The sequence below is a fragment of the Streptomyces sp. NPDC005808 genome, assembly GCF_042871385.1.
In the GTDB taxonomy this organism is placed as follows: Bacteria; Actinomycetota; Actinomycetes; order Streptomycetales; family Streptomycetaceae; genus Streptomyces.
The window spans coordinates 400,452-457,703 of the sequence record NZ_JBIAIK010000006.1 but is presented as its reverse complement, the minus strand read 5'-3'; the positions used below and the strand labels follow the sequence as shown (position 1 = coordinate 457,703).

The window sequence follows — 57,252 nt, the reverse complement described above, 5'->3', positions numbered from 1 at the left end:
GTTCACGCCGGCGGGGGTGGGGGTGGGTGCGGGAGTGGGTGCGGCAGTGTCGGAGGAGCCCGCCGGGGCCGGGGGGCCGCCGGGACCGACCGGGGCCGGGTCGTCACGAGGGCCGATCGGGGACGGCGTGACGAAGGGACCGCTCGGTTTCGGCGCGGTCCTGCCGCGTCGCCGGCACCGCGTCTGCTGCGGTCTCACCTACGTCTCCACCGGCCAGCTCGACCGCGCCCGTACGGTGATGCGCCGCACGCTGGACCTGATGGAGCCGTATCTGGAGATGGGCACCCCGGTCGTCGTCCTGGAACCGAGCTGCGCCGCCGCCCTCCGCACCGACCTGCCGGAACTGCTGCACGACGACCCGCGTGCGGCACGTCTGGCGGCGGCGGTGACGACGTTCGCCGAGGCCCTGGAACGGCACGCACCGCACTGGACCCCACCGCGCCTGGACCGTCCGGCCGTCGGCCAGACCCACTGCCACCAGCACGCGGTCCTCGGCGACGCCGCCGACCGCCGCCTGCGCGAGGCCGCGGGCCTCACCGGCCCCCTCTCCGGCGGCTGTTGCGGCCTCGCCGGCAACTTCGGCTTCGAGAAGGGCCACTACGAGGTGTCGGCGGCCTGCGCCGAGGAGCAACTCCTCCCGGCCGTACGGGCGGCCACGGACGACACGGTGATCCTGGCGGACGGCTTCTCCTGCCGTACGCAGCTGGAGCAGCTCGCCGGCCGGAGGGGGCGGCACTTGGCGGAGGTACTGGCGGACGCCCTGGTGGCGTTCGGGCCGAAAGACGGGCGTTGACGCGTGACGCCTGGGCAGGCCGGGCGTACGCGCCCGAGCCGCGATTCACCCGTTGAGATACTCGGATCATGGACGTAAGTACGAGCACCCGCGGAGCCATGTGCGGAACGCGGCGCGAGCCGGTGTTGTCCGGCGCCCGTCCGGGCTCCGTGGCGGGGTGGGCGCTGCGGCCCGCGGACCCTGCGGATGTCGAAATGATCGCGGAGCTGCGGGCGACGGTGATGCGACCGGACCTGGAACGGCTGGGCCGGTTCGATGAGGGGCGGGTGCGGCAACGGCTGCGGGACTCGTTCTCCGCGCGGTACACGTCGGTCGTCGTGGCCGACGGGCTCTTCGCGGGCTGCGTGACACTTCGACCGGGCGAGGACAAGGACGAGGACGAGGGCGAAGACGAGGGCGAGGCCGAGGGTGGCCAGTGGCTGGAGCACTTCTATCTGGCACCCCGGCTCCAGGGCCGCGGCCTCGGTTCGGCCATCCTGTCCACCCTGCTGGACCGCACGGACGCCGAGGGCGCGACCGTCCGCCTGAACGTCCTGCGGGGCAGCGCCGCCCAGCGCCTCTATGAGCGCCATGGTTTCACCGTGGAGACCCAGAACCCGGTCGATGTCTTCATGGTCCGTCCGCCCACCGACCCCGAGGAGCCCCCCGTATGAGCCCGAGCGTCCCAAGCCTCAGCCTCCGCCCGATCACCCGCGAAGAGCACCTGGCCTTCGTCGGGACCCGCCCGTCCGCCAGTCATATGCAGGTGCCGTCCTGGGGCGATGTGAAGCCGGACTGGCGGGCGGAGAGCCTGGGCTGGTTCGAAGGGGACGGAGGGGAGGCACGTCTGGTCGGGGTGGGGCTGGTGCTGATGCGCCCGTTGCCGAAGGTCAAGCGGTATCTCGCGTACCTCCCCGAGGGGCCGGTCATCGACTGGCGCGCGGCGGATCTCGAACGCTGGCTCGATCCGATGCTCGCGTACCTCAAGTCGCGGGGGGCGTTCTCGGTGAAGATGGGCCCGCCCGTGGTCCTGCGGCGGTGGAGCGCGGACGCGGTCAAGGCGGCGATCGCCGACCCGGCGGCGCGGCGGCTGGGAGACGCGGCGGCGACGACGTACGAGCCGGCGGCCTTCGAGCTCGCGGAACGGCTCCGGCGGATGGGCTGGCAGCAGACCGAGCCCGACAGCGAGGACGGGTTCGCGGCCGGGCAGCCGCGGTACGTGTTCCAGGTGCCGTTCGCCGGGCGGTCGCTGCAGGAGATCCACCAGGGCCTGAACCAGCAGTGGCGGCGCAACATCAAGAAGGCCGAGAAGGCCGGCGTGAAGGTGGTGCGGGGCGGTTACGACGACCTGCCCGCCTTCTACGAGCTGTACGCCGAGACGGCCGGGCGCGACCGATTCATCCCGCGTCCGCTGCCCTACTTCCAGCGCATGTGGACCGCGCTGACGGCCGAGGACCCGGACCGCATGCGCCTCTACCTCGCCCACCACGACGGCGATGTCCTGGCCGCCGCCACGATGCTGACCGTCGGCGGACACGTCTGGTACTCCTACGGCGCCTCGACCAGCCGCAAGCGAGAGGTCCAGCCGAACAACGCCATCCAGTGGCGCATGATGTCCGACGCCCACGAACTCGGCGCCTCCGTCTACGACTTCCGCGGCATCACGGACACCCTGGACGAGACCAACCACCTGCTCGGCCTCCTCCGCTTCAAGGTCGGCGCGGGCGGCGAGGCCGCCGAGTACCTCGGCGAATGGGACTTCCCCCTGAACCGAGTCCTCCACAAGGCGCTGGACTTCTACATGGCGCGGCGTGGGTGAGTGCATGGCCCGAGGAGGGTGACCCATCGCACCCTGCAGTCAGTGGCAAAAGAGTTCACAGTCCTGACGCAGTCCATTACCCTGGACTGGCAAGTGCAGCAGGGTGGACGAACACCACTGAACCTCGACCCGAACTTCCTGGACGGCTCCCGTGAACCTCCCCGGCGCTGAAGCGGCCACGACGACCTCAGAGCCCGCTGTCGCCGCAGCCGCAGCGACAGTGGCAGCCGCTTCCGCGGAAGGTTCCGGGCAGAACTCTGGGCAGAACTCTGGGCAGGGTTCCGGGCGACGGGCTGCCCTCGGCCCGCTGGGTCTGGTCCTCGCCGGGGGCATCTCGGTGCAGTTCGGCGGCGCGCTGGCCGTCACGCTGATGCCGCGTGCCGGGGCGCTCGGGGTGGTCACCCTGCGGCTCGCGGTGGCCGCGATCGTGCTGCTCGTGGTCTGCCGGCCCAAGGTGCGCGGGTACTCGCGCGCCGACTGGAGCACGATCGTCGTCTTCGGCGTCACGATGGCCGCGATGAACGGGCTGTTCTACCAGTCGGTCGACCGCATCCCGCTGGGCGCCGCCGTCACCCTCGAAGTGCTCGGCCCGCTCGCCCTCTCCGTCCTCGCCTCCCGCCGCGCCCTGAACCTCGTCTGGGCGGGCCTCGCCCTCGCCGGCGTCTTCCTCCTCGGCGGCGGAGGCTTCAGCAGCCTCGACCCCCTCGGCGTCGCCTTCGCCCTGTCGGCAGGCGCCATGTGGGCGACGTACATCATCTTCAGTGCCCGTACGGGGCGACGCTTCCCCCAGGCCGACGGGCTCGCGCTCGCCATGGTGGTGGCGGCGGTGGTGTTCCTGCCACTGGGGATCGTGGAGTCGGGCTCGAAGCTGTTGGAGCCCACGACGCTCGCTCTGGGCGCGTCGGTGGCCGTCCTCTCCTCCGTCCTGCCCTACACCTTCGAACTCCTCGCCCTGCGCCGCCTCCCCTCCTCCACCTTCGCCATCCTCATGAGCCTCGAACCGGCCCTCGCCGCCACCGCCGGCTTCCTCGTCCTCGATCAGGCCCTGTCCGCCATGCAGGCCCTCGCGATCGCCCTCGTCATCGCGGCGAGCATGGGCGCGGTGCGGACTCAGGTGGGACGGGGAAAGGCGAAGGGGCTGGAGGCCGGCTAGTCCGTCAGTCCGTGGCGGCGGGTTCCGCCCGTCATCCCTGCGCGGCACCCTGACATCCATCAGGACCGTGGCCCACGCCTTCGCGCTTTGCTGTTGCTGCTCGCACCACACATACGGGCGTAGCAACGCAGGAGCAGAAGGAGTACGACGATGAGCAGAAGTGCATGGGCCAGGGCGTTTCGCATGACAGCCGCCGCGGCACTCGTGGCCGGAGCCGCGACCGTCGCCACGCCCGGCACGGCGAGTGCGGCCAGGCAGGACTGCGAGAGCGGCAGAAACGGCTTCGTCGACATCGCCGAGTACCAGAGCGGTGCGACGAAGATGTCGGTCAAGCTGCGGCCCGGCGACCCGAGCAGTCCCGGGAACGTCACTTTGAACGTGGCGCTCATCGAGGACCAGCAGCGGGGCTTCGCCGCGCTCATCGCCAGCCGGGCCGGGGACGAGTTCTGGATGGACTGGACGACCACCTATTCCACTTCCACTGGAAACGCCTCTTCGTGGGTGCAGTGCGGTCCCTTCGTCGTGGGTGACGGTGGCCCCCACACCACCGCCGCCAAGGAGACGAACAGCGCTTCGACTTGGCGGTTCCGTGCCTGTGGCAGCGCCGCGGGCAGCAACAGCGTCGTGTGCACGGGCTGGTGGTAGAAGGCTGGTTGAACGAGCCGTGGGGGGCACCGCGTTCCAGCGGTGCCCCCCACGGCGTTCTCGACTTCCTCCGCCGGGGTGCTCACGGACGGCAGGGCCTTGTGGTGCCTTCCGGGCCGCAGACGGGCGAGTGGCTTCCGTGAGGCCTACGCCGTGGTGCAGAGCGGTACGTCGGGCAGTCTGTTGTCCGGTGAGGTGACGTAGATGTTGGACATGTAGCCGCCGTACTGGGGCAGATAAGCCCACCAGTCGTTGGTGTACGGGGGTACGGAGACCGTCTCGCCCTGCTTCTGGCAGCTGATCAGGACCTCCACACCGGCGGGCAGGCGGGTCCGGGAGCCCGATGCGGTGGTCGCCGCCTCGCGGACGTGGACCTGCGATCCCCAGGTGCCGTACCACTTCCCCGTCGGCCTCGTCGCGCCGGGCACGTCGAGGCTGCGGGTCAGCCTGCCGAGGTCGGTGTAGGCCTTGCCGTAGGAGGTGCCGACGGGGTGCAGGGTGAGCACGGCGACGATGGAGCGGTCGCCGGCGCCGACCGTGCCGGTGGTGTGCAGGGCCGGCCGGGACAGGTCCACCTGCGCGGCGGCCCGGGAGGCGGGCGGCGTCAGCGTTGCCGAGGACTCCGACGCGTCCTTCGAGGTCACCGTGGCGGACGGACCGCAGGCGCCGTCCTCGTACTCGCCCGACCAGCCCTGCTTGACGGCCCAGGGGCGGTCGAAGGCGGCGGCGATGCCGAAGTGCTGGTCGAAGGCGTCCGAGGCGCAGCGCGTCGACTGCCGCAGGTTGGTCATGATGAACTCCCGTACGGGCGCCGGTGCCTGCTCCAGGATGTAGCGGTAGATCTTCACGGTGTCGCGGGCCGAGATGGCCGTGTAGCCCCAGTAGCCCTCCATTCCGGCGGGTGGACCGGCCGTGTCGCTCAGACCGATCTTGGTCACCATGCGGTCGATGATCGCCGAGCCGCCGCCGGCGCTCCAGTAGTGGTTCGCCGCGTCGTCGTCGCTGCTGCGGAGCATCGGTTCCAGCAGGGTGCGGTCGGTCGCCGGGATGGTGTAGTTCGGACCGCGGTCCCAGAGGAAGTCGAGCGTCAGCAGCAGTTTGACAACGGACGCCGAGCGGAACTGCGTACTCGCGTTGACCTGCTCGGTGAAGGTCCCCGTCTGCCGGTCGTACACCGCGACCCCGGCGGTGACACCGGTGGGCACCTGGGCCTGCGCGGCCGCGGTGGACACCGAGCCGTCGGAACCGGCTCGGGCGCCGGCAGGTGGTGCCGGAGCGGCTGTCGAGGTGGCCGCTGTCGTCAGACAGAGCAGCAGGGCGGCCACCGGGAGCAGTGCCCGCCCCGCCGCCGTCCGCGGTCCGCGGATGGATGAGAAGTGCCGCATGATCGTTTCCCCCTGGTGCCTACGGTGGCAGAACGATCCGCGACGCTATTCGGGGCGGCTCCGGACCGCTCCTGACATACGTCAGGGAGAGGCCCGGAGTCCGGTGCGTCAGCGTGTGTACTCCTTGAGGTTGGCGAGGACCTCGTCCACGTGGGGCCGCACCGACTCCGGCACGCCACCCGCTTCGATGACGGCTCTGTCGCTGGTGCGGTATCCGGCGGCTATCAGCGCGGGCAGGTTCGCGCGCAGCCCGCTCTGTTTGAAGCGCTGGTCGAGCCAGCAGGTGAACACGGCCATGCTCGCGATGGCGTCGGGAGGGGACATGTAGTCCTCGTCGCAGTCGCGGTCGCCGTCCACGGCCCATGCCTGGAACACCGACGGCGTCCACATGGCGATGCCGTGCTCGCCGGTGGCGGTCCGGGACGCCGCCGGGTCGAAGCCGCTCTCGGCCTTGAGCATCGCGGCCAGCAACGCCGGGGTGACCTCCTTGTCCGTGCACCGCTTCGCGGCGTCGGTGATGATCTGCCGCAGGGCGACGGGCACATCGGAGTCGGCGGGGATGGCCCCGGCCAGGGTGGTGTCGGCGAGCGCGGTGCCGGGCGCCGAGGAGGCCGGCTTCTCGGGGGCGCCCTTGTCGTCTGAGGGTACGAAGGCCACCACGAGCCCGGCGACCGCCGCGCAGGCGGTGAGACCGGCGGTGAGCAGGATCGCCCGACGCCGGTGCAGGGGCCGGGGGAGGCGCTCGGCGTGCAACTCCCGGACACGCCTGGACAGTTCATCCGCGGCCAGGGCGGCCCGGGTGGCGTGGTCCGGAGCCAGGCATTCGATGATCAGCTTCCGCCACCCGGGCTCCAGGGAGTCGTCCAGACGCAGCGGCGCCGATCCGTTGGCATAGGCCTGGGCGGCCAGCGAGCGGGCCCGCGCCGTGCTCCCGGGGAACGGATGGAGCCCGCCGGTCAGTGCCTGGTGCGCCAGAACGCCGAAAGCCCAGATGTCGGCCGTCTTCCGTACGGTCGTGCCACGGACGCCGGTGCGCTCCGACCACCACTCCGGGGGTACGTGGTCGAGCGACCCCAGGGGCGGAACGTACGCGTGAGTCCCCTCCAGTTCCACGGTCAGGCCGAAGTCCGCCAGCCACACGGCTCCTTCGGGGCCGAGGAGGATGTTCGCGGGCTTGAGGTCCGCATGGATCCAGCCATGCGTGTGCATGTGCGCCAGCCCGGCGGCCACGCCGCTGAGGATGCGTTCGGCGTCCGGCAGGGCGTCCGGCAGAGGGCGCCCGGTTCCGCCCGCCGCGAGGAGATCCTGCAGACTGCGTTCCGCACGGTCCATCACCAGTGCGGTCATGCCGTCAAGGTCGGGCCGCTCGGGATCCCGCAGGGTCACGACCGCGTGGGTGCGTACGAGATGGGGGTGGTCGGCCTCCGTGCTGAACCGCGCCTCCTTGCGGGCCAGTTCCTCCATCGACGCACGCTGCCCCGGGGTCAGCAGGTCGGTGCGCAGCAGCTTGATGGCGACGTCCGCGCCGCCCGCGGCACTCTCGACGACCTTCTCCGCCGCATACACGCTGCCCCAGCTTCCGGAGCCGATCAGGCCGGTGATTCTCCACTCCGCGACCCGGTACCCCGGTGCCGGGTCGAGTGGCGGAGTGGTGTGGGGGCGATTCATCCTGCGTAAGCCTCTCGGTTCAGCGTCTGACGGCGGGGGGCAGCAGAGCCAGGTGCTCTTCCCGGACCAGATTGAAGCGCAGTGCGAGACTGACCAGCCGTTCGCGCTTGCCACCCGCCTCGCTGTACGAGCCGTCCGGCCTCTCCCTCAGCCGCAGCTTGGTGTCGGCGAGATAATCGATGTGGTAGTTGAGCGCGGATCGCGTGAGGTCGTGGCAACTCGGCAGCGGTCGCAGTCGTTCGAGGATCTCTCCCACGCCGGGAACGGCCGCGCTCGACGGGGAGCGCAGCCGCGGTTCGCACAATGCCAGCAGCACCAGGAAATACTTGGACGACGGGTTCAGTGAGAAGGGACTCGTCGTAGGTTCCCCGGAGGGGGCCTCGCACCCGGGTTCCACATACGCGTGCTGGGGCGCGAACACCTTGAATTCCACGGGCGTTTCAGCGGGCAGAATTACCCGGGACAGCTCGAATGGTACGGGCGCACCGATACGGCCGGGTGCGACGCGGATGTGTTCTCCGGCGCCTTCCAGGTTTTCCACCACGTACGTCGCCGAGGCACTGTAATTGCAAAGGCGCCAGTAGTCCTCCACCGCGGTGACCTGTCCGGCGCAGCGCGACACCGCCGGATCACACAGGGGGATGGGCAGGGGCGCTCCGGGCTTCCCGCGTCCGAACTCGGCACTCTGGCCGGGGCTCAAGCGGACCAGACGTGGCTCGGGCTGAGGGGCGTCCGAGTGACGGACGACGGCGTCGGGAAGCTGCACGATCACGGTGGTCACTCTGCGTCGTCCCCAAATCTCAGCGGCTCATCGGGCATCGCCTCTTGGTGAAAGGGGCGAACGCGCGGTGTGTTCAGGTCTGGTCAGAACCTGGACGGGTGGTTCATCAGAATGTCACCCGGTGAAGGATGGAGGGTAGAGGACGTCAGTGAGGGAACCTCAGGTACGGCGTCTGCCACCCAACTCGCCCAGGATTGCCGGTAAATGTCAATCGGCGTGAACTCAAGTGAGCTGGGCGCGGATTCAAGATGTTCAGGAAGCTTCTTCCGGTGCGGTGCGGTGCGGTGCGGTGCGGTGCGGGCCGGTTCGGGAACGGGCAGGGTGGCACACGTCGATGTGGGGCAGCGCCGCGTGGGCCCCGCCGTAGGCCCGGCCCCCCACCCGGCCCCCACTCAGCCTCCACCCGCGTCCGGGAATGGCCGCGATCCTCCCGCGCGTTGCCAGGGGCGTGACGACGAATACGCCGCGGCCCGAGATCCTGCGATACACCGCCTTCTCCAGCGATCCCGACGGCGGGAACCCCGCCGCCGTCGTTCTGGACGCCGGCGCCCTGGACGACAGCGCCATGCTGGCCATCGCCGCCGAGCTCGGATACTCGGAGTCCGCGTTCCTGACCGCGCCCCCGGAGGGCCTCGGCGGCCGGCCGGGGCGGGCCTTCACCATCCGTTACTTCAGCCCCAAGGCCGAGGTGCCGTTCTGCGGACACGCCACCATCGCGACCGCCGTCGCGCTCGCCGAGCGGATCGGCCCTGGGGAACTGGTGTTCGCGACGCGCGCAGGCACGGTGCCGGTGGAGGTGGCCGAGGAGGGCGGGACGCTGCGGGCCACGCTCACCAGTGTCGAGCCGTACATCGAGGAGATCGCCGACGCCGACCTTGCGGAGGCGCTCGCCGCGCTCGACTGGCCGGCCGCAGATCTCTCCCCGGCTTTTCCGCCCCGTATCGCCTTCGCCGGCGCCCGCCATCTCGTGCTCGCGGCGACTACGCGCGCGCGTCTCGCCGATCTCGCGTACGACTTCGCGCGCCTGGAAGCCCTGATGCACCGCTTGGACCTGACCACGGTCCAACTGGTGTGGCGGAAGTCGGCCACCGTCTTCCATGTACGGGACCCCTTCCCCGTGGGCGGCGTCGTCGAGGACCCGGCGACAGGCGCCGCGGCCGCCGCGTTCGGTGCGTACGCCCGTGAACTCGGCCTGGTCCCCGGGGACACCGTCCTCACCCTGCACCAGGGCGAGGACCTGGGCCGTCCTGGCGAGCTCACGGTGACGCTGCGCGCGGGTGACCCGCGCGTCCGTGTCGGCGGCACGGGAGCTCGCATCTCGTGAAGCGCCGGCCGTGCTGAGCGGTCAACCCCCGGCTGCGTTCGGGAACACCTGAATCAACAATGCAAGCACGCTTGCTTGTTTCTTCGGGCGCTGCCATGCTCCGGAATGACGCATCGTCGTGCCCCGAGGGGAGCGCCATCGTGTTCGACCCGTCGTCCGTGATCGACGATCTGCACCGGGAGAGCGAGGAACTCGACCAGCTGGTGGGGAAGTTGGACGAGGGCGACTGGGCCCTTCCGACACCCGCCGAGGGGTGGAGCGTCGCCCATCAGATCGCGCATCTCGCCTGGACCGACCGGGCGGCACTACTGGCGGTGACGGACGCGGAGGCGTTCGGGCGGGAGACCGAAAAGGCGTTCGCGGCGGCCGGTTCCTTCGTGGACGAAGGCGCGGAGGAGGGGGCGCGCACGGCGCCCGCGCAGGTGCTCATCACCTGGCGCGAGGGGCGCGGGGAGCTGGAACGCGCGCTGCGCGCCGCGCCCCCGGGCGCGCGCTTCCCCTGGTACGGGCCGCCCATGTCGGCCGCCTCCATGGCCACCGCCCGTCTGATGGAGACCTGGGCCCATGGACAGGATGTGGCCGACGCGCTGGGTGTGGTGCGCGCGCCTACGGACCGGCTCCGGCATGTGGTGCGCATCGGTGTGCGGACACGGAACTTCGCCTTCGGGGTACGAGGGCTCTTCGCGCCGAGTGAGGAGTTCCGGGTGGAACTCATCGCCCCGACGGGGGAGTTGTGGACGCACGGGCCCGAGGACGCCGCCCAGCGTGTCACCGGCCCCGCGCTGGACTTCTGCCTGTTGGTCACCCAGCGGGCGAACCGTGCCGACCTCGCCGTACGTGCGGAAGGGGCCGACGCCGACAAGTGGCTGGACATCGCGCAGGCGTTCGCGGGGCCTTCCGGCGCCGGGCGCGCACCGAAGTCCGGCCCCGGCCGCGCACCGAAGGGGGCGGCGCGATGACCATCACCCCCCTCCGCATCGGCAACGCCTCCGGCTTCTACGGCGACCGCTTCGACGCCATGCGGGAGATGCTCACCGGCGGCCCGCTGGACGTCCTCACCGGCGACTACCTCGCCGAGCTGACCATGCTCATCTTGGGCCGGGACCGGCTGAAGGACCCCCGGCGCGGATACGCCAAGACCTTCCTGGGCCAGCTGGAGGAGTGCCTCGGCCTCGCGCACGAGCGCGGCGTACGTATCGTCGCGAATGCCGGTGGCCTCAACCCCGCCGGACTCGCCGACGCCGTACGGGAGTTGGCGGACCGGCTCGGCATCCCGGTCCGGGTCGCCCACGTCGAGGGCGACGGACTCGGCTCCAGGTACCCGGAGAGCCTCGCCGCGCACGCCTACCTCGGCGGCGCCGGAATCGCCGCCTGTCTGCGCGAGGGCGCGGACATCGTCGTCACCGGGCGGGTGACGGACGCGGCGCTGGTCACCGGGCCCGCCGTCGCCCACTTCGGCTGGGGGCCCAGGGAGTACGACCGGCTCGCGGGCGCCGTGGTCGCCGGGCATGTCCTGGAGTGCGGTGCCCAGGCCACCGGCGGCAACTACGCCTTCTTCGCCGAGCACGACCCCGCCGTTCTCCGTCACCCAGGCTTCCCGCTCGCCGAACTCCACGAGGACGGCACGAGCGTCATCACCAAACACGACGGCACGGGCGGCCTCGTCGACATCGGCACGGTCACCGCGCAGCTGCTGTACGAGACGTCGGGCGCCCGGTACGCGGGGCCCGACGTCACCGCCCGGCTCGATACCGTCCAGTTGACCCAGGAGGGTCCCGACCGGGTCCGCATCGACGGCGTACGCGGCGAGGCACCGCCGCCCACCCTCAAGGTCGGCCTCAACCGGCTCGGCGGCTTCCGCAACGAGGTCGTGTTCGTACTGACGGGGCTCGACATCGAGGCGAAGGCGGCCTTCGTCCGGGACCAGATGGACACCGCGCTGGCCGCGGCCAAGTCCCGGCCCGCCGACGTCCGTTGGGAACTCGCCCGCACCGACCACCCCGACGCCCCCACCGAGGAGACCGCGAGCGCGCTGCTCCGGCTCGTCGTGCGGGACCCGGACCAGCACGCGGTGGGACGGGCGTTCAGCGGCGCCGCCATCGAACTCGCCCTCGCCGGCTACCCCGGATTCCATGTGATGGCGCCACCGGGAACGGGAGCGCCCTACGGGGTCTTCGAGGATGTGTACGTCCCCCATGGCGCCGTGGACCACGTGGCCGTCCTCCACGACGGACGCCGCATCCCTGTGGCCCCGGCCCAGGACACCCACGTGATCGAGGGATCCGAAGCACTCGAAGGACCCGAGGGAGGCGAAGACTTCGAAAGGCTCGAACCTCTCGAACCTCTCGAACCGCTCGAAGACGTGCCGGAACCGCCCCTGCCCGAGCCCCTGCGGTCCGGTACGCTCACCCGCCGCGCCCCTCTCGGCCTCGTCGCCGGGGCCCGCAGCGGGGACAAGGGCGGCAACGCGAACGTCGGCGTGTGGGTCCGTTCGGATGCGGCCTGGCGATGGCTCGCCCACACCCTCACGGTCGACCGGTTCCGTGAACTCCTCCCGGAGACGGCCGACTTGACCGTCGTACGCCATGTGCTGCCGAACCTGCGCGCCCTCAACTTCGTCGTCGTGGGAATCCTCGGCGAGGGTGTGGCCTCGCAGGCCCGTTTCGACCCCCAGGCCAAGGCGCTGGGCGAATGGCTCCGCTCCCGCCACCTCGACATCCCGGAGTCCCTCCTGTGACCGTCATCTCCTCGGCGCTCGACACACGGAGCCCCGACTACGCAGCCAACCGCGAAGCCATGCTCAGCAAGCTCACGGACCTGGACGCCGAGCACGCCAAGGCACTCGCGGGCGGCGGCGAGAAATACGTCGCCCGGCACCGCAAACGCGGCAGGCTGCTCGCGCGGGAACGGATCGAACTGCTCCTGGACCCCGACACACCCTTCCTGGAGCTGTCGCCGCTCGCGGCCTGGGGGAGCGACTATGCGGTCGGTGCCTCGCTGGTCACCGGGATCGGTGTCGTCGAGGGCGTGGAGTGCCTGATCACGGCGAACGACCCGACCGTGCGCGGCGGTGCCAGCAACCCGTGGAGCCTGAAGAAGGCTCTGCGGGCCAACGACATCGCCCTCGCCAACCGGCTGCCCTGCATCAGCCTCGTCGAGTCGGGCGGCGCCGATCTGCCGTCCCAGAAGGAGATCTTCATCCCCGGGGGCGCGATCTTCCGGGACCTCACGCGGCTGTCGGCGGCCGGGATCCCGACCGTGGCCGTCGTGTTCGGGAACTCCACCGCCGGGGGCGCGTACATCCCCGGCATGTCCGACCACGTGATCATGGTCAAGGAGCGGGCCAAGGTCTTCCTCGGCGGGCCGCCGCTGGTGAAGATGGCCACCGGTGAGGAGAGCGACGACGAGTCGCTGGGCGGCGCCGAGATGCACGCACGCGTGTCGGGCCTCGCGGACTACTTCGCCGTCGACGAGCAGGACGCGATCCGGCAGACCCGGCGGGTGGTGGCCCGTCTCAACCACCGCAAGGCGTACGTCGACCCGGGCCCGGCAGCGCCGCCGAAGTACGACGAGGACGAGCTCCTGGGGATCGTCCCGGGGGACCTCAGGCACCCCTTCGACCCGCGCGAGGTCGTCGCCCGCCTCGTCGACGGCTCCGACTTCGACGAGTTCAAGCCCCTCTACGGGACGAGCCTCACCACCGGCTGGGCGACGCTGCACGGCTATCCCGTCGGCGTCCTCGCCAACGCCCGGGGAGTGCTGTTCAGCGCCGAGTCGCAGAAGGCGGCCCAGTTCATCCAGCTGGCCAATCAGCGTGACATCCCGCTCCTCTTCCTGCACAACACCACCGGCTACATGGTCGGCAGGGAGTACGAGCAGGGCGGCATCATCAAGCACGGCGCGATGATGATCAACGCCGTCTCCAATTCGAAGGTCCCCCACCTCTCCGTCCTCATGGGGGCTTCGTACGGAGCCGGTCACTACGGCATGTGCGGGCGCGCCTACGACCCGCGCTTCCTCTTCGCCTGGCCCAGCGCCAAGTCCGCCGTCATGGGCCCCCAGCAGCTCGCCGGCGTCCTCTCGATCGTCGCCCGGCAGTCCGCCGCCGCCAAGGGGCAGCCCTACGACGACGACGCCGACGCCGCGCTGCGCGCCATGGTGGAGCAGCAGATCGAGTCGGAGTCCCTGCCGATGTTCCTGTCGGGGCGGCTGTACGACGACGGCGTCATCGACCCGCGCGACACCCGCACCGTCCTCGGCATGTGCCTGTCCGCGATCCACACGGCGCCTTACGAGGGCGCGCGCGGTGGCTTCGGCATCTTCCGGATGTGAGGCACTCAATGAACCGGTGGACCCAATGAACCCCGTGAAGCCCGTGATTTCGACGCTCCTTGTCGCCAACCGTGGCGAGATCGCCTGCCGCGTCTTCCGCACCTGCGCCGAGTTGGGAATCCGAACCGTCGCCGTGCACTCGGACGCCGACGAGAACGCCCTCCACGCGCGCGTGGCCGACGCGGCGGTACGGCTGCCGGGTTCGGCGCCATCCGAGACGTATCTGCGCGGCGACCTGATCGTGAAGGCGGCCCTGAACGCCGGCGCGGACGCCGTGCACCCCGGGTACGGCTTCCTCTCCGAGAACGCCGACTTCGCGCGCGCCGTGATCGACGCGGGCCTTGTCTGGATCGGACCGCCGCCCGAGGCGATCGAGGCGATGGCGTCGAAGACGCGCGCCAAGAAGCTGATGGGCCTCGAACCCCTGTCGACGGTGACGGAGGGAGACCTCCCCGTGCTGGTGAAGGCGGCCGCGGGCGGCGGCGGGCGCGGTATGCGCGTCGTACGGGAACTCGCCGACCTCGACGCCGAGTTGACGGCCGCCCGCGCCGAGGCGCTCAGCGCGTTCGGTGACGGGGAGGTCTTCGTCGAGCCCTATGTGGAGGGCGGCCGGCATGTCGAGGTGCAGATCCTGGCCGACACGCACGGCACCGTGTGGGCGCTCGGCACCCGCGACTGCTCGCTCCAGCGGCGCCATCAGAAGGTGATCGAGGAGGCCCCGGCGCCCGGCCTCGCACCCGCGCTGGTGGCGGAACTCCACGAGCTGGCCGTGCGTGCCGCGCGCGCCGTCGACTACGTGGGCGCGGGCACCGTCGAGTTCCTGATCGCCGACGGCCAGGCCCACTTCCTGGAGATGAACACCCGCCTCCAGGTCGAACACCCCGTCACGGAAGCCGTCTTCGGCATCGACCTCGTGGCGCTCCAGCTCCAGGTCGCCGAGGGCGCCGTACTCGAAAACGACCCTCCACGCGCGCGTGGCCACGCGATCGAGGCCCGCCTGTACGCCGAGGACCCGGCCCACGCCTGGGCCCCGCAGACCGGCACCCTGCACCGCCTCGCCGTCCCGGAAGGCATCCGGCTGGACACCGGCTACACCGACGGCGACCCCATCGGCATCCACTACGACCCGATGCTCGCCAAGGCCGTCGCCCACGCCCCCACGCGCGCGCAGGCCCTGCGCAAACTGTCGGGCGCGCTGGAACGGGCGAGCATCCACGGCCCGGTCACCAACAGGGACCTCCTCGTACGGTCCCTGCGGCACGAGGAGTTCGTGTCGGGGCGAATGGACACCGGCTTCTACGAGCGCCACCTGGAGGAGCTCACCGGCGCGGCCCCGGACCCGTACGCACCCCTCGCCGCGGCCCTCGCCGACGCGCACGGCCGCTCCCGGTTCGGCGGCGGCTGGCGCAACCTCCCCTCCCAGCCGCAGACCAAGCGCTACCTCGTCGACGGCACCGAGCACGAGGTCCACTACCGGCACACCCGCGACGGCCTCACCGCCGATGGGGTACGCGTCGTGCACGCCGACGCCGGTCTCGTCGTACTCGAAATCGACGGCGTACGGCGCAAGTTCGAGATCAGCCGCTACGGAGACCGGATCCACGTCGGCGCCTGCACGCTCACCGCGCTGCCGCGCTTCCCCGACCCGACCACCCAGCAGGCCCCCGGCTCGCTCCTGGCCCCGATGCCGGGAACAGTCGTCCGCGTCGCCGAAGGCCTGGCCGCCGGAGCCGCTGTGACGGCCGGACAGCCCCTCGTCTGGCTGGAGGCGATGAAGATGGAACACAAGATCTCCGCGCCCGCCACCGGCACACTCAGCGCCCTTCACGCCGCTCCTGGCCAGCAGGTCGAGGTCGGCACCCTGCTGGCCGTGGTCGAGCCGGACGAGCCGGACGGGCCCCTTTAGGGGCGCCGCGCGACCAGCCACGACCCCGCCGCACATTCCAGGAGACCTCATGAGCCCGGTAGCAGAGACCGACGAACACAAAGCCCTCCGAGCAGCGGTGGCCGCCCTCGGCAAACGCTACGGCCGCGACTACATCAACAAGGTCGTCGCCGACGGCGCCCACCCCGACGAACTCTGGTCCGAGGCGGCCAAACTCGGCTACCTCGGCGTCAACCTGCCGGAGGCCTACGGCGGCGGAGGCGGCGGCATCTCCGAACTCTCCATCGTCCTGGAGGAGCTGGGCGCCGCGGGCTGCCCCCTGCTGATGATGGTCGTGTCACCGGCGATCTGCGGCACGGTGATCGCCCGCTTCGGCACGGACTCGCAGAAACAGGAGTGGCTTCCCGGCCTCGCCGACGGCACCCGCACCATGGCCTTCGGCATCACCGAACCCGACGCGGGCTCCAACTCCCACCGCATCACCACCACCGCCCGCCGCGACGGCGAACAGTGGGTCCTCAACGGCCGCAAGGTGTTCATCTCCGGTGTCGACGTCGCCGACGCGACCCTCATCGTCGGGCGTACGGAGGACGCGCGCACCGGCCGTCTCAAGCCCTGCCTGTTCATCGTCCCGCGTGACGCCGACGGCTTCGGGCGGCGGCAGATCGACATGGAACTCCACGGCGCGGAGAAGCAGTTCGAACTCACCCTCGACGACGTGACGCTGCCCGCCGACGCACTCGTCGGCGACGAGGACGCGGGCCTCCTCCAGCTCTTCGCCGGCCTCAACCCCGAGCGCGTCATGACGGCCGCCTTCGCGATCGGCATGGGCCGCTACGCCCTGTCCGTGGCGATCGCCTACGCCAAGGAACGCACCGTCTGGAAGGACCCCATCGGCGCCCACCAGGCCATCGCGCACCCCCTCGCGCAGGCCCACATCGAGCTCGAACTCGCCCGCCTGATGATGCAGAAGGCAGCCCACCTGTACGACGCGGGCGACGACGCCGGTGCGGGAGAGGCCGCCAACATGGCCAAGTACGCGGCAGGAGAAGCCTGTGTGAAAGCCGTCGACCAGGCCGTGCACACCCTTGGCGGCAACGGCCTCACCCGCGAGTTCGGCCTCGCCTCGCTGATCACGGCGTCGCGCGTGTCCCGTATCGCACCGGTCAGCAGGGAAATGGTTCTCAACTACATCTCCCACCAGACCCTCGGCCTGCCCAAGTCCTACTGAGCCGTGCTAGGCAATGGGATGCCACTCGCCCAGCCGTCTCCAGGAGGAACCATGTTCCGCAGCCAGTACGAAGACGTCCCGGCCGTCGAGGAACCCATCCACGACGCGGTCCTCGCCGGCGCCGCCGAGCGCGGTGACGCGCCCGCGCTCATCGACGGGGTGGACGGCACCACGCTCACCTACGCCCAACTCGACGTGTTCCACCGCCGGCTGGCCGCCGGGTTCGCCGAGGCGGGCGTCAGCAAGGGCGACGTACTGGCTCTGCACAGCCCGAACACCATCGCCTTCCCGACGGCCTTCTACGCGGCCGCGCGCGCGGGGGCCACGGTCACGACCGTGCACCCGCTCGCCACGCCCGAGGAGTTCGCCAAGCAGCTCCGCGACTGCGCCGCGAGCTGGATCGTGACCGTCTCGCCCCTCCTGGACTCAGCGCGCCAGGCCGCCGAACTCGCGGGCGGCGTACGGGAGATCTTCGTCTGCGACCAGGCGCCCGGCCACCGCTCACTGATGGAGCTGCTCGAATCCACCGCGCCCGAACCGCAGATCGACATCGACCCCGTGGAGGACATCGCGGCCCTGCCGTACTCCTCGGGCACCACCGGCATCCCCAAAGGCGTGATGCTCACCCACCGGTCCATCGCCACCAACCTCGCGCAGCTCGCGCCGACCATTCCGATGGGCCCGGGCGACCGCATCCTCGCCGTGCTGCCCTTCTTCCACATCTACGGGCTGACCGCCCTCATGAACGCGCCCCTGAGGCAGGGCGCCACGGTCGTCGTGCTGCCCCGCTTCGACCTCGAAACCTTCCTCGCGGCCATCCAGAAGCACCACATCACCGCCCTGTTCGTGGCCCCGCCGATCGTCCTCGCCCTGGCCAAGCACCCGGCCGTGGCGAAGTACGACCTGTCGTCCCTGAGGTACATCATTTCCTCGGCCGCCCCCCTGGACGCCGCTCTGGCGGCAGCCTGTTCACAGCGGCTGGGCCTGCCGCCCATCGGCCAGTCGTACGGCATGACAGAACTGTCGCCCGGCACCCACGTCGTCCCCCTGGACGCCGAGAACCCGCCCCTCGGGACCGTCGGCAAACTCATCGCAGGCACCGAGATGCGCATCGTCTCCCTCGACGACCCCGCCGAAGACCTGGAGGTCGGCGAGGCCGGCGAGATCGCCATCCGCGGCCCCCAGGTCATGAAGGGCTACCTGGGACAACCTGACGCCACCGCCGCGATGATCGACTCCGACGGCTGGCTGCACACCGGGGACGTCGGCTACGTCGACGCCGACGGCTGGCTCTTCGTCATCGACCGCGTCAAGGAACTCATCAAGTACAAGGGCTTCCAGGTCGCGCCCGCCGAGCTCGAAGCCCTGCTGCTCACCCACCCCGGCATCGCCGACGCAGCCGTCATCGGTGTCTACAACGACGACAAGAACGAAATCCCGCGCGCGTACGTGGTACGCCAGCCGTCCGCCACTGACCTCTCCGAAGGAGAGGTCATGATGTACGTCGCCGAACGCGTCGCCCCGTACAAGAGGGTCCGCGAGGTCACCTTCATCGACGGCATTCCGCGAGCGGCTTCGGGCAAGATCCTGCGCCGCCGACTCCGGGAGCTCAAGTGACCCTTGTGCGCACGGCGCACGACCGCGCCGTCACCACCCTCACCCTCGACTCACCCGCCAACCGCAACGCCCTGTCGGCGGCGCTCGTGGGCGAACTGACGGACGCCCTCACCGGCTGCGGCAAGGACAGCGACGTACGGGCGATCGTCCTCACCCACACCGGGAACACCTTCAGCGCGGGCGCCGACCTGCGCGATCCCCCGCACCCGGACGCCCTCGTCGCACTGCTGCGGCAGCTCGTCGAACTGCCCAAACCCGTGGTCGCCCGGGTGACCGGACACGTACGCGCGGGCGGCCTCGGCCTGCTCGGCGCCTGCGACATCGCGGCCGCCTCCCTGGAGGCCACCTTCGCCTTCACGGAGGTACGCATCGGGGTCGCCCCCGCCGTCATCTCCCTGCCTCTGGTGCCCCGCGCCGACCCCCGCGCCCTCGCCCGCTACTACCTCACCGGCGAACGCTTCGACGCCACCGAGGCCGTCCGCACCGGGCTCCTGACGACGGCGGGCGCCGATGTCGACGTAACCCTCGCCCCCGTCCTCGACGGACTGCGCCGGTCCTCCCCGCAAGGTCTCGCCGAGGCGAAGTCGCTGCTCACGGCCAAGGTGCTGGAGGCCTTCGACCGGGACGCAGCCGACCTGACCGCGCTCTCGGCCCGGCTGTTCTCCTCCGCGCAGGCCCGCGAGGGAATGACGGCCTTCCTCGAAAGACGGGATCCCCCATGGGTGGTGTGACCACGACGGACAACACGGCGGGCAGTTCGGCGGACGACAGCGCGCTGGAAGGAGCGAAAGAAGCCGCCGCGCGTCCGCCGCACGTGCCCAAGCAGGACCGCAGCCGGGCCACCCGGCAGCGGCTCCTGGCGGCAGCCGTGGCCTGCCTCGCCGAACACGGCTGGGCGGGCTCCACGGTCTCCGTCGTCGCCGAACGCGCCGGCGTCTCCCGGGGCGCCGCCCAGCACCACTTCCCGACCCGCGAGGACCTCTTCACGGCCGCCGTCGAGTACGTCGCCGAGGAACGCTCCACAGCCCTGCGGGCCCTCTTCCCGCAGGGCGCCGCCGACCGTCGCGAGGTGGTCACCGCCCTGGTCGACCTCTACACCGGCCCCCTCTTCCGCGCCGCCCTCCACCTCTGGGTCGCCGCCTCCAACGAGGATCAACTCCGCCCCAGGGTCACGGAACTGGAAGCCCACGTCGGCCGCGAGACCCACCGGATAGCCGTGGAATTGCTCGGCGCCGACGAGTCCCGCCCGGGCGCACGGGAGACGGTCCAGGGGCTCCTCGACATGGCGCGGGGCCTCGGCCTCGCCAACCTGCTCACCGACGACGGGGTGCGGCGGGAGAGGGTGGTCGCGCAGTGGAGCAGGATCCTGGACGGGATCCTCACCTGAGGTGGCTCACGGACTGAGCCGCTCCACCCTCCAGCTGCCGTCCGCCTCCGCCACGTACCGCAGCCGGTCGTGCAGCCGGTTCTCGCGGCCCTGCCAGAACTCGACCGTCTGCGGGGCGATCCGGAAGCCGCCCCAGTGCGGGGGCACCGGAACCTGCTCGCCCTCCGGATAGCGGGCGCTCAACTCCGCGTAGGAGGCGTCCAGTGGGGCACGGGAGCCGATCACCGAGGACTGGACACTGGCCCACGCGCCGAGCTGGGAACCGTGCGGCCGGGTCCGGAAGTACGCGGCGGTCTCGTCGCGTCCGGTACGTCGCGCCGTGCCCGTGACGATGACCTGGCGGGCCATCGGGTGCCACGGGAAGAGCAGCGAGACGTACGGATTGACGGCCAGGTCGCGGGCCTTGCGGGACTCGTAGTTGGTGTAGAAGACGAAGCCCTGCTCGTCGTACTGCTTCAGCAGCACCGTGCGCGAGCTGGGCCGGCCCTCCGCGTCCGCGGTGGACACGACCATGGCGTTCGGTTCGTACACCGCCCCCCGCTCCGCGGCCCGCACGGCCTGACCGAACCAGCGCGCGAACTGCTCCATGGGGCCGGCGGCCAGCTCGCCCTCGGAGAGCCCCGCTGCCCGGTAATGGGCGCGCATCGCGGCGAGGTCGAGAGCGGGGTCACGATCGGTCACATGGTCATCTTGCCCTATCCGGGCCTTCGCCCGGCGGGGTGTGACGCTTCACTGGCGGCACTCGCATGGCACTGAGTGCCGCGCACTCTCCCCAAAGGTGGCACTCAGAGCTATCGTGTTCATGTCGCAACGGTTGGGGTGACCTCAGGCCGCACGGGGCATCACCGGAGTGACGTACAGGACCGCGAGTCCACGAGGAGACCGCGGAACCGGACGTACGTCACCCACCATGGATATACGGACATATGGTCACGAGCACCGCCCTACCCATCCACAAAACATTCGTCGCACACATCATGAGGAGCCGCCTGATGTCCGACTTCGTACCCGGACTTGAGGGAGTCGTCGCTTTCGAGACGGAGATCGCCGAACCGGACAAGGAGGGCGGCGCTCTCCGGTACCGAGGCGTCGACATCGAGGATCTGGTCGGCCGCGTCTCTTTCGGAAACGTCTGGGGACTCCTCGTCGACGGAGCCTTCAACCCCGGCCTGCCGCCCGCCGAGCCGTTCCCGATCCCCGTGCACTCCGGCGACATCCGCGTCGACGTACAGTCCGCGCTGGCGATGCTCGCCCCCGTGTGGGGCCTGCGCCCCCTCCTCGACATCGACGAGCAGCAGGCCCGCGAGGACCTCGCCCGCGCCGCTGTCATGGCTCTGTCCTACGTCGCCCAGTCCGCCCGCGGCCAGGGCAACGCCATGGTCCCGCAGCGCGAGATCGACAAGGCACAGTCCGTAGTCGAGCGCTTCATGATCCGCTGGCGCGGCGAACCGGACCCCAAGCACGTGGCAGCCGTCGACGCCTACTGGACGTCCGCCGCCGAACACGGCATGAACGCCTCCACCTTCACCGCCCGCGTCATCGCTTCCACCGGCGCGGATGTGGCGGCAGCACTCTCCGGAGCCGTCGGCGCCATGTCAGGACCGCTGCACGGCGGCGCACCCTCCCGCGTCCTCGGCATGATCGAGGAGATCGAGCGCACCGGCGACGCCGACGCCTACGTGAGGCAGGCCCTCGACAAGGGTGAACGCCTCATGGGCTTCGGCCACCGCGTCTACCGCGCCGAGGACCCACGCGCGCGTGTGCTCCGCCGTACCGCCCGCGACCTCGGCGCACCCCGCTTCGAGATCGCCGAAGCGCTGGAGAAGGCCGCCCTCGCCGAGCTCCACTCCCGCCGCCCGGACCGCGTCCTGGCGACGAACGTCGAGTTCTGGGCCGCCATCGTCCTGGACTTCGCCGAGGTCCCGGCGCACATGTTCACCTCGATGTTCACCTGCGCCCGCACCGCCGGCTGGTCCGCCCACATCCTGGAACAGAAGCGCACGGGCCGGCTCGTACGCCCCTCCGCCCGCTACGTGGGCCCCGGCACCCGCGGCCCCCAGGAGATCCCGGGCTACGAGAGCATCCCGCACTGATCACATCGGCCCTGAAACGCAGACGACCCGCGAGCTCTGGTTCCTCCGCCTCTCGGCGAAGGAGCCGGCCGGACGTACCGGCGAGCCCGCGGGTCGGGTGACTGCTGGAGATTGGGCCGGCTGCACGCACAGTTCACGCGCTGGTCCGGCACCGCACTGGGTGTGGTGACGGGCTACTAGCCCGCAGCCACCTCGCTCGTCCGGTTGCCATACATCTGCCGGATCACCTCCTTTTCGCTAGCGTGCCGCCCACTCTAAGAACCCATCGAACGCGGCTCAACCGGTTTTTCGAAAAGGTAGTGGCAGGAGTTCTCGCCGGGTGGAGTAAGGCGCGGAGCTGGGCGTCAAGGGGCAGGTGGGTGATCGTCGGGGATGTCCCTTGCGGCTGGTCACCGGGCAGGGGGGCGGGAATTCGGTGTACAACGATTTCGTCCAATCTTTGGGGAACCAGGTGTGGGCTGGGTCACGTTCGAGTTGAATGATGGTGAGTGAGCGAACTGTCGCGTCGTACGTGCGGACGCAGCCTGCAGGGGGTCCAGGTGAGTGCTTCCCGGCGTAGTGGGACCACCGATGAGCTGGGGCCGGACGAGCCCGAGCGGGATGGTTCGGATCTTCTTGCCGCGCTGCTCGACGGGATGGACGCGGCGCTGTGTGCCTTTGACGTCGACGGTGTCGTGACACACTGGAATCGTGAGGCCGAGCGGATTCTGGGGTGGACGGCCGCGGAGGCCGTGGGGCGGCAGGGGTTCGCCGGGTGGGCCGTGCGGACCGCCGACGCGGCAGAGGTCGAGGGGCGGCTGTTGTCCGCCATGGAAGCGCCCGGGCGGCAGGTGAACGAGTTCGCGCTGCTGACCAAGGACGGCGGCCGGGTGCTCGTACGGACCCAGTCGGCTGCCGTGCGCGGACCCGACGGGAAGCCCGCAGGGGTGTACTGCGCCTTCAGCGAGGTGCACGCGCAGATCGATCTGGAGCGGTCCATCGCCCTGAGCGAGGCGTTGTTCGAGGACGCCAGCTGGGGTGTGGTGCTCGTGGACGTGGATCTGCGCCCCGCCGTGGTCAACGCACACGCGGCCCGTGCGCTCGGCATCGGGCGTACGGCGGTTCTCGGGCGGCCTCTGGGGGAGCTGCTCTCGCAGGGCGTCGAGGAGTTGGAGAGCGCGCTCACGCATGTGCTGGCCGAGGGCGCGCCGCCCGCTCCCGCAGAGATGTGGGTGAGCGTGCGGACGCAGGAGGGTGAGACACGGCGGTGCTGGCGCAGCGGCTTCCTGCGGCTCTCCTCGCCGCTCACCGAGGAGCCGGTCCCGCTGGGTGTGGGATGGCTCTTCCTGGACGTGACCGAGGCCAAGCAGACCGAGCAGGAGGCGGCGCTGCTGCGGTTCCGGGCCAACCAGCTGCACCGGGCGGCGCGGGCGGCCGCCGAGTGCGAGGAGCCGGGCGAGGCGGCCGCCGTACATCTGGATTTCTCACTCGCCGGGTTCGCCGATCATGCGCTGGTCGACCGGGTGGCGGGGGGTTCGGTGGGGGACGGCGAGGGACCTGTGCGGCTCGTCCGGGCTACCGCCACGCCCTCGGGGGCGCCCGGGCCGAGCATGCCGGGCGGTAAGGCGGGGCTGCCCGTGCGGTACGCGGACGGGCATCCGGCATTGCAGTGTGTCGAGCGGGCCGGCTCGGTGCGGGCGAGTGCGCGGGAGACGGATCCCACGCGGGCGCGGGAGTGGGCCGTGACGCGGCAGTGGCCGCCGGACTCGGTGCACGCGCTGTGCGCGGTGCTGCGCAGCCGGGGGCGGACGCTCGGCGTCGTGACGTTTCTGCGGGGCGCGGGGCGCAGCCAGTTCGAGCGTGCGGACGCGACGTACGCGGAGGACGTGGCCGTACGGATCGCGATGGCGCTGGATCTGGAGGATCTGCGGGACCAGGCGGGGGGCGCCTGAAGGCGCGCCTGAAGGAGGGGGGCTTCCCGGGTTGCTTTCCGGGATACCCCCGCCGCTTCATTGCTGGTAGAAGATCCGGTCCCCGTACTCCGTCATCACCCGGCTGTTCCACTCGTGGCCGCCGTCGACGTTGCCCGAGCGCAGCAGTGGGGGCTCGATGCCGCGGGCGGCCAGGGCGCCCGCGGCGGTGGCCATGACGGCCTGGAGGAGGGCCGAGGTGACGACCGTGGAGGCGGGGGCGAAGGGGGCCTCGATGGTGTCCAGGGTGAGCTCGGCGTCGCCGACCGGAATCCTTGAGTCGAGGACGATGTCGCAGTGGTCCTTGAGGTAGGTCCCCGAGGCGTGCCGGGACTTCGTCTCCGTGGTGTACGCGACGGAGGTCACGCCGATGACCTTGAGGCCGAGGGCGCGGGCGCTCATGGCCATCTCGACGGGGAGCGCGTTGCGGCCGGAGAGGGAGATGATCACAAGGAGGTCGCCGGAGCGGGCCGGGCTGGATTCCAGGACGACGGTCGCCAGGCCGTCGACCCGCTCCAGGGCCGAGCCCAGGGTCGCCGGCATGACGTCGACGCCTACGACGCCCGGCACGACGAGCAGGTTCATCAGGGCGAGGCCGCCGGCGCGGTAGACGATGTCCTGGGCGGCGAGTGAGGAGTGTCCGGCGCCGAACGCGAAGAGGCGTCCGCCGGCGGCGACGGTGTCGGCGATCAGTGTTCCGGCCGCCTCGATCTCGCCGGCGTCCTCGTCCCGCACCTGTTGCAGCAGACCGATCGCGGCGTCGAAGAACTGCCCTGCCAGCTTGCCTTCGCTCATTGGCTGAGCCCCTTCGAAGTCTCGCGAGGTCGCGTCGGCGTCGACGTGTCGCGGATCACCGTGCGGTCTGGACCAGCGCGCTGTCAATACGGCGGGGGACACGGCGGGCAATACGGTCGGCAGCACGGCGAGCGGCTTTTATACGGGGTTTTCGCCCTCGGGGGCGTGCCGCGCCGAGGTGCTCGCAGGCGCTTGGAACCAGGTGGTTCCAACGGCGAGGCACGGTTGTCAGTGGTATGCGTCAGAATTGAGTCCAGGGCCAGCGCACAAGCCGGTGAGCCACCGAGCCTCCGGCAGAGCTAATCGAGGGGCACACATGTCCGGACTGATCGACACCACGGAGATGTATCTCCGCACCATCCTCGAGCTGGAAGAGGAAGGCGTGGTCCCCATGCGCGCCCGGATCGCGGAGCGGCTGGACCAGAGCGGGCCGACGGTCAGCCAGACGGTGGCGCGGATGGAGCGCGACGGTCTGGTGGCGGTCGCCAGCGACCGGCACCTGGAGCTCACCGACGAGGGGCGTCGACTGGCCACCCGTGTCATGCGCAAGCACCGGCTCGCGGAGTGCCTCCTCGTCGATGTGATCGGTCTGGAGTGGGAGCAGGTGCACGCCGAGGCCTGTCGCTGGGAGCACGTGATGAGCGAGGCGGTGGAGCGCCGGGTGCTGGAGCTGCTGCGCCACCCGACGGAGTCGCCGTACGGCAACCCGATTCCGGGCCTGGAGGAGCTGGGCGAGAAGGACAGCGCCGACCCGTTCCTGGACGAGGGCATGGTGTCGCTGGCCGAGCTGGACCCGGGCGTCGACGGCAAGACCGTGGTCGTACGGCGTATCGGCGAGCCGATCCAGACGGACGCGCAGCTGATGTACACGCTGCGGCGGGCGGGTGTGCAGCCCGGTTCCGTCGTGAGCGTGACGGAGTCCGCGGGCGGGGTCCTGGTGGGCAGCGGAGGCGAGGCCGCGGAGCTGGAGGCGGAAGTCGCCTCCCACGTGTTCGTCGCCAAGCGCTGAGGTGCTGCTGCCTGTTGCCCAGCACTGAGGTGCTGCCTGTTGCCAAGCGCTGTGGTGCTGCTGCCTGTTGCCCAGCACTGAGGTGCTGGGTGCTCCTAGCCGCATGTCGGCATGTCCGAAGCCGTGTGGTGACGTGCGTTGACGTGCGTTGACGTGCGTTTACGTGTTTGTCGCCGGGCCCGCGCCTCGGCGCCGGGCGTTCGCCGCCCGTCATTCGCGTGTCAACTACCGTGTTCACAGAGGTAGTTGTGATGCCCGCGTAACCTCTTTGGAACCAAGATTCAGTGTGCGGAATCGCAGCGCTGGGACCATTTGCGTGCGAGGCTGTCGCGTGAGGCATATGACCTGGGGGCTCTTGACCGTGTCCGGGAGCGAGGGCGCGCGGTCGGGGAGGGGGCGGAAGGATGTGCCGCAGATGTGGAGAGGGCCCCGGCACCGAATGGCGCCGGGGCCCGTCCTCCCCTGTACTGACCCGGAGCCCCGAGCTCCCAGGGTCATTCCCTTCGGACCGGTTTCCCCGAGCGGCCCGCCCCCCGCTGAAGATCTCCCCATGGCGTAGGCGGTCAATCCTTGAGGCTGGTCACTCGAATGAGGGGTGTTGCGCCCGAGAAGGGCGTTCTCGAATCCTCATTCGATAACGTGACGGTGGAGTCGCGGTACCCGGGGCATACGTCCATCAGCAGTCAGCGGCAACCGGTAGCAATCAGCGCCGGCCGGCGGCAATCCAGTGCCGGCGGGCTAGGAGCAGCAGGAGCAGCGGTACGACAGCGGTAGGAATCGGTACGAGTGGACCGGTCGGCTCGAGCGGGAGCGAGGCGGTCCGAGCGAGCTAGGGGGGTGCCATTACCTGTGGTGCGGCGCATCGATGTGACGGGAGCGGGGGGCGTACGCCTGGCCGCCTGGGAGTTCGCCGATCCTCCCAAGTCCCAAGCGGATCCCTCCAGGACCGACCTCCCCAGGACCGACCTCCCCAGCATCGCCCCTCCCAGGTCCGAGACCGGGAGCGAGACCGGGAGCGGGAGGGGGAGCGGGAGGGGTACCGAGACGAGGGTTGAGACCCCGACCGGGATCGGAGCCGGGCCCGAGGTGGTCCCCAGTGCGCCCGGCGTGCTGTTACTGCACGGCCTCATGGGCCGCGCCTCCCACTGGGCGTCCACCGCCCGCTGGCTCTCCGAACGACACCGCGCCGTCGCGCTCGACCAGCGAGGCCACGGCCAGAGCGACAAGCCGCCCGAGGCCGCCTACACCCGCGAGGCATACGTCGAGGACGCCGAGGCCGCTCTCGAACAGCTCGGCCTCGCCCCTGCCGTCCTCATCGGCCACGCCATGGGCGCGCTGACCGCCTGGCAGCTCGCCGCCAAGCGCCCCGATCTCGTCTGCGGCCTGATCATCTGTGACATGCGGGCGTCGGCATTGGGCGCCGCCTCGCAGCGCGAGTGGGAGGACTGGTTCAAGGCCTGGCCCGTCCCCTTCGCCACGCTCGCGGACGTACGCAAGTGGTTCGGCGAGGACGACCCCTGGGTGGAGCGCCCCAACCCCTCCCGCGGCGAGTTCTACGCCGAGGTGATGCACGAGTCCGACGACGGCTGGCGCCCCGTCTTCGAACCCGCGCAGATGCTCAAGTCCCGCCAGACCTGGGTGTACGACGCCCACTGGGAGGAGCTGGCCCAGGTCCGGTGCCCCGCCCTGGTCGTACGGGGACTGGACGGCGAGCTCGGCCGGGCCGAGTCCCAGGAGATGGTCCGAGTCCTGCCGAACGGCCAGTACGCGGAGGTCGCCGACGCGGGCCATCTCGTGCACTACGACCAGCCGGACGCCTGGCGCGGGGCGATCGAACCGTTCCTGGACGGGGTTCTCACCGGCTAGCCGGTGCCCATCTTTGTTTGACCGGCGGCGGTCAGCCCTTGCTGACCGCCGCCAGGATCTCCGGCAGCCGCCCCGCCGTCCGCGGCGCCGCCATCCGCAGCCCCGCCATCGTGATCAGGACCCCGTACGCGGCACCGACCGGCAGCAGCAGCCATGTCCACTCGTTCCCGTCCGCGGACACGTTCAGCCAGATCGTGAGGGCGATGACGGGGGCGCAGAGCAGGGCCGCCGCGACCATGCCGCCGAAGATCGCGATCCAGGCGAGCCCGGCCTGCCCCGGGGCGACGTTCTTGTAGCCCTCCTGGGGGATCGAGTACGGGAAGCGGGCGGAGGTCCACGCGCCGGTCGCCAGCATCGCGCCGAGCAGCGCGAAGGAGAGGCCCAGCGCCTCGGGCAGTCTGGGCCAGTCGCCGAGCAGCGCGGTCGTCAGGACGGTCACGAGGGCGGCGTACGGGAGGGTGATCAGCAGCAGTGCCAGTGCGCGCCCGCGCAGTTCGACGTACGCGTCACGCGTGGAGGAGATCGTCATGGCGACCATCCAGAACGCGGACGTGTCCTGCCCGAACTGGTTGTACATCTGGATCCCGAGCATCCCGGCGGCGAAGCAGGCGAAATAGATCGAGCCGGTGCCCTGGAGGGCGTTGAACACGGGCACGATCAGCCCGATGGCGAGTGAGGTCACCCACGCCGCCTTGGTCTTCGGGTCGCGCCACACGTACCGCAGACTGCGTTCCATGACGGTCCCGGTGCGGCCGGCCGGCAACAGCCCGATCAGGCCCGAGGATCGCCGTTCCCGCGCCGCCGGTTCCGCCGCCTGCAGGGTCGACCCGTCCGGCGAGGTCATCAGCCGGGTCAGGTGGTGCGACCAGAGCGCCAGCAGCCCGGCCAACGCGGCGGCGCTCAAAGCGAGTTGGGTGAGGCCGATCCCGTACGACCCCTCACTCACCGAGTGCACCGCGCCGATCGCGGAGGCGGGCGGCAGCCAGCTCAGCACATCGCCCAGCGCGTCGAGCTCCGCGAGCCCGCCGGCCGAATTGAGCCGCTGCGCACCGAAGTTGACGACCTGCGCGCCGACCGCGATGACCAGGCCGCTCAGCACCGCGAGGTCACGGCCCCTGCGGCTGGTCAGCAGGCGGATGTTGGCGGCGGCGACGGCGCGCGCGAGGGCCACGCAGACGAGGAGCCCCAGGACCACGGCGACGACGCCGGTGACGTACGCCGCCGCGCCGTGCGCCACGGCGATCACGGATCCGACGAGCAGGCACAGCGTGAAGAGCGGCCCGATGCCGACGAGTGAGGCCGTGAGCAGCGCCCGTACGAGCGGGCGTGGTTGCAGCGGCAGCATCACCAGGCGGGTCGGGTCGAGCGTCTCGTCGCCGCCGGGAAAGAGCAGCGGCATCACGGTCCAGCCGAGTGCCAGGAGCGCCACGAGCAGTACGGCGAGGGCGGTGGCGTGCGCGTTGCCGCGCAGGGCGATCAGGCCGAGCAGTTGGAGGGCGGCGAAGAGGAGGACGAAGACGGCGGAGGCGACGTACGCGGCCCGTCGTCCGGCCGACTGCCGCAGCCCGTTGCGCAGGAGCGAAAGCTTCAGGCGTACGACGACGGGTGTGATCGACATCGCGGTGACACCGGTGTTGGTGATCGAGGCGGCGGGCACGCCGGTCTTCGCGCTCATCGTGCCCCGCCGCCCAGCCAGTCCAGGTCGGCGCCGGCGGCGCGGCTGTTGGCGCCGACGAGTTCCAGGAAGGCGTGCTGGAGGGAGGGGGCGCTGCCGCGTACGTCCGCGAGCGGGCCGTGTGCGCGGATCCGACCCGCGGCCATGACGGCGACCCAGTCGCACAGCGACTCGACCAGTTCCATGACGTGGGAGGAGAAGACGACGGTGGCGCCCGATCCGGTGTACCGCTCCAGGACGCCGCGGATTGTCTGCGCGGAGACCGGGTCGACGCCCTCGAACGGTTCGTCGAGGAAGAGGACTTCGGGGTTGTGGAGGAGAGCGCAGGCCAGGCCGATCTTCTTGCGCATGCCCGTGGAGTAGTCGACGACGAGTTTGTGCTGGGCGCCCGCGAGGTCGAGGACGTCGAGGAGCTGGGTGGCGCGTTTGTCGACCTCGGCGCCCGGCAGGCCCCGCAACCGGCCGGTGTAGCCGAGGAGTTCGCGCCCGGAGAGCCGCTCGAAGAGCCGGAGCCCCTCGGGCAGCACACCGATCCGCGCCTTCACCTCGACCGGGTCGCTCCACACGTCACGCCCGACGACCTCGACGGTGCCCTGGTCGGGCCTGAGCAGGCCGGTCACCATCGAGAGGGTGGTGGTCTTGCCGGCTCCGTTCGGCCCGACGAGCCCGATGAACTGCCCCGCAGGCAGCTCCAGATCGACCCCGGAGACAGCGATCTGCTCCCCGAACCGCTTCCAGAGCCCTCGCACGCGTACGGCGGGCACGACGGCCCCAGATCCCTCGGTCATACAGGCACCCTAAGGGGCGACGCCCTGATTTTTAGGGGCGCGGGGCTCTGCCTTCAAGCGGCTCCGCCGCGGGGCGTGACCAGCCACAGCGAGCCCGTGGCCAAGAGCGACCTGCGGGAGCTACCGACGGCCTTCCCGCCCGCAAGCGTATGCGAGCGGCGAGATCAGCTCCTCCGCGTCGGGCAGCCACCGGTTCGCGGGGGTGGGCCGGCAGGCCCACTGCACGGCCCCCCGCGACCCGAACCGCGTAGGCGGCGCCGCGACGTACTCTCCCTCGCCCAGGGTGATCAGATCGAGGGATGCGGCCGGCCAGCCCACCTTCCGCACCAGGTCGGGGACCTTCGCGGCGGCGCCCGGAAGTACGAAGAAATGCATGCGCCGGTCCGGGGTGCAGGTGACGGGCCCGAGGGTCAGTTCCATGCGCTCCATGCGGGCGAGGGCGAGGAAACCGGCGGTCTCGGGCACGTCGATCGCGTCGAACGTACGCCCGGTGGGCAGCAGGATCGACGCCGTCGGGTGCTTCGCCCACAGACGGCGCGCGACGGTCGCACTGCCCGTGGCCTGCGTCGCCCAGTCCTCACGCGTCGGATGCGCGCCCGGCGTGGGGCACTCCGCCTCGCCGCAGGAGCAGCGATGCACCCCGTCGACGGCTTCCAGCCAGGTGCCGGGGAACACGTCCCAGTGGCGCTCCTCGGCATAGCGCACGGCGGTGTCCTGCAGCGATTCGCCGCGCTGCTGGGGGATCTGGGCGGTCTCGGTGCCTGCGATGGTCTCGTCCACGTGGAACACAACTCCCGCGTCCACCTCGGGTTACGGGGGACGCGCGCGCGGGGGAGGGGCATCGATCCCGCATGTGGGGCGCATGGATGCACGGGTGGGGGCGCGCACGGGGGATGGCGGCGGGGGCTGGGTAGCCACGTGAGGGGTTGGGCACCAGGGGTTGGGCACCGCCTTTACCCCGGCAATCCTCACATGTCTCGCATCTTCGCTGTGTCTGCGGGGCATTGATCTTCATGGCCGAGTTCTTTCGATGTTCCTCTTCCACCACTGTTCCCTCCTTCCACCGCTGTTCCCTTCCTGAGTTCGGCCACTGAGGACACGTCAACTCGGTGCGTGGGCATGCACCGCAGCCACAGGGGGTAAGCCATGGCCGCAAGGCCGCTCGTCGCGCGGCAGCCGAACGAACGACTGCAGGCGCTCATCCAGGAAGCCGGTTGCTCGAACGCCGGGCTGGCCCGCAGGGTCAACATGTGCGGCGCGGAGCACGGTCTCGATCTGCGTTACGACAAGACGTCCGTGGCGCGCTGGCTGCGCGGACAGCAGCCGCGTGGACGTGCTCCGGCGATCATCGCCGAGGCGCTCGGCCGCAAACTGGGCCGTACGGTCACGATCGACGAGATCGGCATGGCGAACGGCAAGAACCTCGCGTCCGGTGTCGGTCTCCAGTTCTCGCCGACCGTACTGGGAGCGATCGAGCAGGTCTGCGAGCTGTGGCGCAGTGATGTCGGCCGCAGGGACTTCCTCTCCGGCTCGTCCGTCGCCGCCTCCGCGCTCGTCGAGCCCAGCCGCGACTGGCTGATCTCCTCGCCGGACTCCCAGGTGGCGCGTTCGGCCGGCCCGCGGGTCGGGGTCTCGGACGTCGAGGCGGTCCGCGCGATGACCCAGGCGCTGGTGGACCTGGACCACCAGTACGGCAGCGGGCATGTACGCCCGGTCGTCGTCCACTATCTGAACAGCGTGGTCTCCGGGCTGCTCGCGGGTTCCTACCGGGAGGCGGTCGGGCGCGAACTGTTCGCCGCCGTGTCCCGGTTGACGGAACTCGCCGGCTACATGGCCATCGACACCGGCCAGCCGGGCCTCGCCCAGCGCTACTACATCCAGGCGCTGCGGCTCGCCCAGGCGTCCGGGGACCGGGCGTACGGCGGGTACGTACTGGCCGCGTCCATGAGTCACCTGGCGGCGCAGCTCGGAAACCCGCGTGAGATCGCGCAGTTGGCACGCGCGGCGCAGGAAGGAGCGCGCGGGCGGGTGACTCCGCGCGCGGAGTCGATGTTCCACGCCGCTGAGGCGCGCGGGCACGCACTGCTGGGTGATGCGCGCGCCGCCCAGGCGGCGTCGGGGCGGGCCCTCAGCGCCCTGGAGTCGGCAGACTCGGCCTCCGGGGACGACCCGACGTGGATCGCGCACTTCGACGAGGCCTATCTGGCCGACGAGTTGGCGCACTGCCACCGGGACCTCGGACAGGCGGAGGCCGCCGCGCGCTGCGCGGAGGAGTCCCTTGCCGGGCTTCCCGAGTCGAAGGCCCGGCGTCGCGCGATCGGCTACGTACTGCTGGCCACCGCGCAGGTCCAGCAGCGCGAGATCGAGCAGGCCTGCCACACCGGGCTGCGCGCCGTCGAGTTGCTCGGCACGCTGCGCTCCAACCGGGGTGCCGAGTACCTGGAGGACTTCCAGCAGCGCTTGGAGCCGTATCAGGACGAGCCGGTGGTACGGGAGTTCGGGGCGCGGATGGAGTTGCAGGCGGCGGCGTGAACGCTCGCTGGGCCAGGCGGTGAACGCAGGGTAAATGATCAACGGAGTTGTGGCGAGGGGAAGATACGGCAGAAGGGGAGCGGTTTTGTTACCGCGCTCACAGGGGTAGAGGTCTCGTTCTGTGCTGCGTGGCACCGGGTTGGGGGGACCCGGTAGCGTGAGCCGATGATTCCGAAGGTCCCCCATTCGTAGGAGTCCCGGTGACGCAGAGTGGACAGGGCGAAGAGCCCTCGCCGCGACCCGCGCGCGAAGGCATCGTGCTGCCCTCCGACGGCGGTGCGCCCCTGCTGCCAGGTATGACGGGCGACCGTACGAGCCCGGCGGGCGGTCAGGCATGGGACCGCCCGTGGGGTCCCGAGCAGCAGTCGGCTCCCGCCCCGCAGCCGGAACAGCAGCCGGACCAGGGCTGGGGAGCGCCGATGAACGGTACCCAGACCTGGGGAGACCCCCAGCCGCCCGCCCCGGGATGGGGTACTCCCGAGGCGTCCCAGGGCTGGGCTTCCCCGGAACCGAGACCGGGCTGGGGCGACGGCCCGGCCCAGCAGCGGCCGCTGCCGGGCGGGGAAGCCGGTCCTGCTTCGTACGGGGATCAGGAGCTGCCGGGTTCGCAGGGGGCTCACCAGCCGCAGGGCTACGCGCCGCAGCAGGCGCCCGGGGCCGGGCCGCTGCCGCCGGAGGGCGCGTCGTACGGGGGCGCCCAGGACCCGTCGTACGGAGGCGCCTCCGCGCAGTCGTACGAGGGCCATGACGGCGTCGCGGCGCAGGGGGCCGGTGGGTACGGTGCCGCCTCGCACGCCTCGCACGCCTCGCACTCGTCGTCCGTGCCGCCCGTGCCGTCTGTTGCGCAGCCGTTGCCGCCGGAGGGTGTGGGGATGGGGATGGGGGCGGGTTTGCCGCTTCCGCCTGTCGCCGACGAAGGCGCGACTCAGTACATACCGCACATTCCGCCCGCCCCGGTCGGCGACGAGGGTGCGACGCAGTACATACCGCACATCCCGCCTGCGCCCTCCGCGCCCGAGGAGGGTGCCACCCAGTTCCTCCCCCCGGTGGGCCCGGGGGCGCTGCCTCCTGAAGTGCACGCCGGCGCCACTCAGTTCCTGGGGCGGCAGTCGCAGGGCGGTGCGGGACCTCTGCCTCCCGCCGAGCACCCGGACGCTCAGGCCACGCAGTTCATCGCCCCCGTTCCCGCGCAGCCCGGCGGGCCGTCCTACGGGATGCGGCCGGGTGAGCCGGAGGACCGGCAGCCGCCGGCGGAGTTCGACAACCTGTTCCGCAGCGAGCCGCAGGGCTCCCCGGGGACGCAGCAGATGCCGCGGTTCGACCCGTCGGCTCCGCACGCACCGTACGGGGCGCAGGCTCCCGGCGCGTACGGTGCGCGGGACTCGGGCGGATACGCCGCGCAGGGCCCGGGTGGACCCGGAGCGCCGGGCGGGCGAGCCGCTGCACGGCGTGCGGGCGCGAACGACAGTGGTGGCGGTGGCGGGGGGCGCAGCGGTTCACGCGTCCCCTTGATCGCCGCGGTCGGCATCGGCATCGCCGTGCTCGGCATCGGTGCGGGCGCCATGCTCAGCAGTGGCGGAGGCGACGACAGCGGAGACAACAGCACGACCGTGTCGGCGACAGCTCCCGCGGCGGAGGGCTCGGCGTCGGCGTCCGCCGACTCGGCCAAGGCGCAGGCCGTCGAGCTGGACAAGCTTCTCGCGGACGCCAATGCCAGCCGCGACTCGGTGATCAACGCCGTGGCGAACGTGACGGCGTGCAAGAACCTGGGCCAGGCGGCCAGTGATCTGCGCGCCGCGGCCGGCCAGCGGGGCGAGCTGGTCACCCGGCTCGACGCCCTCGCGCTGGACCAGCTCCCGAACCACGCCGAGCTGACGACCCAGCTCACCAACGGCTGGAAGGCCTCCGAGTCGGCCGACAACCACTACGCCGCCTGGGCCGACCAGGCGGCCGGCAAGAAGGGCTGCAAGGGCGGCAAGGCTGTCGGCACGGGCGAGAGCCAGGCGGGCAACCAGGACAGCGGCACGGCGAGCGCGGCGAAGGAGAAGGCCGCCAAGCTGTGGAACTCCATCGCGTCGACGTACGGACTGACGGAGCGCTCGCGCACCCAGCTGTGAGAGCCCGTTCGCGTTGGCCGGCGTGGTGCCTTCCGGGACCGGTTCCCGGACCGGCCAACACCGGCGACACCGACCGGGGCGGCCCCGCAGCCGGTGCGGGGCCGGTGCAGGGCCGGTGCAGGGCCGTCACCGGCCGACGTGAACGGGCCCGGGCCCCTGGGACCTGCCCTAGTCGGCGCTCTCGAGCGTCTTCGACATGTTGACGAACCCCTTGCGCGCCGCCGCCAGTTGGCCCTCGCGTACGACCTGGAAGGTGACGTCGGCGTTGACGAGTCGAGGGAAGTCGACGGCCGCGATCATGTCCTCGAAGCGCCAGCTGAGGGTCGGGGTGAGCCCGTCGGTGGTCACCTTGAGACCGTCGTCGAGGGCCCGCCGGACCGTGAGCGCGGAGACCTCGCCGTCGCCGAGCGACTCGACGGCCTTCTTCAGCACCGTGTACGCGATCCAGGTGGTCTGCACTCCGGTGTCCGCGGCGTCGATCCGGTTGTCGTCGAAGGCGTAGTCGGTGATCACCTTGCGCATCGCGTCCCAGCTCGGGTCGCTCGCGGGCGGGTACCAGCCGGTGACTAACGCGCCTTCGTACGGGCTCGACGCGCCGCCGGTGGAGTTGATGACCGACTGGTCGACACTGCCGAGGACCGTGCCCACGCTCACCTTCTCGTAGACCTCGCGGTCGCGCCGGAAGGAGTCCATGAAGGTGTCCGTACGGTCGCCGAGCGCGGGCACCACGCAACCGCTTTGGAGCGGGTCGGAGGTCGCGGTCTCCAGGGCCGTCTGCGTCTGCTCCGAATACTCGGTCGCGTCGTCGGCGGCCCGCTGGTCGGCGGCGGACGCGTGGCCCGACGCCTTCAGACCGGAGTCGAACAGCACCGGGAGCTCGTCACCGGCCATGGTGTCCGGACGTACGAGCGCGACCGGGCCGCAGTCCTTGCCGAGCTGCTCGCCGAGGCCTGCCAGCAGCGCGGGCTCCCCGCCGTTGACGGGGTAGGACAGCGGACTGGTGAACTCGTCGTCGGTGACGCCGTAGCCGCCGATGTACGGGATGCCCGCGCCCTCCAGCGGGGCGAGGAAGGAGCGGCCGTGCTGGCTGTAGGAGCCGACGACCGCGACAACGTTCTCGTCGACGGCGCGGCGCGCGCAGGCGGCGGCGTCCACGCTGTCGTTGTGGTCGTTGCAGGTCAGGATGTTGAGCTTGTGGCCGTTGATGCCGCCCTGGTCGTTGACCCAGCGCGCGTAGGCCTTCGCCATGGCGGGCATGCCGGGCTTGTTGGTCGCGGCGGTGTCCTCGGGCGCCCACGTCATGACGGTGATGGAGCCATCCCCGGAGCCACCTGTGACACCGGGGATGACGCCACACCCGACGGCGATCGACGCACACGCCACCAGCGCGCCCGCGGACAGCAACGTGGCCTTGAGGGGCCGGGGGAGGACGGGGGAGGAGGTGCGCGTGCGTCGCCTGCCGGTCATGGACATGCACGATTCCGTCACAGCAATAACCAGGGAGTGACTGATGGTCAACCCGACGTGACTCAGAGGTGAATTGCAGGGGTGGATGATCTGCTCTTCACAAGGAACGTACGATCGGTGACCGTGCAAGGTTCGGAGAACTCTTCCCGTCGCGGCAGTCGCTCATCCACCATGGGCGGCATGCCACTGAACGACATGCCGTGGTGGCGCTGGCGCAGCAATGTGCGCTCCGCGCTGCACATGCTTTCCGACACCGACTTCCAGCGGGGCGTCTGGCTCGCGGGCGTCGAAGGGTACGGGGACGTCACCGACGCCGTGTACCGCCTGGTCGAGGACACCTGGCTGGACAACTGGTCCGCCGAGAAATACGTCGGCACGATCTTCCGGGACTCCCAGGAGGCCGCGCTCGTCGACACCGCCGTGCTCCGCGTCCTGCGGATCATGCACCAGGTGGGACCCGACGCCCTCGTCGCCGCGTACCTCGACCACCCGGGCTGGCCCGACGCGGTGCGCGCCGCGCGCGACGCGCACGTGCGCCTCGCGGTGAGCGACGGGGAGGACCCCGACATTCCACCGCGCACGCTCGAGCTGCTGAAGATCCTGACGCGGTCGGCGTAGACCTGCCTGGCCCTGCGGTCGCATCGGCCTTGCAGTGGCATCGGCCCTGCGGTCGCATCGGCCCTGCAGTGGCATCGGCCCTGCGGTCGCAGCGGTCGCCGGTTCCGCCCCCTGATCCGGTCCGCCTGGCGGGACGGCCGACCGTCCGGGGTGGGCGGTATGGGACCCTGTCCTGCATGAATGAGCAGTCCGTCCGCGGGGCCGCGGCCGCCGCCGAGCAGTACGTCCTGACCCTCTCCTGCCCCGACAAGCAGGGAATCGTGCACGCCGTGTCGAGCTACCTCTTCATGACCGGCTGCAACATCGAGGACAGTCAGCAGTTCGGCGATCACGACACGGGACTGTTCTTCATGCGCGTCCACTTCTCGGCGGAGCCGCCCGTGACCGTGGACAAGCTGCGCGCGAGCTTCGTGGCCATCGGAGACGCCTTCCAGATGGACTGGCAGATCCACCTGGCCGAGGACAAGATGCGGGTCGTGCTGATGGTCAGCAAGTTCGGGCACTGCCTGAACGACCTGCTCTTCCGGGCGCAGACCGGCGCGCTCCCGGTCGAGATCGCGGCCGTGGTCTCCAACCACACGGACTTCGCCGAGCTCGTGGGGTCCTACGACATCCCCTTCCACCACATCGCGGTGACGAAGGACACGAAGGCGGAGGCCGAGGCGCAGCTTTTGGAGCTGGTCCGGGCCGAGAATGTCGAACTCGTCGTCCTCGCCCGCTACATGCAGGTGCTCTCGGACGACCTGTGCAAGCAGCTCAGCGGGCGCATCATCAACATCCACCACTCCTTCCTGCCGAGCTTCAAGGGCGCGAAGCCGTACCACCAGGCGCACGCCCGGGGTGTGAAGCTCATCGGTGCCACCGCGCACTATGTGACGGCCGACCTCGACGAGGGGCCGATCATCGAGCAGGAGGTCGAGCGCGTCGGCCACGGCGTGACGCCGGACCAACTCGTGGCCATCGGGCGCGATGTCGAATGCCAGGCACTGGCCCGGGCGGTGAAGTGGCACGCCGAGCGCCGCATTCTGCTGAACGGGCGCCGCACGGTGGTGTTCGCGTAGGGGGTGTCTTTCAACCCATCAGTGTCTTTCAGCCCGTCAGTGTCTTTCAGCCCGTCCGGCGTTTGAGGACGAGACGGTTCAGGCCGATACGGGGGTCTGGGGGCGGAGCTCCCAGGTACGGGACGGGCAGGGGCGGAGGGGGCGAACAACCCCGACGCCCACCCACCTACATCCGGCTCAACGACGCCGCCGCGAACAGCACATCCCTGATCGCCTCCCGGTCCCCGTCCTGCCCCGCCGCAGCCTCCTCCGGCGACACATGCCCCGCCGCCAGCCGGCAGAACTCCACACCGTCCAGCGCGACATGGGCGACCTCATGGTCGGCGGAGGCAACCGCGCCGGGAGAGTCGAGCGGGATGAGCCACTCGCCGCCGCCCGAGCCCTCGATCTCCAGTCGCAGGCTGCGCCCGGGCGCGCCCGCCGCGACGAGGTGGCGGGGCGCCGCCGTGGAGAGCCCGGCCCGGCGCCGCTCGGCCAGCGAGGCGGGCAGCATGCGGGCCGCCAGGTCGATCATGCCGTGCAGATGGCGCGGGGCCGGCGGATCGTACGGATAGTCCACCGCCTCCGCGATGTCTCCCGCGTGCACCCAGCACTCGAAGGCCCGGTCCAGCATCGAGTCGCTCAACGGCAGCTCGAAGGCGCCGTACGGCACGGGCAGGCGCCCGGAGCCCCCGCCTGCGAACGCCACCGTGCGGACGAGGTTGTGACTCTGCTCCCGCCAGGGCCCGCGCACGGAACGGGTGTGCGGGAAGTGCGAAGCACTCCAGTACGCCTCGGTGCGGGCCGCCGGAGTCGCCTCCCGCGGGGGCGTGCCGAGCGGGTCGTCCAGGCCCAGCGCGACGGCGACAAGGCCGTCGACGGTGATCAGGTGGGCGATGACCCCGGCGACGGTCGTACGGCGGCTGGCGGGCCCCTCGCCGTCGAACCAGCGCAGCCGCACGGGCGTGTGCCACTCGGCGTCGCCTATGTCCTGGAGCAGGGCGTCGAGCCGCGCGGTCTCCGCGTCGTACGGAGCCGCCCAGTCGGGCACCGGAATCCGGGGCGGGCGCCGGCCGAGGCAGCCCTCCAGGACGCGGGTGCGCAGCGCCGGGTCGAGGTCGAGGGTCTCGGGCGGGTGCAAAAGGCCGACCGCCTCGCGCAGTCGCAGCGCCTCGTCCGCACAGGAGCCGCACTCCCCGAGGTGCTCCTCGACCGCCGCCGTCTCCTGTGCCGAGCACGCGGCGAGCGCCCATGCACCGAGCAGCGACTCAAGGACCCGGTGGTCGAGGACGAGGGGCTCGGGCGCGGGTGTGGGTACCGGCGTGGGCAGCGGCAGTCCGGTGTCCTCGACGGAGGAACGCGGCAGCGGTATGCGCGGTGGCCCTCCGGACACCTCGTCCTGAGCGCTCCCCGGCCGATCGGGACCTTGCGGGCCACCGGGACCCGCCGTGCCGCGGAGACCTCCCGCCCGGCCCGGCTCCCCAGGACCGACGGGACCCACGGGACCGACAGGACCGACGGTGCCGTCCTCGAAATCCGCCGCCCCCTCCCGCTTCTCGTCTCCGTTCTCGTCCCCGTCCTTCTTCTCGTCCCCGTCATGGTCCCGCTCGTCGAACGCCTCGAACCGGTCCGACCCTGCGCTCACCGCACACCCCCGTACTCGGGCGGTGCCCCGGAGGGGCCGCCGGTGTCGTGGGCGGTGGACAGGAGCTGCAGGCCGAGGCGGAGCCGGCGGCGGGCCTCGTCCTCGGTGACGCCGAGGTCGGCGGCGGCCTGGCGGTAGTCACGGCGCTGGAAGTAGGCGAGCTCCAGGGCGGCCCGCAGCGGGGCGGGCATGGACGTGACGATGTAGTCCGCGCGGGCGGCCACGGAGGCGCTGCGCACCTTGCGCTCCAGTTCCTCGGTGGTGCCCCGGCCGCCCCGGGTGAGCGCGGCGGTCTCCGTGGCGCGCAGCCGCTGGACGGCGAGGCGGTGGGTCAGTGTGGCGACCCAGGAACGCAGGGGGCCCTGCTTGGGGTCGTACGCGTCGGGGTTCTCCCAGACGTGCGCGAACACCTCGCGCGTGATGCCGTCGGCGGCATGCTCGTCCCCGAGCACGCGGTGGGCGAGGCCGTGCACCAGCGACGCGAACCGGTCGTAGAGCTCACCGAGCGCGGCCGCCTCTCCACGTGCGAGCCGCTGTTGCATTTTGCGGTCCCAGCGGGGCGGTGTGTCCTTCGTCGTCATGCGGCCCCCTCACCCTGCTCTTGCCCGGCGCCCGTCCCTGTTTCCAGCCTGTCTGCCCGCGTGCCCGTGCTGTGTCCAGCCTGCGCACACTCACTGTCTCGAATGTAGTCGGCACGTCCGACAGCGCACGCCCCTTTGCGTCAATGTGCGCCCCCGGCCGGTTCATGAATGGTAGGCGCCTGCCCGGGAGTGCACATATTGGAACGTACGTGACTGAAATAGCTTGCTCAGTGAGTGCTTTCGACCGTAGATCGACGCTTCTTCGAGCCCGCACCCGTGTTTCATCGAACGACGGCCGGGCAGGCGCGCCGAAAGGAAGCGACGGAAGCGTAGGAATCGCATCCGTTTCCGGTGCGTGAGGCGTCGTGCGTGATGCGTCGTGCGTGATGCGTCATGCGTGATGCGTGCGTGAGGCGTCATGCGTGCGTGATGCGTGCGGGGTGCGCGAGGAGAGCGAGAGGCGTGGCGGTGACGGTGACGCTCAAGGTGACCGACGACGAAGGGGGCGAGTGGGCCGTGCTCCGGGTGTCCGGCGAGATGGACCTCGTGACGTCACCGGTGCTGCGCCAGCGGATGCACGAGGCGGTGGCCGACGGCCGTCGCAGTGTCGTCCTCGACCTCTCCGAGGTTCTCTTCTGCGACTCCAGCGGCGTCGGCGTCCTCATCGCCGCCCGCCGCCTCATCCAGTCCTGCCGGGGCCGCCTGCGGCTGATTCTGCCCGCCCAGGGGGCCGTTGACGGTTCCCACGTCAACCGGGTCCTCGCGGCCCTCGGTGTCCGCCGCCTCTTCGACGTGTATCCGGACGTCGCCGCGGCCGTCGGTGAGGAGTCGACCCCGCTGTCTGCTTGAGGTGTCCTGATGGGCCTGCCGACGTGACGTGTGGTGATCAGACCGTGACCTGCCTGGAATTGATCACGTGGTGTGCAGCGGCTTTCACTCGGTGGCAGCGCTCCGCCACATCGTTGTCCCGGAATTCCCGCAGTCTTGGCACAAGCGTCGTTTTCCCGCTCGCAGGGAGCCTCTGACGTCGTACGCTCCGTCTCAGATGCACCCTCACGTGACGTAAGGCGGCCCGAACGACATGGCCAACAGCGAGTACGAACGCAGGATCGCTGCCCGGTTCTCCGGCTTCGACCAGGACGGCAACGGCTACATCGACAGGGAGGACTTCAACGTCGCCACCAAGGCGGTCCTCGCCGAATTCGGTACGGCGGCCCGGTCGGACAAGGGCCAGGCCCTGTACGTGGGCGCCGAGGCCTTCTGGCAGGGCATGGCAGGAATAGCGGACCGGGACGGCGACCAGCGGATCACCCGTCAGGAGTTCGTGACCGGCGCGGTCAAGCGGCTGCGCGACAACCCCGATCGCTTCGCCGAGATCGCCCGCCCGTTCCTGCACGCGGCCCTCGCCGTCGCGGACGCCGACGGGGACGGCGCGGCCACGGTCGACGACACCGCGCGCGTACTCAAGGCGCTGGGCGTCCCCGAGAACATCGCCGTCGCCGCGGCGGGCACCCTGGACACGGACGCCGACGGCCGGATCGGCGAGGTCGAGATCGTGACCGCCTTCGCCCGCTACTTCACGGTGCCGGAGTGAATCCGTCCTTCCCGGTGCCGGAGTGATTCCGTGCTTCACGGTGACTGTGTGATTCCGTGCTTCACGGCGACCGAGTGAGTCCGTGCTTCACGGTCGAGTGAATCCCTGTGAGTAGCGCTCCCTGAGCTTGTACTTGAGCACTTTCCGCAAGGTCTCGTTGCGCGGAAGGGCGTCCACCACTTCCAGTTGCTCCGGCAGCTTGTGCACGGACAGCCCTTCCGCGCGCAGGTAGGACGTGATCCCGGCGAGGGTCAACTCCTCGACCCCGGGCAACCCGTCCGCCGCCGACGGCTGTTCGGCAGCCTCGATGACGGCGCAGACCCGTTCCCCGCGTTCGGCGTCCGGCAGCCCGATCACGGCGGCGTCCCCGACGGCCGGGTGCCGGTGCAGCAGATCCTCGATCTCCTTCGCGGAGATGTTCTCGCCCTTGCGGATGATGACGTCCTTCAGGCGCCCGGTGAGCACCAGGTGGCCGCTCTCGGTCAGATGGCCGACGTCCCCGGTGATCAGGAACCCGTCGGCGTCGAAGGCCTCCGCCGTCTGTGCCGGGTCCAGATACCCCTGGCAGACGGCCTCCCCGCGCAGCCGTACCTCGCCGTCCACGATCCGTATCTCCATGCCGTCGGGCGGCCGTCCCTCCGTCGTGGCCAGGTTCTCCGCCGAGTCGTCCGGCGACCCCATGGTGATCATCGGGACCTCGGTCATCCCGTACCCGTGCGTGAGCTGGACCTTCATCTCGCGTACGACGCTGTGGTAGATCTCGGGCGGCTTCGGCGCCCCACCGCCCGCCAGGAGCCGCAGAGTCGGTATCAGCGGCTCTCCCGGTCGCTTGCGCTGTTCGGCGAGGAACATCGAGTAGAAGGCGGTCGATCCGCCGGCCACCGTCACGCCGTGTCTGCGGTACTCCTCCAGCGCGGCGGGCAGCGCGAACTGCTCGAACAGCACGGCCGGGAAGCCGTACAGCAGCAGCATCACCGTGTAGTCGGGCCCGGCGATGTGCGCGTACGGGAAGGCCATCGAACCGACGTCGTCGGGGGACAGGTGCAGCGAGTGCGCCAGGCAGGAGCCGCCCGCGATCAGCGAACGGTCGGTGTGCAGCACGCCCTTGGGGTCGGAGGTCGTGCCCGAGGTCCAGTAGATCCAGCGGACCGAGGTGCCTTCGGAGGGCGCGGCGGGGAGCAGGGAGGGGTCGCCGTCCGGCAGCCGGTCGTACGCCTCGAAGACGCCCTTCGCGCCGAGCCGCCGCGCCATCGCCGTGTGGTCGAAGCCGCGCCACTCGCCCGGTACGGCGAAGAACTCGGCCCTGGACTCCCGTAGCGCGAAGCCGACTTCGCGGTCCCGGTAAAAGGGGATCACGGGTGACTGCACGGCGCCGAGCCGGGCCAGCGCGAAGGACAGCAGGGCCGTCTCGATCCGCGTGGGCAGTTGCCAGGCGACCACCGTTCCGGGGCGTACGCCCATGTCGTACAGGCCCGCCGCCACCCGCTCGGCGCGGTCGCGCAACTCGCCGAAGCTCAGGGACCGGTCGCCCTGGAGGAGGACGGGCCGGTGCGGGGTGAGGCCGGCGCGGCGGACGACCAGTTCCCAGAGGGTGCGGGAGGAACCCAGGGCGTGTGCGGTGTCGTTCACTTCGGCCCCCTGTCACGAGCTGACGGTCAGTCAGGTTGCGTCCAGAGCGTATGACCCGCCGCCTTGTCGGTCCATAGGTGCGGAGCTAGCCTGACTTCTGACGGTCCATCAGATCACCATCAGGGCGGGCGAGTAATGGATCTCACGTACACGGACGAGGAGGAACACTTCCGCGCGCGGCTGCGCGAGTGGCTCGCCAAGGTGCTTCCCTCGCTGCCCCCGAAGCCGTCCCCCGGCGACTGGCCGGGACGGCGCGCGTACGACCTCGGCTGGCAGCGGACGCTGTACGACGCCGGGTACGCGGGGCTGCACTGGCCCGCCGACGCGGGCGGGCGCGGGGCCACCCCGACCCAGCACCTCATCTACCTGGAGGAGACCGAAAAGGCGGGCGCACCCTACGTAGGGGCCAACTTCGTCGGGCTCCTGCACGCGGGCCCCACGATCGCGGCGGAAGGAACCCCCGGCCAGCGGGCGCGCTGGCTGCCGCCCGTGCTGCGCGGTGAGGAGGTCTGGTGCCAGGGCTTCAGCGAGCCGGATGCCGGTTCGGACCTCGCGGCGCTGCGCACGCGCGCGTGGCGGGACGGCGACGACTACGTCGTGAGCGGGTCCAAGATCTGGACCTCCCACGCCGAGGTCGCCGACTGGTGCGAGCTGTTGGTCAGGACCGACCCTTCGGCTCCGAAGCACCGCGGGATCTCGTGGCTCGCGATGCCCATGGACGCCCCGGGGATCACCGTACGACCGCTGCGTACGCTCGCGGGCTCGACCGAGTTCGCGGAGGTCTTCCTCGACGACGTGCGCGTGCCGGTGGCGAACCGGGTCGGCGCGGAGAATGACGGCTGGCGCGTGACCATGGTGACGTTGTCGTACGAGCGCGGTACCGCCTTCGTCGGCGAAGTCGTCGCCTGCCGCCGGGTGCTCGGCGAACTCGCCCGCGAGGCACGGCGGAACGGCCGCTGGGACGACGACGTGCTGCGCCGCCGCCTCGGGCGGCTGAACGCCGAGTTCCGCGCGCTGTGGCGGCTCACGCAGTGGAACGTGAGTGAGTCGCAGAGCACCGGGGGAGTGCCGGGCGTCGGCGGGTCCGTCTTCAAGCTGCGGTACTCGCACGTGCGACAGGAGTTGTACGACGCCGCCGCCGAGGTGCTCGGCCCCGAGTCGCTCGACCTCCGCCAGGATTGGACCCTGGACCGGCTCTCCTCCCTGTCGTACACCATCGCGGCCGGCACCTCGCAGATCCAGTCGAACATCGTGGCCGAACGAATCCTGGGCCTCCCGAAGGGACGGTGACATCGACCCGGTGGACTTCCAACTCAACGAAGATCAACTGGCGTTGAAGGCCGGTGTGCGCGAACTGCTGACCGCGCGCTTCGGCCGCGAGAGCCTGCGGGCCGCCGTCGACAACGGGCCGGCGCTCGACCGGGCCCTGTGGCGCGAGCTCGGCGAGGCGGGGTTCTTCGCGCTGCGGCTGCCGGAGGCGGACGGCGGCGTCGGACTGGGCCTCCCGGAAGCCGTGTTGGCCTTCGAGGAGGCCGGGCGGGCGCTGCTGCCCGGACCGCTGGTGGCCACCCACCTCGCGGCGGGCACGGTGGACGGGGCGGCCACCGGGGAGACCGTGGTGGCCGCCGTCGACGGACAGCTGGTGGAGTGGCTGACGGAGGCGGACGTCGTACGAGGGGACGCGGCCGGCGCGCAGCCGCTGAAGTCGGTGGACCCGCTGACGCCGCTGCACCGGGTGCCCGTCTCCGAGGGGGCCGACCCGGCCGACGTACTCGTCACCTCCTTGCTCACCTGCGTCCTCACCGCCGCCGAACAGCTCGGTACCGCCGCCCGTGTCTGTGAACTGGCGGTGCAACACGCCCGGACCCGTGAGCAGTTCGGGCAGCCGATCGGGGCCTTCCAGGCGGTGAAGCATCTGTGCGCGCGGATGCTGGTGCGGGTGGAAGTGGCACGCGCCGCCGTCTACGCGGCCGCCGTGACCGCCGAACCGCTGGATGTCGCGGCGGCCCGGCTGCTCGCCGACGAGGCCGCCGTACGCGGCGCCCGGGACTGCCTCCAGGTGCACGGCGGCATGGGCTTCACCTGGGAGGCAGACATCCATCTGTATCTGAAGAGGGCGTGGGTGCGGACGCAACGTGCGGGTGGCGGCACGCAGAGTGAGGAGATGTTGGCCGGCGATCTGACAGCAGGAACGGCCCAGTAGGGCTCTGTGCAGGAACGGTTCGGGAAGCGTCGAAACGGGTGTCAAGGATCGTGGCATTTCGAAATCACGGAGCGTTGATATCGGGTTGTGTCCTAGGCGTGACTTGTCACGGCCTGGAGTCGGCGCCACGCTCCGGTACCTTGTGTGAGATGCGAGTGGTTCTGAGCTTGAGCCATGCCGGTGTTGCCCAAGAGGCGGCCCCGGACCCGGCGATGCACGCCGCTCGCAGGGCAGGGCGAATCCCCGCGCCTGCCTGTTCGACTCCCCGTGGCGAGCGTCGCACAGTATCCCGCACGCGTACTCCTTCGCGCTGGAATATGCCCGAAGCGCTTGTTGGGGTGACTGTACGTCAACCATGCTGTCTCGCAAGGGAATCACGTTCCGTGATCCTTGTTCTGGCCATGCAGAAAATGGCTACGATCGTGGCCCTTGTGAGGCGCGAGGCGATGTGTCCGCCGGTTCGGATGGTGTGAGCGGTGCAGGTGCTTCAAGTGCAGCTGGAGATTCGGCCCGACCCCGCGGAGGTGGGGCGCGCCCGGAGGTGGGCGCGTTCGCGGCTCGCAGGGTCCGGGATAGAGGCTGATGAGCCGCTCGCTGAGACGCTGATCCTGCTCGTCTCCGAACTCGTGACCAACGCCGTGGTGCACACGGGCTGCCCCGCTGTGCTGCGGCTGTCGCTGCCGGAGGGGGTGGAGATCACCACCGTCCGACTGGAGGTGGCCGACGCCAGCACCCGGCCCCCGGTCCCCCGGCACGCCGACGGCGAGGAGACCAACGGCCGCGGCCTGGAGCTCGTCGACGGCCTCGCGGACCGCTGGGGCTGGTGCCCCGAGGGTGCCGGCAAGCGCATCTGGGTCGAGGTGGACCGCTGTTCGTCGACCGCGGCGGCGGGGTCGACGTATCGCGGCTACGAGGACTTCGCGTACGAGGCGGTCTAGGTGCATTAGGTGCATTGCCCTGCGAGGTCGGGGACTCGGCAGTCCTGGGCCGCTCGGCGCGGGGTCGTGCGGGGTATGCATGGGCGCTTTTTCCGTGGCATATACGCATGGACGCCCCAGTCCTGACTTCGGGGACGGCCGAGTGCGCCGGGCCGTGCTTCCGTGCGCGCCATCATGAACAGGGCATAAGTGATAAATCCCCGAACGGGTGTTGACGTGACGTGTCCGTTTGATCACGCTTGATGTCAGCGATTCGCCGCGAGGGGACGGCGAGGGTTCCGGTGACGGGAGCCCTCGTCGAGTGCGGGTCGTGACTCGGCGTCAGCTCCTGCGGGGCAGCGGGAGCAGGGTGGGTGCGCCGGAGCCGGATGGCGGCGCGCGGTGCCGCGCTCGGGGCGAGCGGGGGCGCGCCGCCAGCCGACGCTCGGGTGCGGTGCCGAATACGGCAATCTCGCGAGTGTCGGCTACAGCACCGCCACGGGTGCCACCGGTGTTCCCGTGCCGCCGACGAAGGGTTCGGGCATCGCGGACAGCAGGAAGGCGTACCGCCCTTCTTCTCCACAGGCTGTGGACAACTCTTCGAGATTCCAGTTCTGGCCCTGCAGCATCCCCATCTCGACCAGGTCGAGCGCGTGCACGGGCAGCCAGAGGTCCTCGATCTCGGGCGGGAAGATCTCGAAGGTGAGGGTGTCGTTGGCGACGGCGGCGACATCGCGGGCGTGGAACCACTCGGGGGTACGGACGGAGAGACCGGGCGAGGGGTATCCGTAACCCTGCTTGTCGCCCGCGAGATACACCTGTACCTGGCCCGTCCGTACGAGGACGATGTCGCCCGCCCGTACGCGCGTACCCGCCAACTCCTCGGCTGCCTCCAGGTCTTCGGGCGTCACGGCATGCCCGCCGTCGAGCCGGTCCCGGCCCCGAGCGTGCGCGACGTCGAGCAGCACGCCCCGGGAGACGATGTGCCGCAGCTTGTCGATGCCGCTGAACTCGGCGCCGCCGTGCGGGGTGATGGTGTCGGCCGGGCGGCCGTTGAAGAGCTTCCCGGAGTGCGAGGCATGGGCGAGGGCGTCCCAGTGGGTCGCCGCCTGGAGGCTCATCGTCACGACGTCGTCGCTGCATGCGACGGTGCCGGGGCCGAAGAGTTCCTGGTTGATCTGCACCATGGCGTGCAGGGGATTGATCCGTCCGGGGATCATGCCGGTCTGTACGCCGTCCTGTTGCAGGGGGAGGGCGAGAGGGACGCGCCTGCCGGTGCGGACGGTGGCGGCGGCCTCGCGTACGACCTCGTCGGTGATGAGATTCAGGGTCCCGATCTCGTCGTCGGCGCCCCAACGCCCCCAGTTGTTCACGCGTTTGGCGATGTCATGGAACTCCGGGGGCAGCGTCTTAGGTGACATGAGTCCTCCCGGGGGCTTGTCTCCAGGTATCTGACGGGCCGTAGAATCCAGTTGAATCTAACGGACCGTCAGAAACTGCGGGAAGGGGCCGGGCGTGGGGAACTTCCTGGCAGGCAAGGTCATCGCCGTCACGGGGGCCGGGCGGGGCATCGGACGTGCGGTCGCGCTGGCCGCGGCGGCCGAGGGCGCCAGGGTCGTCGTCAACGACTACGGGGTGTCCGTCGAGGGTGCCCAGCCGACGAGTTCGATCGCCGAAGCCGTGGTGAAGGAGATCGAGGCGGCGGGCGGCGACGCGGTTGCGGTGGCCGACGACATCTCGACGATGGCGGGCGGCCAGCGGGTCGTCGACGCGGCGCTGACGTCGTACGGGCGGATCGACGGTGTCGTGTGCGTCGCCGGGATCCTCCGCGAGCGGATGCTCTTCAACATGTCCGAGGAGGAGTGGGACCCGGTCATCGCGACCCATCTGAAGGGCACCTTCACCGTCTTCAGGGCCGCGTCGGCGGTGCTGCGGAAACAGGGCTCGGGGACGCTGATCGGCTTCACCAGCGGCAACCACCAGGGATCCGTCTCCCAGGCCAACTACAGCGCCGCCAAGGGCGGGATCATCTCGCTGGTCCGCAGCGCCGCGCTCGGCCTGCACAGGTACGGGGTGACGGCGAACGCGGTCGCGCCCGTCGCACGTACCCGCATGTCGGCCGGCGTCCCCATGGAGCTGACCGAGATCGGCGAGCCGGAGGACGTGGCCGCGCTGGTCGTGTACCTGCTGTCGGAGCGGGCGCGCCAGGCGCGCATCACCGGGCAGGTCTACACGGTCGCCGGGCCCAAGATCGCGGTGTGGGCGCAGCCCCGGGAGCTGCGGGCGGCGTACGCGGAGCGCGCCTGGACGCCCGAGCGGATCGCGGACCTGCTGCCGGGGACTGTCGGAGTGGATCCGATGCCGCTGCTGGAACAGGTGGAGGCGATGGCCCGGGCGGCCGCTGAGAAGGGGCGGCCGAACCAATGAGGGTGTCTTTCGGGCCGGGGTGCCGTCCGAGGGAGACAGTGCCTTGCGAGCGGGTGGGAGTGTCTGATGTCCGCGAGCTTGTCGGCCTTCGCGTCGGCCTTCGCGTCGGCAGGCTCGGCGGCCGGCTCGTTCAAGAGCGGAGTGGGAGGGGCGCGCGTGGAGTTCGGATTCGGTTCTGAGGACGAGGTCTTCCGTGGCGAGGTGCGCGGCTGGCTGGCGGCTCACCTGGACGGCGTACCGGCTCGCTCGGTGTGGGAGCGGGAACTCGGCCGGGGCGGCTGGATCGGGCTCGGATGGAGCGAGGACGGGTACGGCAACCGGCGGGCGAGCCTGACCCAACAGGTCGTCTGGGCCGAGGAGTACGCCCGCGCCAAGGCGCCGCCCCGGTCGGGCCACATCGGCGAGAACCTGCTGGCGCCGACCCTCATCGCCCATGGGACGCGGGAGCAGAAGGCCCGCTTCCTGCCGCCCGTCGCCCGCGGCGAGGAACTGTGGTGCCAGGGGTACAGCGAGCCCGGCGCCGGTTCGGACCTGGCGGGGATACGGACAACTGCCGTACCGGACAAGGCGGGTGGGCCTGCGGAGTCGTACCGCATAACCGGTCAGAAGATCTGGACCTCCCTCGCCCACGAGGCGGACTGGTGTTTCGTACTGGCCCGTACGCGGCCGGAGTCGACGCGTCACGACGGTCTGACCTTCCTCCTCGTACCGATGGACCAGCCGGGCCGGATCGAGGTCCGCCCGATCCGGCAACTGACCGGTACCAGCGAGTTCAACGAGGTCTTCTTCGACGGAGCCGTCGCGCGGGCCGAGCATGTCGTGGGCGGTGAGGGCAACGGCTGGCGCGTGGCGATGAGCCTTCTCGGTTACGAGCGGGGTGTCTCGATGCTGGCCCAACAGATCGGCTTCGCCGAGGAGTTGGGGCGGGTGATGGAGGCGGCGGTGGCGAACGGCACTTCCGCCGATCCGGTCGTACGCGACCTCCTCGTACGGCAGTGGGCGGAGCTGCGGACGATGCGGTGGAACGCGCTGCGGACGCTGGGGAGTTCGGGGGACGGCCAGGGCGCGGCGGGTGCCCCCAGTGTGGCCAAGCTGTTGTGGGGGCGGTGGCATCAGCGGCTCGGTGAGCTGGCGGTACGGGTACGGGGTGCCGGGGCCGCGGTGGGTCCCGCGGACTGGTCGACGGCGTCGCCGTACCAACTGGACGCGTTCCAGCATCTGTTCCTGTTCAGCCGGGCCGACACGATCTATGGCGGCTCCGACGAGATCCAGCGCACGATCATCGCCGAGCGGGTGCTCGGCCTGCCGAAGGAACCCAGGGGACAGGGAGGCTGAGCGATGCGGGGCGATACGCGAGGTGCGATGCGGGGCGCGGTGCGGGGTGCCGTGCGGGGCGTGATCTTCGACGGTAAGCAGACCGAGGTCGTGGACGACCTTGAGATACGGGAGCCGGGACCCGGTGAGGTGCTGGTCGCGATCTCCGCGGCTGGGCTGTGCCACAGCGACCTGTCCGTGGTGGACGGGACCATACCTTTCCCCGTTCCTGTGGTGCTGGGCCATGAGGGCGCGGGGATTGTGGAAGCGGTCGGTGCGGGCGTCGCCCACGTCCAGCCCGGTGATCATGTGTCGCTCTCCACGCTCGCCAACTGCGGGACCTGCGCCGAGTGCGACCGGGGCCGGCCGACGATGTGCCGAAAGGCGATGGGGATGCCGCAGCGGCCGTTCACCCGGCGCGGTCGGCCGCTCTACCAGTTCGCGGCCAACTCGGCTTTCGCGGAAAGGACGTTGGTGAAGGCCGTCCAGGCGGTCCGTATCCCCGACGAGATCCCCCTGCCGTCTGCCGCCCTCATCGGGTGCGGGGTCCTCACGGGTGTGGGGGCCGTGCTCAACCGCGCACGGGTGGAGCAGGGCGACACCGTCCTGGTGATCGGCACGGGCGGCATCGGCCTCAACGTCATCCAGGGCGCTCGGATCGCGGGCGCCCTGAAGATCGTCGCGGTCGATTCCAACCCCGCGAAGGAGCAAGTGGCCCGCCAGTTCGGCGCGACCCACTTCCTCACCTCGACAAACGCCGTCAAGGACATCCTCCCCACCGGCGCGAACCACGCCTTCGAATGCGTCGGCCGCGTCGAACTCATCCGCCAGGCCATCGACCTACTGGACCGCCACGGCCAGGCAGTACTCCTCGGCGTCCCCCCGTCGACCGCCGAGGCCTCCTTCCTCGTCTCGTCGATGTACCTCGACAAGTCGATCCTGGGCTGCCGTTACGGCTCTTCGCGGCCCCAACGGGACATCGCCCTGTACGCCGACCTGTACCGGGAGGGACGCCTGCTCCTGGACGAACTGGTGACGGCGACCTACCCGGTGGAGGACTTCGAGAAGGCGGTGGACGATGCGCGCGGGGGGAGGGTGGCGCGGGCGGTGCTGACGTTCTAGATCTCCTTCCGGGGCGCGCTGGGCGGGTGCCGGCGGGTGGTGACAGTGGGGGCTCAACCCCCGCTGTGGAGAAGATCGTTGTCGACCTCCGGGAGACCGGGGGTGTTTCCGGACTGGAAGGTGCGCCGGTATGCGGTGGGGGTGACGCCGAGGGCCGTCTGTAGGTGCTGGCGCATCGACTGGGCTGTGCCGAAGCCGGATTCGCGGGCCACCTGGTCGATGGACAGGGCGCTGGCCTCCAGCAGGTGGCGGGCTCGTTCGACGCGTTGCTGGGTGAGCCACTGGCCGGGGCTGACGCCGACCTCCTCGCGGAAGCGGCGGGTGAAGGTGCGTACGGACATGGACTCCTGCTCGGCCATGTCGCGGAGCTGGATCGGCTCGTCCAGGCGGCCGAGGGCCCAGGCGCGGGCCGCGGTCGTGGTGGCCGCCTGCGCCTCCGGGACCGGGCGCTGGATGTACTGCGCCTGGCCGCCGTCGCGGTGCGGCGGTACGACGGTGCGGCGGGCCACATCGTTGGCTACGGCGACGCCGTGGTGATGCCTTGGGGAAACTGGGAGTGAGCCGATCTTGCGTACCTGCCAGCTCGAACCAGTGGGGCGGACTCGGCGGCCAGGCGCCCGCACACGGGACGGCTCCCGCTGCTTCCTGCAGGGGAGCGCCCCGATCCCTCACTGAGGTGTAGTCGAGTACCGCTCGATGCTCGCGCGGCCTGTCGATCGGTCGAGTAGGCGCAGCTCCCACGGGCCCGTGTTCACATCGAAGTCCTTGCCGAACCCGACCCACTTGCCCGCCATACGTCGGCCCGTCGGCTCGATGAGTAGCTGAATCGAACCGTGGTACCGGGCACCTTGGTAGTACCCGTTGGTCGCCGTCTGCTCGGTCCACGTACCGGTGACGACGTTCCGATCAACGGTGAGATCCAGAGACAACGGGCTGGCCGGGTTGGTCGACGCTCCGGGCAGGCTCTGAGCTGTCAGCCGGTTGCCGTGCTGGACGATCACGACGTGGTGCTTGCAGTCGAACGTCTCGTCACGGCTGGACGAGTAGAACTCGTACCGGGACAGCCAGATGCCCGCGTACTCGCTCTGCGGCTCTGGCTCCGGGTTTGTGACAGCGTCAGCCGTGCCGACTTCCCCAGCCTCCATGTCATGACCTCCTGCGCCGTCTGAATGGACGCGTGCCATCGGGATCGCGAACCCCAGCAGTTCAGGGGTGCGGCCGGTGAACCGCTTCAGCGCCCGCGCGTACAGCGGGCGGCACGTCTTGGTCTCCCCGGACTCCCAGCGTTGCACGAGTCGCTTGGAAGCGTCGTTCGGTTCCCCCAGTTCCTCGCCCGCGCCCCGCAGGCCCTGGGCGAACTCGTCTTGGCTCAGGTTCATCGACTTGCGTACGGAGGTCAGCACGTCGTTGGGGATTCGCTCATGCTCGGCCGTAGTCGTCATGATCCGAGGGTAGCCACGTCACGCCTCCAATGACACCGGTTTGACGCCCTCGGGGTGACGCCGACATGACGCCCGAGGGACGCCTTGAACGTCGCCGCGATGGTCATGCCCGATCCGGAACATGGACGTCATGTCCATCCGCATCAGCGCTTACACGGTGAGAGCCGACGGCACTCGGACCGAGCCACGAACCCTGTACGAGGGGGAGGGCGGGGAGCCTCTCGCTACTGGCCTCATGCCGCCGTGCCTGTGTCCCAAGTGTGCGGGTGGACGACGTAACCGGAGCACCACGGAACCCCAATTACGCGGAGGCAAGCCAGCATGAGCACCGTAGTAGTGATTCGCGACCCGAAGGCGTACGTCACGCCGGACGTGTGGGAGCGGGAGGTGGCCCTCCTCCGCAACCCGGAGAACACACGCGAACTGGCAGAAGCCAAGTTCGGGCAGGCCATCGCCTACCTGGTCACGTGCGGTGAGAACCCGGACCTTCTCATGGGCCCGTCCGAGCAGGTGGACGAGGCATGGCATTCGTTCATGCTCGACTCGATCCCGTACCACCACTTCACCAACCAGCACTTCGGCCGGTACATCCACCACGTTCCGGAGCTTCCGGGGTCGACGGCCGGTGTCCAGTGCGTCAGCGACGACCAGGCGATGCGGGAGGGCCACGACCCCAAGACCGGCGGCCCGCTCGTTCTGGAACAGACGATCAAGGCCATCAAGGCGGCCGGGTTCGAGATCGACCCCGACCTGTGGGGCATGGAGAACGCGGCCGACTGCAACCAGTGCCACGCCGGGTGCCACGACTCGCCCAAGTAGTAGTGAGCAGCAAGTGAGGTGGGGCCTATCCCCGTACGTTGGAGGTGGGCCCCTCTTGCCGGGAAGGATCACCACATGTCATTGGCTGAGTCCTGGGACAGATACGCGGTCGGGAGCAAGCCACGCAGGACCGTGAACGCCATGGGTGAAACGACCTGGTTGAACTGGACTCAGTACGCCGATCATGGGCCGACCGAGAGCGTTCTGGGTCCCGTGGCCGGGCGCAGGGTCCTGGAACTCGGCTCAGGGAGCGGCAGTAACCTCGCGCACCTGGTGACGCTCGGCGCGACAGGTCTTGGGGTGGACGTAGCACCCGCCCGCGAGACGGTCGCGCGGGAGCGCTGGGGCGATCTGCCGGGCCTTGAGTTCCGTACGGCGGAGGCGACGGCGTTCCTGAGCGAGACGGACGAGACGTTCGATGTCGTGCTCTCGATCTTTGGTGCCGTCTGGTTCGTCGATCCGGACACCCTGCTCCCGCTGATCCGCTCGCGTATGGCGCCGGGCGGCATCCTGGCCTTCTCGCATTTGCCTCCAGGCAGTCAGGCGCCCAAGCCCGCCAAAGCCGGACTGCGGCACGACCGCACCCCAGGTGAGTGGGGGCGCATCCTGACTGGGTACGGCTTCTCTGACGTGTGCGTGTCTCTGATCGACCCGCCAGAGGGCAGGGCCGTGGGCACGATGCTTGTCCGTGCCCTGGCAGCCTGATTGCGCGGCTGTCTCAGGAGCTCTCCACGAGGTGGCTGTAGAGGGTGGCTCGGGAGATGCCGAGAGCGATAGCGCTCACGCTCTCGACCTTCGCCTTCCTGGCACGGGCCACGGCGGCACGTCGTCATCGACCTTGGCCGGCCGCCTGTTCTTGTCGGCGGCTGTCGCCAGGCCCTCGACTCCCGGCGTGAAGGAAATTGTTGTCGACCTCCGGGAGACCGGGGGTGTTTCCGGACTGGAAGGTGCGCCGGTATGCGGTGGGGGTGACGCCGAGGGCCGTCTGTAGGTGCTGGCGCATCGACTGGGCTGTGCCGAAGCCGGCTTCGCGGGCCACCTGGTCGATGGACAGGGCGCTGGCCTCCAGCAGGTGGCGGGCTCGTTCGACGCGTTGCTGGGTGAGCCACTGGCCGGGGCTGACGCCGACCTCCTCGCGGAAGCGGCGGGTGAAGGTGCGTACGGACATGGACTCCTGCTCGGCCATGTCGCGGAGCTGGATCGGTTCGTCGAGGCGGCCGAGGGCCCAGGCGCGGGCCGCGGTCGTGGTGGCCGCCTGCGCCTCCGGGACCGGGCGCTGGATGTACTGCGCCTGGCCGCCGTCGCGGTGCGGCGGTACGACGGTGCGGCGGGCCACATCGTTGGCGACGGCGGCGCCGTGGTCGCGGCGTACGAGATGGAGGCACAGGTCGATGCCGGCCGCGACGCCGGCGGAGGTGAGGACGTCCCCGTCGTCGACGAAGAGCACGTCGGCGTCGACCCTGACCTTCGGGAAGAGCTCCTGGAAGTGCTCCGCGTGCATCCAGTGCGTGGTGGCCGGGCGGCCGTCGAGATAGCCGGCCGCGGCGAGCACGTATCCGCCGGTGCAGATGGAGACGAGGCGGGTGCCGGGGCGGATGTGGGCGAGGGCGGCGGCCAGTTCCGGGGTGAGCACGCCCTCGTCGTGGACGGGGCCCAGCTCGTAGGAGGCGGGGATGACGACGGTGTCGGCGGTCGCCAGCGCCTCGGGGCCCTTTCCGACGAGGACGGCGAAGTCGGCGTCCGTCTCCACGGGGCCCGGCGGGCGGATCGAGCAGGTGACGATCTCGTACAGGTGGCGGCCGTCCGCGTCGCGCGCCTTGCCGAAGATGCGTTGCGGGATGCCGAGTTCGAAGGGCAGCAGGCCGTCCAGGGCGAGGACGACCACGCGGTGCCGTGTGGATCCCTGCCGCTGGGACGTCTCGTACGGGGATGTCTGTCGGGATGTCTGTCGGTCTGCCATGGCCTGATCCTAGCGAATACTGTCCTTCGGGCCACTCGTTCCCGGAGATCGCAGGCCCGAAGCTCTATGACGTGACCCAGACGACCGACTCCGCCGATGCCGACCCGACGGACTTCACCGATGCCGACCTGACGGAATCCGCCGATGCCGACCAAACAGATTCCGCCGATGCCGACCTGACAGATTCCATCGAGGCCGTCGGCTCGACAGCCAAGCAAGCTCGTGACGCCAAGCAGCACCGCATCCACCGTGCGTGGTTCGTCGCCGCCGTCACCTTCGTGACGATCATCGGAGCGGCGGCCTTCCGCTCGCTGCCGGGGCTGCTGATCGATCCTCTGCACAAGGAGTTCGACTGGTCGCGCGGCGCGATCGGCGCGGCGGTGTCGATCAACCTCGCGTTGTACGGGTTGACGGCGCCGTTCGCCGCCGCGCTGATGGACCGCTTCGGGATTCGGCGGGTGGTCGCGGTCGCCCTGATCGTCATCGCGCTCGGGTCGGGGCTGACGGTGTGGATGACGGCGGTCTGGCAGTTGCTGCTGTGCTGGGGCCTGCTGGTGGGGCTCGGATCCGGCTCGATGGCACTCGCCTTCGCGGCGACGGTCACGAACCGCTGGTTCACGGAGAAGCGCGGCCTGGTGACGGGCATCCTCACGGCGGCCTCCGCCTCCGGCCAGTTGATCTTCCTGCCGTTGCTGTCGTGGATCGTGACGGAGCACAACTGGCGGCCGGCGGCCGTGACGGTGTCCCTCGCCGCCCTCGCGGTGGTCCCCTTCGTATGGCTGCTGCTGCGGGACCACCCGGCGGACGTGGGCCAGAAGCCGTACGGGGCAACGGAGTTCGTGGTGAAGCCCGCCCCGGTGCCGGGCGCCGCCCGCCGTGCGGTGACGGTCCTCCTCTCCGCCGTCCGCACCGGACCCTTCTGGCTGCTCGCGGGTACCTTCGCGATCTGCGGTGCCTCGACGAACGGCCTGATCCAGACGCACTTCGTGCCCGCCGCCCACGACCACGGCATGCCGATCACCGCGGCGGCCTCGCTCCTCGCCGTCATCGGTGTCTTCGACGTCGTCGGAACGGTGGCCTCCGGCTGGTTCACCGACCGCTACGACCCGCGCCGGCTGCTGGCGGTGTACTACGCGCTGCGCGGCGTCTCGCTCCTCTTCCTGCCGATACTCCTCTACCCGACCGTGCATCCGCCGATGATCTTCTTCATCGTCTTCTACGGCCTCGACTGGGTCGCCACCGTCCCGCCCACCCTGGCCCTGTGCCGGGAGCAGTACGGCGAGGACAGCGCCATCGTCTTCGGCTGGGTCCTCGCCTCGCACCAGATCGGTGCCGGCCTCGTCGCCTTCCTCGGCGGCGTCGCGCGTGACGTCTTCGGCTCGTACGACGTGGTCTGGTACGCGTCGGGAGCGCTGTGCGCGGCGGCGGCGCTGATGGCGCTGGTGATCCGGCGCCGGCCCACCGTGCGGGTGGCGGCCCTGACGGCGGCCTGACCGCGCGGGTCACGGCGGCCTGACCGCGCGGGTCACGGCGGCCTGACCGCGCGGGTCACGGCGGCCTGACCGCGCGGGTCACGGCGGCCTGACCGCGCGGGTCGCCCGGTGCTCTCAGACGAATTGCCCCTTGTGGAACAACAGCGGTGCCGCCTCGT

49 protein-coding genes and 1 pseudogene (2 of these 50 running past the window's edge) are annotated in these 57,252 nt (G+C 70.6%); 33 read left to right on the top strand and 17 right to left on the bottom strand.

Going from position 1 to position 57,252, the window contains the following annotated elements; genetic code table 11:
* The 5 genes from ACFYPC_RS16950 to ACFYPC_RS16930 all read left to right on the top strand — a co-directional run.
* Positions 1–793 carry the 3' portion of an FAD-binding and (Fe-S)-binding domain-containing protein gene (locus tag ACFYPC_RS16950; RefSeq protein WP_388676162.1) on the top strand. The gene continues 2,300 nt to the left of window position 1, outside the view, so only the last 793 of its 3,093 coding nucleotides appear in the window; the start codon falls outside the window, past its left edge; the stop codon is at positions 791–793.
* A 194-nt stretch (positions 794–987) separates the two neighbouring features.
* On the top strand, positions 988–1,446 hold the full coding sequence (locus ACFYPC_RS16945) for a GNAT family N-acetyltransferase (protein WP_388676281.1): 459 nt from the start codon (positions 988–990) through the stop codon (positions 1,444–1,446).
* Entirely contained in the window at positions 1,443–2,591 is a 1,149-nt protein-coding gene (locus ACFYPC_RS16940; RefSeq protein ID WP_388676159.1) for a lipid II:glycine glycyltransferase FemX, read from the top strand. Before ACFYPC_RS16945 ends, ACFYPC_RS16940 begins: the two co-directional genes overlap by 4 nt.
* Before the next feature lie 220 nt (positions 2,592–2,811).
* On the top strand, positions 2,812–3,744 hold the full coding sequence (locus ACFYPC_RS16935; protein WP_388676279.1) for a DMT family transporter: 933 nt from the start codon (positions 2,812–2,814) through the stop codon (positions 3,742–3,744).
* Positions 3,745–3,894: 150 nt separating this feature from the next.
* Entirely contained in the window at positions 3,895–4,389 is a 495-nt protein-coding gene (locus ACFYPC_RS16930; RefSeq protein ID WP_388676156.1) for a hypothetical protein, read from the top strand.
* Positions 4,390–4,535: 146 nt separating this feature from the next.
* Here ACFYPC_RS16930 and ACFYPC_RS16925 read toward each other — a convergent pair whose 3' ends face one another.
* From ACFYPC_RS16925 to ACFYPC_RS16915, 3 genes are all read right to left on the bottom strand, one after another.
* Complete coding sequence (locus tag ACFYPC_RS16925; protein WP_388676153.1) at positions 4,536–5,774, bottom strand: hypothetical protein; 1,239 nt, start codon at positions 5,772–5,774, stop codon at positions 4,536–4,538.
* A 108-nt stretch (positions 5,775–5,882) separates the two neighbouring features.
* Positions 5,883–7,442 (bottom strand): protein kinase, encoded by a 1,560-nt coding sequence (locus tag ACFYPC_RS16920; protein ID WP_388676150.1) that lies wholly within the window; start codon positions 7,440–7,442, stop codon positions 5,883–5,885.
* 19 nt (positions 7,443–7,461) lie between these two features.
* Entirely contained in the window at positions 7,462–8,223 is a 762-nt protein-coding gene (locus ACFYPC_RS16915; RefSeq protein WP_388676147.1) for a serine/threonine protein kinase, read from the bottom strand.
* 448 nt (positions 8,224–8,671) lie between these two features.
* Between ACFYPC_RS16915 and ACFYPC_RS16910 the strand changes: the two genes are divergently transcribed.
* From ACFYPC_RS16910 to ACFYPC_RS16870, 9 genes are all read left to right on the top strand, one after another.
* The gene (locus tag ACFYPC_RS16910) at positions 8,672–9,547 is read left to right on the top strand and encodes a PhzF family phenazine biosynthesis protein (protein WP_388676144.1); all 876 of its coding nucleotides are present in this window, start codon (positions 8,672–8,674) and stop codon (positions 9,545–9,547) included.
* Between the two features lie 140 nt (positions 9,548–9,687).
* Entirely contained in the window at positions 9,688–10,506 is an 819-nt protein-coding gene (locus ACFYPC_RS16905; protein ID WP_388676141.1) for a TIGR03084 family metal-binding protein, read from the top strand.
* Positions 10,503–12,284: an acyclic terpene utilization AtuA family protein gene (locus tag ACFYPC_RS16900; protein WP_388676138.1), complete on the top strand. Its 1,782-nt coding sequence runs from the start codon at positions 10,503–10,505 to the stop codon at positions 12,282–12,284. Before ACFYPC_RS16905 ends, ACFYPC_RS16900 begins: the two co-directional genes overlap by 4 nt.
* The gene (locus ACFYPC_RS16895) at positions 12,281–13,879 is read left to right on the top strand and encodes an acyl-CoA carboxylase subunit beta (protein WP_388676135.1); all 1,599 of its coding nucleotides are present in this window, start codon (positions 12,281–12,283) and stop codon (positions 13,877–13,879) included. Before ACFYPC_RS16900 ends, ACFYPC_RS16895 begins: the two co-directional genes overlap by 4 nt.
* Positions 13,880–13,922: 43 nt before the next feature.
* Positions 13,923–15,785 (top strand): acetyl/propionyl/methylcrotonyl-CoA carboxylase subunit alpha, encoded by a 1,863-nt coding sequence (locus ACFYPC_RS16890; protein ID WP_388676276.1) that lies wholly within the window; start codon positions 13,923–13,925, stop codon positions 15,783–15,785.
* Between the two features lie 49 nt (positions 15,786–15,834).
* On the top strand, positions 15,835–16,995 hold the full coding sequence (locus ACFYPC_RS16885) for an acyl-CoA dehydrogenase family protein (protein WP_388676132.1): 1,161 nt from the start codon (positions 15,835–15,837) through the stop codon (positions 16,993–16,995).
* 51 nt (positions 16,996–17,046) lie between these two features.
* Positions 17,047–18,612, top strand: a complete 1,566-nt coding sequence (locus ACFYPC_RS16880) for a 4-coumarate--CoA ligase family protein (protein ID WP_388676129.1) — start codon at positions 17,047–17,049, stop codon at positions 18,610–18,612.
* Positions 18,609–19,343 carry an enoyl-CoA hydratase family protein gene (locus ACFYPC_RS16875; RefSeq protein WP_388676126.1) on the top strand — a complete coding sequence of 245 codons (735 nt, stop codon included), beginning with the start codon at positions 18,609–18,611 and terminating at the stop codon, positions 19,341–19,343. The genes ACFYPC_RS16880 and ACFYPC_RS16875 overlap by 4 nt, the downstream gene beginning before the upstream one ends.
* Complete coding sequence (locus ACFYPC_RS16870) at positions 19,331–19,999, top strand: TetR/AcrR family transcriptional regulator (RefSeq protein WP_388676123.1); 669 nt, start codon at positions 19,331–19,333, stop codon at positions 19,997–19,999. The genes ACFYPC_RS16875 and ACFYPC_RS16870 overlap by 13 nt, the downstream gene beginning before the upstream one ends.
* Positions 20,000–20,005: 6 nt before the next feature.
* On the opposite strand, the gene pdxH is transcribed toward ACFYPC_RS16870, so the two are convergent.
* Complete coding sequence (gene pdxH / locus ACFYPC_RS16865; RefSeq protein WP_388676120.1) at positions 20,006–20,680, bottom strand: pyridoxamine 5'-phosphate oxidase; 675 nt, start codon at positions 20,678–20,680, stop codon at positions 20,006–20,008.
* Between the two features lie 311 nt (positions 20,681–20,991).
* Here pdxH and ACFYPC_RS16860 point away from each other — a divergent pair, with 311 nt between their 5' ends.
* Together ACFYPC_RS16860 and ACFYPC_RS16855 are read left to right on the top strand one after the other, a co-directional pair.
* Positions 20,992–22,092 carry a citrate synthase 2 gene (locus ACFYPC_RS16860; protein ID WP_388676117.1) on the top strand — a complete coding sequence of 367 codons (1,101 nt, stop codon included), beginning with the start codon at positions 20,992–20,994 and terminating at the stop codon, positions 22,090–22,092.
* 539 nt (positions 22,093–22,631) lie between these two features.
* Positions 22,632–24,023, top strand: a complete 1,392-nt coding sequence (locus tag ACFYPC_RS16855) for a PAS domain-containing protein (RefSeq protein WP_388676115.1) — start codon at positions 22,632–22,634, stop codon at positions 24,021–24,023.
* Positions 24,024–24,080: 57 nt separating this feature from the next.
* On the opposite strand, the gene ACFYPC_RS16850 is transcribed toward ACFYPC_RS16855, so the two are convergent.
* Positions 24,081–24,836: an SIS domain-containing protein gene (locus ACFYPC_RS16850; protein WP_388676112.1), complete on the bottom strand. Its 756-nt coding sequence runs from the start codon at positions 24,834–24,836 to the stop codon at positions 24,081–24,083.
* Positions 24,837–25,152: 316 nt separating this feature from the next.
* On the opposite strand from ACFYPC_RS16850, the gene ACFYPC_RS16845 reads away from it, so the two are divergent.
* Together ACFYPC_RS16845 and ACFYPC_RS16840 are read left to right on the top strand one after the other, a co-directional pair.
* On the top strand, positions 25,153–25,845 hold the full coding sequence (locus tag ACFYPC_RS16845; RefSeq protein WP_388676109.1) for a metal-dependent transcriptional regulator: 693 nt from the start codon (positions 25,153–25,155) through the stop codon (positions 25,843–25,845).
* A gap of 849 nt (positions 25,846–26,694) precedes the next feature.
* Positions 26,695–27,711 carry an alpha/beta fold hydrolase gene (locus ACFYPC_RS16840; protein ID WP_388676106.1) on the top strand — a complete coding sequence of 339 codons (1,017 nt, stop codon included), beginning with the start codon at positions 26,695–26,697 and terminating at the stop codon, positions 27,709–27,711.
* A gap of 31 nt (positions 27,712–27,742) precedes the next feature.
* Here the strand turns inward: ACFYPC_RS16840 and ACFYPC_RS16835 are convergent, their stop codons facing one another.
* The 3 genes from ACFYPC_RS16835 to ACFYPC_RS16825 form a co-directional block, all read right to left on the bottom strand.
* Entirely contained in the window at positions 27,743–29,386 is a 1,644-nt protein-coding gene (locus ACFYPC_RS16835) for a transporter (protein WP_388676103.1), read from the bottom strand.
* Complete coding sequence (locus ACFYPC_RS16830; protein WP_388676100.1) at positions 29,383–30,174, bottom strand: ABC transporter ATP-binding protein; 792 nt, start codon at positions 30,172–30,174, stop codon at positions 29,383–29,385. Before ACFYPC_RS16830 ends, ACFYPC_RS16835 begins: the two co-directional genes overlap by 4 nt.
* A gap of 120 nt (positions 30,175–30,294) precedes the next feature.
* Positions 30,295–30,963, bottom strand: coding sequence for a bifunctional DNA primase/polymerase (locus ACFYPC_RS16825; RefSeq protein ID WP_388676098.1), 669 nt, complete (start codon positions 30,961–30,963; stop codon positions 30,295–30,297).
* Between the two features lie 357 nt (positions 30,964–31,320).
* Between ACFYPC_RS16825 and ACFYPC_RS16820 the strand changes: the two genes are divergently transcribed.
* On the top strand, positions 31,321–32,706 hold the full coding sequence (locus ACFYPC_RS16820) for a transcriptional regulator (RefSeq protein WP_388676095.1): 1,386 nt from the start codon (positions 31,321–31,323) through the stop codon (positions 32,704–32,706).
* A gap of 200 nt (positions 32,707–32,906) precedes the next feature.
* Positions 32,907–34,823: a hypothetical protein gene (locus tag ACFYPC_RS16815; RefSeq protein WP_388676092.1), complete on the top strand. Its 1,917-nt coding sequence runs from the start codon at positions 32,907–32,909 to the stop codon at positions 34,821–34,823.
* 168 nt (positions 34,824–34,991) lie between these two features.
* Here ACFYPC_RS16815 and ACFYPC_RS16810 read toward each other — a convergent pair whose 3' ends face one another.
* On the bottom strand, positions 34,992–36,290 hold the full coding sequence (locus tag ACFYPC_RS16810; RefSeq protein ID WP_388676089.1) for an ABC transporter substrate-binding protein: 1,299 nt from the start codon (positions 36,288–36,290) through the stop codon (positions 34,992–34,994).
* A 117-nt stretch (positions 36,291–36,407) separates the two neighbouring features.
* On the opposite strand from ACFYPC_RS16810, the gene ACFYPC_RS16805 reads away from it, so the two are divergent.
* Both ACFYPC_RS16805 and purU read left to right on the top strand, forming a co-directional pair.
* The gene (locus tag ACFYPC_RS16805) at positions 36,408–36,908 is read left to right on the top strand and encodes a hypothetical protein (RefSeq protein WP_388676086.1); all 501 of its coding nucleotides are present in this window, start codon (positions 36,408–36,410) and stop codon (positions 36,906–36,908) included.
* 176 nt (positions 36,909–37,084) lie between these two features.
* Complete coding sequence (purU, locus tag ACFYPC_RS16800) at positions 37,085–37,969, top strand: formyltetrahydrofolate deformylase (RefSeq protein ID WP_388676083.1); 885 nt, start codon at positions 37,085–37,087, stop codon at positions 37,967–37,969.
* A 166-nt stretch (positions 37,970–38,135) separates the two neighbouring features.
* Here purU and ACFYPC_RS16795 read toward each other — a convergent pair whose 3' ends face one another.
* The gene (locus ACFYPC_RS16795; RefSeq protein WP_388676273.1) at positions 38,136–39,449 is read right to left on the bottom strand and encodes a zf-HC2 domain-containing protein; all 1,314 of its coding nucleotides are present in this window, start codon (positions 39,447–39,449) and stop codon (positions 38,136–38,138) included.
* Between the two features lie 140 nt (positions 39,450–39,589).
* Positions 39,590–40,174, bottom strand: coding sequence for a sigma-70 family RNA polymerase sigma factor (locus ACFYPC_RS16790; protein ID WP_388676080.1), 585 nt, complete (start codon positions 40,172–40,174; stop codon positions 39,590–39,592).
* A 468-nt stretch (positions 40,175–40,642) separates the two neighbouring features.
* Here ACFYPC_RS16790 and ACFYPC_RS16785 point away from each other — a divergent pair, with 468 nt between their 5' ends.
* Together ACFYPC_RS16785 and ACFYPC_RS16780 are read left to right on the top strand one after the other, a co-directional pair.
* Entirely contained in the window at positions 40,643–41,023 is a 381-nt protein-coding gene (locus tag ACFYPC_RS16785) for an STAS domain-containing protein (protein ID WP_388676271.1), read from the top strand.
* A gap of 232 nt (positions 41,024–41,255) precedes the next feature.
* On the top strand, positions 41,256–41,768 hold the full coding sequence (locus ACFYPC_RS16780) for an EF-hand domain-containing protein (protein ID WP_388676077.1): 513 nt from the start codon (positions 41,256–41,258) through the stop codon (positions 41,766–41,768).
* Positions 41,769–41,855: 87 nt separating this feature from the next.
* Here ACFYPC_RS16780 and ACFYPC_RS16775 read toward each other — a convergent pair whose 3' ends face one another.
* A complete protein-coding gene (locus ACFYPC_RS16775; RefSeq protein WP_388676074.1) occupies positions 41,856–43,397 on the bottom strand; it encodes a class I adenylate-forming enzyme family protein in 1,542 nt (513 codons plus the stop codon).
* A 135-nt stretch (positions 43,398–43,532) separates the two neighbouring features.
* Between ACFYPC_RS16775 and ACFYPC_RS16770 the strand changes: the two genes are divergently transcribed.
* The 3 genes from ACFYPC_RS16770 (at position 43,533) to ACFYPC_RS16760 (ending at position 46,538) form a co-directional block, all read left to right on the top strand.
* The gene (locus ACFYPC_RS16770) at positions 43,533–44,687 is read left to right on the top strand and encodes an acyl-CoA dehydrogenase (protein ID WP_388676071.1); all 1,155 of its coding nucleotides are present in this window, start codon (positions 43,533–43,535) and stop codon (positions 44,685–44,687) included.
* Between the two features lie 10 nt (positions 44,688–44,697).
* Entirely contained in the window at positions 44,698–45,600 is a 903-nt protein-coding gene (locus ACFYPC_RS16765; RefSeq protein ID WP_388676068.1) for an acyl-CoA dehydrogenase family protein, read from the top strand.
* Between the two features lie 491 nt (positions 45,601–46,091).
* Entirely contained in the window at positions 46,092–46,538 is a 447-nt protein-coding gene (locus ACFYPC_RS16760) for an ATP-binding protein (RefSeq protein WP_388676065.1), read from the top strand.
* Between the two features lie 464 nt (positions 46,539–47,002).
* Here the strand turns inward: ACFYPC_RS16760 and ACFYPC_RS16755 are convergent, their stop codons facing one another.
* Positions 47,003–47,938, bottom strand: a complete 936-nt coding sequence (locus ACFYPC_RS16755) for a cyclase family protein (RefSeq protein ID WP_388676062.1) — start codon at positions 47,936–47,938, stop codon at positions 47,003–47,005.
* A gap of 94 nt (positions 47,939–48,032) precedes the next feature.
* Here ACFYPC_RS16755 and ACFYPC_RS16750 point away from each other — a divergent pair, with 94 nt between their 5' ends.
* The 3 genes from ACFYPC_RS16750 (at position 48,033) to ACFYPC_RS16740 (ending at position 51,380) form a co-directional block, all read left to right on the top strand.
* Positions 48,033–48,944 (top strand): SDR family NAD(P)-dependent oxidoreductase, encoded by a 912-nt coding sequence (locus ACFYPC_RS16750; RefSeq protein WP_388676060.1) that lies wholly within the window; start codon positions 48,033–48,035, stop codon positions 48,942–48,944.
* 156 nt (positions 48,945–49,100) lie between these two features.
* A complete protein-coding gene (locus ACFYPC_RS16745) occupies positions 49,101–50,279 on the top strand; it encodes an acyl-CoA dehydrogenase family protein (RefSeq protein ID WP_388676268.1) in 1,179 nt (392 codons plus the stop codon).
* Positions 50,280–50,330: 51 nt separating this feature from the next.
* Complete coding sequence (locus ACFYPC_RS16740; protein WP_388676265.1) at positions 50,331–51,380, top strand: Zn-dependent alcohol dehydrogenase; 1,050 nt, start codon at positions 50,331–50,333, stop codon at positions 51,378–51,380.
* A gap of 53 nt (positions 51,381–51,433) precedes the next feature.
* Here the strand turns inward: ACFYPC_RS16740 and ACFYPC_RS16735 are convergent.
* Positions 51,434–51,922, bottom strand: a pseudogene (locus ACFYPC_RS16735) (GlxA family transcriptional regulator); the annotation flags it as partial.
* Positions 51,923–52,048: 126 nt separating this feature from the next.
* Positions 52,049–52,822 (bottom strand): helix-turn-helix domain-containing protein, encoded by a 774-nt coding sequence (locus tag ACFYPC_RS16730; protein WP_388676057.1) that lies wholly within the window; start codon positions 52,820–52,822, stop codon positions 52,049–52,051.
* Positions 52,823–53,143: 321 nt separating this feature from the next.
* Here ACFYPC_RS16730 and ACFYPC_RS16725 point away from each other — a divergent pair, with 321 nt between their 5' ends.
* A complete protein-coding gene (locus ACFYPC_RS16725) occupies positions 53,144–53,641 on the top strand; it encodes a glycine-rich domain-containing protein (protein WP_388676054.1) in 498 nt (165 codons plus the stop codon).
* 141 nt (positions 53,642–53,782) lie between these two features.
* Positions 53,783–54,346, top strand: coding sequence for a class I SAM-dependent methyltransferase (locus tag ACFYPC_RS16720; protein WP_388676051.1), 564 nt, complete (start codon positions 53,783–53,785; stop codon positions 54,344–54,346).
* Positions 54,347–54,470: 124 nt separating this feature from the next.
* Here ACFYPC_RS16720 and ACFYPC_RS16715 read toward each other — a convergent pair whose 3' ends face one another.
* Positions 54,471–55,601, bottom strand: coding sequence for a GlxA family transcriptional regulator (locus ACFYPC_RS16715; RefSeq protein ID WP_388676048.1), 1,131 nt, complete (start codon positions 55,599–55,601; stop codon positions 54,471–54,473).
* 188 nt (positions 55,602–55,789) lie between these two features.
* Here ACFYPC_RS16715 and ACFYPC_RS16710 point away from each other — a divergent pair, with 188 nt between their 5' ends.
* On the top strand, positions 55,790–57,094 hold the full coding sequence (locus ACFYPC_RS16710; RefSeq protein WP_388676262.1) for an MFS transporter: 1,305 nt from the start codon (positions 55,790–55,792) through the stop codon (positions 57,092–57,094).
* 114 nt (positions 57,095–57,208) lie between these two features.
* Here the strand turns inward: ACFYPC_RS16710 and ACFYPC_RS16705 are convergent, their stop codons facing one another.
* Positions 57,209–57,252, bottom strand: the final stretch of a protein-coding gene (locus ACFYPC_RS16705; RefSeq protein WP_388676045.1) for a flavin reductase family protein. Its footprint extends 583 nt past the window's final position; only the last 44 of its 627 coding nucleotides appear in the window; its start codon lies beyond the right edge, outside the window; the stop codon is at positions 57,209–57,211.

Excerpts from the sequence above, each read along its gene's own strand:
- ACFYPC_RS16945 (WP_388676281.1), top strand. The coding sequence starts at position 988 with ATGATCGCGGAGCTGCGGGCGACGGTGATGCGACCGGACCTGGAACGG.
- ACFYPC_RS16940 (WP_388676159.1), top strand. The coding sequence starts at position 1,443 with ATGAGCCCGAGCGTCCCAAGCCTCAGCCTCCGCCCGATCACCCGCGAA.
- ACFYPC_RS16930 (WP_388676156.1), top strand. The coding sequence starts at position 3,895 with ATGAGCAGAAGTGCATGGGCCAGGGCGTTTCGCATGACAGCCGCCGCG.
- ACFYPC_RS16925 (WP_388676153.1), bottom strand. The coding sequence starts at position 5,774 with ATGCGGCACTTCTCATCCATCCGCGGACCGCGGACGGCGGCGGGGCGG.
- ACFYPC_RS16920 (WP_388676150.1), bottom strand. The coding sequence starts at position 7,442 with ATGAATCGCCCCCACACCACTCCGCCACTCGACCCGGCACCGGGGTAC.
- ACFYPC_RS16900 (WP_388676138.1), top strand. The coding sequence starts at position 10,503 with ATGACCATCACCCCCCTCCGCATCGGCAACGCCTCCGGCTTCTACGGC.
- ACFYPC_RS16885 (WP_388676132.1), top strand. The coding sequence starts at position 15,835 with ATGAGCCCGGTAGCAGAGACCGACGAACACAAAGCCCTCCGAGCAGCG.
- ACFYPC_RS16880 (WP_388676129.1), top strand. The coding sequence starts at position 17,047 with ATGTTCCGCAGCCAGTACGAAGACGTCCCGGCCGTCGAGGAACCCATC.
- ACFYPC_RS16870 (WP_388676123.1), top strand. The coding sequence starts at position 19,331 with ATGGGTGGTGTGACCACGACGGACAACACGGCGGGCAGTTCGGCGGAC.
- ACFYPC_RS16860 (WP_388676117.1), top strand. The coding sequence starts at position 20,992 with ATGTCCGACTTCGTACCCGGACTTGAGGGAGTCGTCGCTTTCGAGACG.
- ACFYPC_RS16850 (WP_388676112.1), bottom strand. The coding sequence starts at position 24,836 with ATGAGCGAAGGCAAGCTGGCAGGGCAGTTCTTCGACGCCGCGATCGGT.
- ACFYPC_RS16845 (WP_388676109.1), top strand. The coding sequence starts at position 25,153 with ATGTCCGGACTGATCGACACCACGGAGATGTATCTCCGCACCATCCTC.
- ACFYPC_RS16835 (WP_388676103.1), bottom strand. The coding sequence starts at position 29,386 with ATGAGCGCGAAGACCGGCGTGCCCGCCGCCTCGATCACCAACACCGGT.
- ACFYPC_RS16830 (WP_388676100.1), bottom strand. The coding sequence starts at position 30,174 with ATGACCGAGGGATCTGGGGCCGTCGTGCCCGCCGTACGCGTGCGAGGG.
- ACFYPC_RS16820 (WP_388676095.1), top strand. The coding sequence starts at position 31,321 with ATGGCCGCAAGGCCGCTCGTCGCGCGGCAGCCGAACGAACGACTGCAG.
- ACFYPC_RS16810 (WP_388676089.1), bottom strand. The coding sequence starts at position 36,290 with ATGACCGGCAGGCGACGCACGCGCACCTCCTCCCCCGTCCTCCCCCGG.
- purU (WP_388676083.1), top strand. The coding sequence starts at position 37,085 with ATGAATGAGCAGTCCGTCCGCGGGGCCGCGGCCGCCGCCGAGCAGTAC.
- ACFYPC_RS16790 (WP_388676080.1), bottom strand. The coding sequence starts at position 40,174 with ATGACGACGAAGGACACACCGCCCCGCTGGGACCGCAAAATGCAACAG.
- ACFYPC_RS16780 (WP_388676077.1), top strand. The coding sequence starts at position 41,256 with ATGGCCAACAGCGAGTACGAACGCAGGATCGCTGCCCGGTTCTCCGGC.
- ACFYPC_RS16770 (WP_388676071.1), top strand. The coding sequence starts at position 43,533 with ATGGATCTCACGTACACGGACGAGGAGGAACACTTCCGCGCGCGGCTG.
- ACFYPC_RS16755 (WP_388676062.1), bottom strand. The coding sequence starts at position 47,938 with ATGTCACCTAAGACGCTGCCCCCGGAGTTCCATGACATCGCCAAACGC.
- ACFYPC_RS16730 (WP_388676057.1), bottom strand. The coding sequence starts at position 52,822 with ATGACGACTACGGCCGAGCATGAGCGAATCCCCAACGACGTGCTGACC.
- ACFYPC_RS16725 (WP_388676054.1), top strand. The coding sequence starts at position 53,144 with ATGAGCACCGTAGTAGTGATTCGCGACCCGAAGGCGTACGTCACGCCG.
- ACFYPC_RS16720 (WP_388676051.1), top strand. The coding sequence starts at position 53,783 with ATGGGTGAAACGACCTGGTTGAACTGGACTCAGTACGCCGATCATGGG.
- ACFYPC_RS16715 (WP_388676048.1), bottom strand. The coding sequence starts at position 55,601 with ATGGCAGACCGACAGACATCCCGACAGACATCCCCGTACGAGACGTCC.